The organism is Pseudoalteromonas sp. XMcav11-Q (assembly GCF_040104525.1).
Lineage (GTDB): Bacteria > Pseudomonadota > Gammaproteobacteria > Enterobacterales > Alteromonadaceae > Pseudoalteromonas.
Window position 1 is genome coordinate 288,357 of sequence record NZ_JBECOX010000002.1, and the last position, 57,671, is coordinate 346,027.

Below are 57,671 nucleotides of genomic sequence, written 5' to 3' on the forward strand. Positions count from 1 at the left end.
AGGTGGTAACCAATCTTGCTCCCAACCAGCTCCGCTACCACTTGGCTGCGTTTCTCGGCCTGATTGTTTTTTACCATCAACTAAAATAGCTGTGTACTGGCCATTCATACCACGTAATGACACATCTTCACTTGCGCCACCACGAGTAAGGGTAACACCTGGCATATCGCGCAAAGCATCGGTTAGATCTTTATAAAAGCCTCTTTCAATATCAGTACGATCTATTACGCTAATTGACGCTGCTGCTTGAGATAAAAGTTGTTCGCGACCAGCAGCAGTAACTACAATTGTTTCCATTTCGTCTGTGTTAGCTGTGCTTGTATCAACTACCTGAGCATTTGCGTGAAGTGTAAATGCTGAGCAAAGGCTAAGTGTTGCAAGCGTGTTAGCCATTTTACTCAAAGAAAAAGGTTTAGTCTGTGTCATTAGGAGTAGCTTTAATCTTACTGTTATTGATAATCGTTCGTATTTAATGCTCGAAACGCTATTATTGCAATAAATTGTTCATTCGAGAGCCAGATTGTGACTATGCAAGATCTGCATAATCATGTTATGCAAGGGATTTTTCTTCAGAGAAAAGTGATTTTAAAATGCCTCTCACCCATTCACACATAGGATCATCGTGAAAGCGCTTATGCCAATATAAGTAAACATATTGAAAATCTAGTTGCAGCTCTTTAGGGACTTCTTTGACACATAACCTGTCATCTTTACATGCCGCAAGGGCAAACGGCGTCGGTAGATGAAAAATGATATCAGTGCCAGCGGCAATATTGGGTGCAGAGTTAAAATTAGATAGCTGCACGGGAACATTTAAACTTTTCTTGCCTTTCAGGTAGCCCAATTCACGAAATTTAGCTTCAAAAGAAATATTCTTCTCACCTTGCAATGATATTTGTCCAAATTGGCTTTGCATAAGGTTTACAGTCGTTAGCGCTTTATCTGCTAGAGGGTGAGACTTACTCATCAGTAATCTGAAATCACGCTTAGCTAGTATCATTCTGTGAATATTTTGCTCACCTGTAGGCGGTTCATGTGAAGACATTACAAAATGAATATCACCTGCTATCAAGGCGTTAAAGTGACGTTTAGGCGTCGTGTCTATACTGACGACTAAGTTAGGTGCTTCACACCTGACTTTTTCAATAAAGGCTGGCATCAACGCGTCTATTTGAGGCTGCAACCCATAGAACTTAACTGTACTTGCTATTGAATCAGGAGAAAACTGTTGTTTATGTACTAATCGTTCAAGGCTTGTTATCACCTCAGTGAGATCCTCTTTAAGGCTTTCCGCTTTGGGTGTTAACTCATAGCCATAATTCGAACGCACAAGTAGCTCATCGTCAAAAAAGCTCCGCATTTTTTGTAGCGCACGACTCACGGAGGACTGACTAATATTTAAAGATAAAGCCGTATTAGACACATGCTTCTCTTCAATCAGTTGTTTCAAAATTTGTAATGAATTTAAATCTAGTTGCGTTAAGTTCATCGGATTACCCAAAGCTAATTCGCTATGAAGTGTAAACTACATTGCTTGAATCCCAAAAGGTAAAAAAACAAAAGAGTAGTTTGTTAAAGTTCAATGTCTGCTTTAGAGAGCATATGGTTTAAAGGCGAAGAGCTGTGAATGTCTGTTCCTCGCTCATTTAAGGCATTCACCTAAACACATTTTGGGGCATTTTCATGTTGCATTCCGCTGTAACACCCTTGGACAGAAACAATTTGGAGCCAAAGGATATCTTTGAGTCATTCGCTTATATATTTTCACCATTAAAAAAGCTAAAAAAATTGAAGTATGAACAATTTATCTAGAACAGCCGCTTAACTCATTTTTTCGAAAATATCTCTTGCAGTAGCTCCATAACAAATTTATTATATAACAAATTTGTTATGGAGTATTTCATGAAAGTTCTCTTCTTATGCACTGAAAACTCAGCTAGATCGATCATGGCTGAGGCGTTGCTAAAACATCATGGCAAAGGTGAGTACGAGGTTTACAGTGCTGGTACTGAGCCAAATAGTGTTGATAGTCGTACCTTGTCAGCTATTGAGCACTTTGGGTTACCTACCGATGGATTACACTCAAAACACCTTGATGAAGTTAGCAATATCCATTTCGATTTTGTTATTACCCTGTGCGATAAAGCGGCAAAAGAGTGTGATAGCCGAGTCAATGGTACTAACTGCCTTGCTTGGGATTTTCCTGAACCTCGCTCTCGAAGAGATGCCAACCCATTTGAAAAGACGCTACAAGAGCTAAATGAACGGCTCAAAATGTTTTTGCTGATACAAGAAAAGCAAAAGCCAGCGCCAATAACGCCTACTATTTTTTATAAAGCTCTGGCAGATGATATTCGCTTGAAAACGCTTTTAATCATTGCGGTTGAGGGTGAAGCATGTGTCTGTGAGTTAATGACTGCACTGGATGAAGAGAGCCAACCCAAAGTTTCTCGTCACCTAGCACAGCTTCGAAAAACAGGCATTTTATCTGACAGAAAACACCAGCAATGGGTGTTTTATTCAATCAATCCAACACTGCCAGCGTGGATGAAGCAAACTATCACTTCAACGGTAGTGAATGAACCTATTTTTATTGAACAAGAGCTAGCCAGATTAAATGCAATGGGTGATCGCCCTACGCGTGTGGCAAGTTGCTGTAATTAAGGAATGTAACTATGGGGATTTTTGAACGTTATTTATCTGTGTGGGTTGCGATATCAATTGTTGCTGGTGTGGTTCTGGGGATTGTTTATCCACCTCTTTTTGAAGCGATTGCAAAGCTTGAAGTTGCCCATGTCAACGTGGTTGTTGCGGTCTTCATTTGGGTGATGATCTATCCAATGATGGTGCAAGTAGACTTTTCGACCATCAAGGAAGTTGGCAAGAATCCACAAGGCTTAGTATTAACTTTGGTGATCAACTGGCTTATAAAACCGTTCTCGATGGCTGCATTAGGTTGGTTGTTCTTTGAAGGATTATTTGCCGATTTTGTGTCACCAGAAACTGCTCAAGAATACATCGCCGGTATGATTTTACTTGGCGTAGCACCTTGTACTGCAATGGTGTTTGTCTGGTCGCAATTAACCAAAGGTGATGCAAACTATACCTTGGTTCAGGTATCTGTGAACGATATCATCATGATTTTTGCATTCGCTCCCATTGCAGGGTTATTGCTTGGTGTAACAGATATTCATGTGCCTTGGGGTACCTTGTTTATCTCGGTTATTTTGTATGTATTACTGCCTTTAATCGCGGGAATCCTGACCAGAAAACACTTAAACAGTTCAGGTCGCGATGAAGCAGCTATCACAAGTTTGCTAGAGAAGTTCAAACCGTTTTCTGTTATCGGGTTACTAGCAACAGTAGTGCTGCTATTTGGCTTTCAGGCAAACACCATCATTGAGCAACCACTTAATATCTTGTTAATCGCTATTCCGCTAATTCTTCAAACCTATGGTATTTTCATTGTTGCTTATTTTATCGCGGTCAGACTCAAGCTTAAGCACAACATTGCTGCACCTGCTTGTTTGATTGGTACATCTAACTTCTTTGAATTGGCAGTCGCTGTGGCGATCTCCCTATTCGGGTTACATTCAGGCGCTGCATTGGCAACTGTGGTTGGGGTTCTGGTTGAAGTTCCCATCATGCTGTCTCTCGTAGCGATTGTGAACAGAACAAGACATTGGTTTAACGAATAATATAGAGGGTTCTTATGCAAACTCATCCTTGCGACAAACTGGCACTTGATAATGGCGCGAGCTTTATATTTACGCCTTGCCCCGGAACCAAGGACGTTGATTTAACAACATCGGTCACGCAGTTGAAAGATGCTGGAGCACAAGCGGTTGTGACGCTGATGTACAATGCAGAAATTAAAAAGAATGAAGCCGAAGACCTTCCAAAAGTGTGTGATGCACAAGGTGTTAAATGGTTTCAGCTTCCTATTTCTGATGAAGATGGCCCAAACGAGGACTTCGCTAAAGCTTATGCATCTCAAATTAATGACATCTTATCAATACTGCGCAATCAAGGCACTATAGCAGTGCATTGCAAAGGAGGCTCTGGTCGCACAGGCTTAGTCATTGGAATACTCATGTTTGAGCTAGGCTACGGCAAGGCAGACATTATTAACCAAGTACAGAAAGTGCGCCCTAAAGCGCTATATCACCCAGTACAACTTTCTTTTTTCAATGAGTTTCAAAAAGTAGGAGCTTAACAATGGCAATTAAAATTGGTATTAACGGTTTTGGCCGCATGGGTCGTTTAACACTTAGAGCTGCTTTTGGTTGGCAAGATATTGAGTTTGTGCAAATCAATGACCCTGCTGGCAACGCAGAAACACTGGCACATTTGTTAAAGTACGATTCTGTGCATGGCACTTGGTCATATGATGTATCTCATGATGACAATAACGTGATAATTGATGGTCAAGCCATTCGTGTAACTCAAAACAAAGCGATTAATGATACGGATTGGTCTGAATGTGATTTGGTCATTGAAGCCTCTGGTAAGATGAAGAAAACTGAGTTGCTACAAGCCTACTTAGACCAAGGTGTAAAAAAGGTCGTTGTCACTGCACCAGTAAAAGAAGAAGGTGTGCTGAATGTGGTGATGGGAGTTAATGACCATCTATATGATATTGAACAACACTCAATCGTAACGGCAGCGTCTTGCACTACCAACTGCTTAGCACCTGTGGTGAAAGTATTACAGGATAAAATCGGCATCAAGCATGGCTCGATGACAACCATCCACGATATTACCAATACTCAAACGATTCTGGATGCACCGCATAAAGATTTACGTAGAGCGCGTGCGTGTGGCATGAGCCTAATCCCAACAACTACAGGTTCAGCAACAGCTATAACTCACATTTTTCCTGAGCTAAAAGGTAAGCTGAATGGTCATGCGGTGCGTGTGCCACTGGCAAATGCGTCAATTACTGACTGTGTATTTGAAGTTGAGCGTCCAACAACGGAAGCTGAAATTAACGCTTGGATGAAAGAAGCGGCTGAGGGCGAATTAAAAGGCATTCTTGGTTATGAAGAAAAGCCACTTGTGTCTATCGATTATAAAACAGACCCACGTTCTAGCGTTGTCGATGCATTGTCAACAATGGTCGTTAATGGCACTCAGGTGAAGCTGTACACATGGTATGACAACGAGTGGGGTTACGCTAATAGAACGGCTGAACTTGCTCGTAAAGTCGGATCATCAATTAAAGGGTAATGTAACACTATGAAGCGCTTGACATCATTATCAGACGATATTAAGCAATACCTTGTTGTCACAGGTAACTACTGGGCATTTACCTTAACCGATGGCGCACTACGCATGTTGGTAGTGCTTCATTTCCACGCGTTAGGCTATAGTCCGCTTAGCATTGCGATGTTGTTCTTGTTTTATGAAATATTTGGCGTTGTCACTAATTTAGTTGGCGGTTTCTTAGGTGCCCGTTTAGGGCTAAATAAAACCATGAACATTGGCTTAGCCATTCAAATTATCGCCTTGCTGATGTTAGCTGTTCCTGCTGAATGGTTAACAGTTGTGTATGTGATGATTGCACAAGCGCTTTCAGGCATTGCCAAAGACTTAAACAAAATGAGCGCAAAAAGCTCAATTAAGATGTTGGTTGCCGCAGGACAAGAAGGCACATTATTTAAATGGGTCGCGGTATTAACAGGCTCTAAGAATGCTCTGAAAGGCGTTGGCTTTTTCTTAGGCGGTTTACTGTTAACTTTGCTTTCATTCAAAGGCGCAATGTTATTAATGGCTGGTGTTCTGGCACTTGTCTGGTGTTACAGCCTTTATGCCTTGAAGAACGACTTGGGGAAAGCTAAGAACAAGCCTAAGTTCACCGATATTTTTTCAAAGAGTCGCTCTATCAATATCTTATCAGCTGCACGACTCTTCTTATTCGGTGCGCGAGATGTCTGGTTTGTGGTTGCGCTACCTGTGTTCTTGTCACAAGCCTTTGAGTGGGATCATTGGTCGGTAGGCAGTTTCTTGGCGCTTTGGGTTATTGGTTACGGTATTGTGCAATCAATGGCACCGAAGCTAATCAACTTCAAAGACAACGTTTCTCCTTCAACGGAAACCGTAAAATGGGCAAGCTTGTTGGCACTGGTGACATTAGGCATTGCCTTATCACTATATTTTAGCTGGGAAGTTAAAATGTTACTCATAGCAGGTTTAATGGTGTTTGGCATACTGTTCGCTGTCAACTCGTCACTGCACAGTTATTTGATTGTTAGCATGGCAGATGCCGATGGCGTTTCGTTAGATGTCGGTTTTTACTACATGGCGAATGCAATGGGGCGATTGATCGGTACAGTGCTGTCAGGCTGGGTCTTCCAGCTCTGCGGGTTAGCAGCTTGTTTGGGCATTTCGTTTGCTTTTGTAACTTTAGCTGCATTTATTTCTGCCAAGTTACCTGCTACTTCAAAGAATACGTAAAACGTTTCGGGGCAAATGCGAGTTAGTACCAAACGTCCGCTTTTTGACACACATACAACAGCCAAGTTTAATTTAGCCCTGTTATTCTGGTTTATTAACGTCAGGTGGTTTTGCTGTGGTCTCTAATTAAGTCAACTATGGCTAGATTTTATGGCCCACTCATCAAATTGTGCATGAGTGGGCCTACTTTATTTTTAGTTTGTTGAGCGATCACTTACGATAGGTGATGGCGGGTTTTTGGGCTTATTACTCTGGTGTAGCATAAAGTAATATTGTTGGCGTTCATTGGATTGATTATTGATATCAATACGTGCAACTCCTGCTATTACGTCTAAACCATCGGCACTTTTCACCAAGGGGTAGTCGTTTGGACCGAGAGAGAGTAGGGATACTCTGTTGAATACCAAAGTTTCTACATTCTGAACTGTTTGATGTTGGTTATCTTCACCGACATCAAAATAATGGTTGCCGCCGTATACATCTTTTCCAATATTACGCATAAATGCCCCCATACTGATAAGGAAGTTGTTTTCAACTTCAATGCCTTTTAGCCCATAGAACAGCTCGTGCTCACCGACAAATACAATTCTTCCCCCCTGTGCAGCAAATTGTTTTAAGCGACTGACTTCATCTGGAGAATATGAGTTAAGTGGAGTCCAGAGTACGATAAGTTTTATTTGTGGGTCATCAAGATCCCAATCTTCTAGAGACTGATATGTAATAACTTCAAAGCCTAAATCTTCCCAAGTACTGTACAGGTAATTAATAGATTGGCATGACCAACTGCAGCGAGAATCATGAGATCGATCTAGGACTATTTTAGAACCTTGGGCACGGAGGCTGTTTCCTGAAAAACTGGCTAGGTTTTTCGCAAATTGCGTGTTATCAGCTTTGTAAATCCGCTCATCATCTAGAATATTGACATCATTGAATACGATTAAATCTCCACCAGCTGCAGGTGCGACGTTACTGTCAAACGTAAAACCAATAATTGAATTTGCTCGGCTCCCCTGACTATCTGTCGCATAGAGTATAATGTTGTTTTCACCTTGAACAAAAGACTCCGCTGGTTGAGTGAGTGCGAAACTGCCACTATTAAGCGCAAAGCTAATGTCTCTTTTAGCTTCTCCATTTATAGAAATAAATAATTTGGCGATACTTGATTGAACTGTTTCAATCTTGCCTTCTATTAAGATGTTACTACTCAAAATTGCGCCAGGTGTTGGAGACAATATTGTGATTTGTGGTGGAACTTTTAATGTTAACTCAGATGTTGGCTCCGAAATTGCGCGATAAGCGCTTAAATCGCTTTCGTTTCCTGTTAAAGCAACATCTATGATACATGCTTCAAGCCTGCTTTTTATGCTTACATACTTTTGGCACAATTCTTTAACCCGTTGATATTCCGCACTACCAATTTGTGCCTCTAACCTCGCTTGAGTTAACAATGTTCGTGGAAAGTTAAGGTCAACGAAGCTTTCAGGGGTCTCATCATTGAAGTAGTCGAACAAAGAGGATTCGGATGTTACACGCCAACTATTGCCGTAAATATCATAAAGTTGATTGAAGTTACCTTTGTCTTCAATTTGATTGCCGTTAGCATCCGTTAAGTCATTGTCGACGTTGCCATCAAAGTATCCAAGTAACCCATTAACGCTGCCTGCACGAGAGTTTGGTAAAAGCACTTCTGTCTCGACAAACTCACCCCGCCGATACACTTTTAGTAATGAGGTGTCTGGCCAAGTTATTTCGTAATGACGATTATTTTGTTTAAAGATACTTGCTTGATTAGAAAGCTCACTAGCACCGTTATTCAATGTTTGTAATTGACCATCAATAAGCACGGCAAGGCCTTCATCATTGGGGTAAAAGGTGACTCTTGTTCCTGCGACATTTGCGGCGACAGCGGCATTGAAAGACACGTGTTGATTGCCAGGGACTGCGACATAACGGCCCTGAATCTCAAAAGTGTCGATATTGGACTTGGCTAAGATATACTCACCAACGCCATTAAATCCATAGTTTAAGCCGTCAAACGTACGTAAGTTTGGGTCTCCTGTGACACGAGCCTGCTTGCGCGGATTGCCTAGGTTGTCGTCAATTGGGTTGCTACCATCTACGGGCTCACCACTGAGCAGAATTAATTGAACTGGTTGGTTGGTGTCCTCGGTAACAGTGATTGTAATGCGCTCTGGTTGAAAACCCGATTTAGAAGCGATCACATGATAATCACCAACTGCGAGTGGTGGAGAACTAAAGGCGCCACTGGTATCGGATGATAATTGTTGAGAAAACCCAGTGCTTACGCTTGTTAGTGACACATCAGCGTCTGATATGGGGCTACCGTCAACGTCGGAGATAGCACCTGTAAGCGTATTGAATTGAGTCTCAAATGGGCATACTTCAGAGCCCCAAATTGGTTGCTCCAAATCATAAAGAGGAATCTTTTTCTTCTTAGCTTTACTTGTCAGCCCAAGAATATCGCCTACAAAGCCGTAATCTAGGTTGGCATTAACTCCTAATCCTACTGAGAGTTCAAGTTTACAATTTGGCTCATGATCTGCGCTTTTGTAGTTTGCTTTAGCAGCATATTTTGCATATGGGCCCATTGCTAACCCTGCTCCAGGGCCATCTAACTCTATCTTATTCCCAAATGGTAATGGTACAGACAACTCGTAAGCAGAAAGCATAAACTGTAGCTCTGCTTTTACTTTTGCTGATGTTTCACCTGATAGTTCGTATTCAGGTCCAATTTGAGATATGACAGGCACAAAGCTGTGAACTGGGCTCAGTTTTTCGTTTTGATATTTGAATCCGGTTCTATAGTTTCCTGATGCACTAATACCCATCTTTAAATTTGCTTTACCAGCAACAATAACATTAGCGCCAAGTTGTGGGTGTAATTTGACGTTTAAAAATAAAGGAATAGGCCCCACGAATAGCTTAACATTTTTGTTAATAATGGGATTGAATACCTTGCTTTTGTTCAGGCCTCCGTTGTAACTGTAGTTCGCTTTTAGATAAGTATTAGTGAGGTAATCTGCTTGAGCAATTGTAGAAAAGTGAGTTACCTCACCACGAATAATTGAAAACTCTATTCCTATCTGGGCGCTTGAGTTCATCTTTAGTTCTACAACAGACGTGACTTCAGGGCTTAGTTTTTGTTGCAGTGTTCTTGAGAACGTTAAGATAGGAACATCTACACTCGACTGTACCGTATTATTAGCAGTTGAAATCGACTGATTAAGTGTCGCTGCTTGGTTCGTGATAACAAGGTCTAGTTTAACGTCTGCATCTGGAAAAGCTTTGTGTAATGGTGCTTGCGAGGTAGTTAAAATATTACCATCAATATCAAGAACCTCACGCATAAACCCGGTGTCGCCATCAGTGGTGACACCGACTATAATATCACCGACTTGTATGTCGCTTAACGCACCTGCGGTGAGTGTGAGCCTACCCATCTCTGGGGTAATTTCTACTCCCGATTGGCCATCAACGATAAAGGTTGTGTAACCGTCAACGGCTCTTGTTGCCGGTTTCAATTCGCTGCTCGGGTCTAATGTAGCGATGACTTCAGCATCTTCAAGCGGTTGCTCATCATGGTCACCTGTGTAGTCAACAAAATCTATTGCTTCAGCAACTTCTACATTGGCGCTTGCAGAGATAGAGTAGCCTGATTTATCTGAGACTGTGACCGTAAACTCAAGGTTATCTCCAGTGTAGTCTTCAGGGATTTTTAGTGAAGCAAAATCAGGTTTATCGTTATCAATGTTAAGCTCTATATCTGTTGATTCTTCCCATACGATGCTGTCAATTTCAACGGCACTCGATATATCTGCTTTTAATTGTGCCCACGACCCTTTCGCGATGCTCTGAGGTACTTGCAATTGAATCGTTATGTTGTTCAGGTTGTTTACGGTGACAACTACCTGATCAGTAGCACTTCCTCCTTCATCATCAATAACTGTTAATTCGAAGCTTAACTCCTCGTTTTTTGTGACATCTGGAGCCACAAATGAGGAAATTGCGTTGCTTTGGTCCGATAGCAAAACTGGGGGGCCTGAAAGTTGCTGCCACTGGTAGCTTTTAATCACCCCATCGTTATCTGTGCCACTACCGTGTAATGTGACGGTTGCCTTTTCATCGACCGTTTGATTTTCTCCTGCTTGAGCAATCGGTAGGCTGTTCGTTGGTTTATTTATATCGTTATCTGAGTCCCCACCACATGCGACTAAAGCGCCTGTTAACAACGTAATTAGGGTTGTGCGTAGAGGAATGTATTTATGCAGATCCATAACCATCCTTATGTATTTGAGCGAGAGCAAGTTGCTTTGAAAAAATAAGAATGCGTGAAAAAAACAGCATGAGACAGGGTCGAAATTTCCACCTTGTTCAGTATCGGTTCATTGAATAAATTAACTAGGTGTTAATAAAATCAAAAGGGTTATGGACATGGAACACGGCACTATATCACAACAATCTACAGGAAAATCTATATCAGGCGTTTGGAATTTGCCTTTACTGCTTTGTTTGCTCTTTCTGTTAGTGCAGCTGGCTGGGTGTAATGCGATGCACACTGCGGTGAAAAAGCGAGATTTAAGAGTTGAAACTAAAATGAGCGACTCTATATTTCTAGATCCAGTCAGTCAGGACAAGCGCACAGTGTTTTTGCAACTCAGAAACACATCGGATAAGCAGGATTTAGTCATCGCTAACGAGATACAAACTGCATTATTGTCAAAAGGCTACAAGGTTGTTAATGACCCAGATGCAGCGCACTTTTGGATCCAAGCGAATATTCTCAAAGCTGGCAGAACAACCGCTGATGAAAATCGAGGAATTTTAGCCCAAGGCTATGGTGGGGCTGTAGCGGGTGCTATTGTTGGTGTTCAGTTTGGTAGTGGTCGAGGACAAGCTGCTGCAGGCTTGCTTGGCGCAGCTGCGGGCTTTGTTGCTGATGCAATGGTGGAAGACGTTTATTTTAATATTGTTACTGACTTACAGGTTTCTGAGCGCGCGAAATCGGGTGTCGAAGTACAAGAAGGTAATAGAGCTAAACTAAAGCAAGGTAACTCAGGCTATAAATCGGTGACTTCAAACGAGGTGACCGACCGTAAAAAGTATCAAACACGGATCGTTTCTACAGCGAATAAAGTAAATCTAGAATTTGTTGAGGCTCGACCTAAGCTAGTTCAAGGTTTAGTAAATTCTATTTCGGGTCTGTTGTAGCAAGGTGTGCGGTAATAATGGAAATATAGTATTAGCATGGATGTGAGGCGCCAATACTATATTTCCAGCTATTTTTAACGGTTATCGGTCGCTTTTTACAAATACTGCAACCAAGGTGATGGATCAACGTGTTTTTAGTGGCTAATTCATTTTGTAGGCCAATACAATACCCCAATCAAAGTGGTCAACGCTTACATATTCCCCATGATTTGTGCGTAATAATAATTTGGCTGGTGTGTAACGTAAAAGTAGCGCGTACAAATGCAGAAAACAAAGGTGTGCTGGGAACCGAGCCTATTCTCTTGGTGCACGGGTTACGTTTTTGCGTAGCATTTCTAGCATAGCTAAGCTTAAATTCATTGCAGCGAATGTGATGAGAATAAAGTGAAGTGATGGTGGGCACTTCGTCACATTAAATACCGACCTTGCTTTCGGCATCACTGAGCTAAAGTGTCACCATGCCACCGTTTTACCGTAAATATTCCCGCCTTGTACCAGCACAAACAGCATGAGGAAAATACTACCAAGTGTCAGTGCTGCGCGCTCAAGCAAGTGAGAGCTTTCGACCAAATACACGAAAAAAGCGTCAATTGACAATTTATTAAATAACAATAATACGCGGCGGTATGTTATATTGTATCAAAATTTAAATTCCAGAAAATAGAGATACCAGTGAACAAAAAATTACTACTCTCCCTCATTTTGGTGGCTAATGGCACCACTGCGCAAGAATCAGCTTCAAATCGTAGCCCAAACGGGGAGATAGAGCATATAGAGATTAAACAGTTTCGGCAGCCCTATCGTGGTAATGTACCTTTAGTTCAAACGCCTCAAGCAGTCGATACCATTAGCTCAGAACTGCTTGAAAGCGAAAGTATTACTCGCTTTATGGAAGCGTTAGAACTCACACCGAGTGTTGTTAGGCAAAATAACTCTGGAGGCATGTTTGATAGCTTTGCTATCCGTGGTTTCTCGGGTGATGAAAATAATCCATCAGGTTATCTTGTCAATGGTTTTAATTCTCGAGGCTACAACGGCAATAGAAGTACAGCCAATATCGAAAGCATTGAAGTCATGAAAGGTCCAGGCTCTGCGTTATATGGGCAAGGGGAGCCCGGTGGCACTATCAATATCATTACCAAAAAGCCTCAGTTCGAAGAGCAAGGTTATATTCAAGCAACGTTTGGTAATTACAGTAAAAAACAGTTTGAATTTGATTACACAAACTCAGCTACCAAAGAAACTGCTTATCGACTAAATGGCGCATATGAAGATTCAGACACACATAGGAACCATGTTTCAATCAATAGCTTGCACTTATCGCCGTCGATACTGTGGAATATTTCTGATGACACGAGTCTGAGCTATGAAATGGAAGTACTCGATCAGAAAAAGCCGTTGGATAGAGGTGTGTATATTCTAAATAATAACTTTGATGACGTTAACACGGACGCTTTTTATGGTGATATTCGTGATGGTGCGCACCAAGTTGAAGCCTTAGGTCATCAGTTAGTGTTAAATCATAAGGTAAGCGATGATTGGCACATACTCACCGGGTTTGCTTATCGAGATTCTTCATTTGAAGGTGTATCTTCAGATACCGAATTATCAGATGGTCGACAGCTGATATACACCGACGAGAGCCTACTTTCTCGTCAAAGACGTGCTCGAGACTACCAGGCTTTGGATGTTTCTGCGCGTATTGAACTCAGTGGTGAAATTGAATTAGGTAGTGTAAAGCACAACATTCTAGTGGGCGTTGATCACTATAATTTTGACATTGATACTGATTATAAAGTATGGCGTACGGCATGGGGGTCGGGCGATACCACCTATAGCATTAACCCAAATAACCCAGACTACACGCAAACACAACCAGAACCTGTATTAAAAACGTTGACCGAAGAAAACCAAAAAGGTCTTGGTATTTATGCTCAAAACTTGATCGAACTGACCGAAAAATCGAAAGTATTAGTGGGTGTCCGTGTTGATAAATTTGAGCAAGACATTCTTAACCTTCGTAGTGATGAAGCGCAAAGCCAAGAGCAAACCGAGTTTACGCCACGCTTGGGTTTTATTTATAACGCGAATGACAAAGTTAATCTGTACACAAGTTACGCAGAAGGGTTTAGGCCAAACCCAGGTTTAGATTCTGATCGTAATGCGTTTGAACCAGAGGAAACTAAATCATTTGAGATTGGCGCTAAATGGCAAGGTGTTGCGGATCGTTTCTCGGGTAGCATTGCACTTTTTGATGCGCAAAAAACCAATATGCTTACCGCTGAACCTGACACCGGCTTATCGGCAACCTTGGGCGAAGTAGAAAGCCAAGGTATTGAATTTCAATTAACGACTGAATTAACCGACGATACTGTGCTCGCGCTTGCTTATGCTTATACCGACGCAAAAACCACAAATGATGTGATTAATGCAGACTGGGGCGTGCCTATTCCCAAAGGCTCACGTTTGATTAATGTTGCAGACCATATTGGTCATGTTTCACTGAAGCATTACACCACACTTTTAGGAAAAGAATCCTATCTTGGGGCAACCGTGAATTATGTGGGTGATCGTCTGGGCGAAACAACAGACGCAAACTTCATTTTGCCATCCTATACGCTAGTTAATTTATCGGCATCGGTTGAATTAAATGACAAGGTAAGTGTGAAACTGGACATCAACAACCTGTTTGATAAGACCTATTTTGAAAACTCCTATCACAAACTATGGACCATGCCGGGATCACCTACAACATACAGCGCAAGTGTGAAGTATCAGTTTTGATCCCTAATACGAGCGTAAAATCTTAGCATATTTTAAGTCTTCTGCTTGTCGAGAGAGTAATAGTCTGAGTCATTTTACTTGGACTGTTTTTTCGTTTTTAACACGAGAAAGAGTGTAATGAATAATCTTCAAAACAGTAAAACACGGTTGTCTTCTATCGATATACTGCGTGGCATCGTGATGTTATTTATGTTGGTTGACCATGTGAGAGAGCGGTTTTTCTTGCATGTACCAGTTCTTGATCCAATGGACATTCATACCACGAGTCCAGATCTGTATTTTACCCGTTTAAGTGCCCATTTTTGTGCGCCTATTTTTGTCTTTTTGACAGGTTTATCGGCTTGGTTGTATGAAAACCCCGCGAATGGTGCAAAGCGGTCGGCCCAGTCATTTCTTTTAAAGCGTGGCCTATTTTTAATTTTACTTGAAATGACACTGGTTAATTTTTCTTGGTTTGGCGCGTATCAAACACTGTACTTGCAAGTTATTTGGGCAATTGGCGTCAGTATGGTGGTATTGGCACTGATGGTCGCTTTACCTCGTAGTGTGATTGCAATATTGGGTGTAAGTATTGTTGCTGGTCATAATTTATTGTCGCCCATCGAGTTTGCACCGAACGAAATAGGTTATACCGTTTGGACTATTCTGCATGACCGAGGTTATTTAGTCGCAGATGCTGTTGTTAACGTAAAAGCGTCTTATCCGGTTTTACCTTGGATTGGCGTTATCTTGTGCGGCTATGCGGTAGGGCCTTTATTTTCAGGCTCAGTGTCATCGCAAGCACGTAAAACCATTTTATTGCAAAGCGGAGCAGCGCTATTAGTAGGGTTACTGGTTTTAAGAGGATTAAATCTATACGGAGAAACACTTGATTGGTCTCAACAGGCAACAACACTTCTCACCACAATGGACTTTTTTAACTTTACTAAATATCCGCCGTCTCTCGATTTTATTTTACTTACCTTGGGAGTTGGTGCATTCGTATTAGCGTTTTTAGAGACTAATGCGCTCAGAGTATTAGAGCCAGTTCGAGTATTAGGGTCAGCGCCAATGTTTTTCTACATTACGCACCTATACGCGCTACTTGTTCTTAGTATATTGGCACAATGGCTATTTGGTACGAATCAGCACTATGGTAGCAGTCAAACTGCATATTTTGGCTTTTATCATGTTTGGCAGATATGGCTATTCGCAATGTTTTTAAGCGTGCTTTTATACCCATTATGTAAATGGTTTGCAGGTTATAAACGGAAAACATCGGCGCGATGGGTAAAGTATTTTTAAATATTTAAATGTTGTTTAAGTTGTTGTTTTTCTTATAAACGAAGCAGATAACAGACACCCATCATCATATAGATGCGAATTGTGATGGGTGTCTGTGTTATTCTTTTGTTAAGTTCTTTTTTATTCATAGCCTCGTTATACAACTTTTAACTCATGAGTCCAATCTTTCCATGAAATCGACTTGCCCGGCAGCACTATTTTTGAGAAAGGCCACACCGATTGAAGCCAATTTAAGACAGTCTGATAAAGTATTTTTTCTAACGCAATATTATCATCTCGAATCCACAAGTAGACTTCGCAGTCATAATTTAGTGATCGGCTTGGATCTATATAAACAGAGCCTAGGCATTTTTCCTTTGAATTGTTAAATATGGAATATGCAAAAGCATCCCTTGATTCAAATTCTTGTTTATGAATTTTTAAGCTTTCTATATTTTCTTCGAGGGTCATATTAACTTTAGGCCACTCAGTTTCAGGGCCAAATAATCCTTGTAGCCTTTTTTGACTGGACATTACTGCTTCAAAGTCTAACTCAGCAACTTCTTCTTCAAGAACTCTGAAGTGAAAATTTTCACTATCAAAAAACGTCGGAGGCTTAAACGATTCAGGAATAAATGGATTGGGCATACTCTGAGTTATCCGTAGTTGTATAACATTTTAGTATTTATGCGACACGCAGTTTGTGTTGCATAATCGCTGGTCGGACTGAGCCGTCACCTGCTCGGTGTGTCAGAGCTGGTGTTGCTTATGCTGTGGGCTTACTTAGAAAAAATAGGCTTTTTAGAGGCTTTCACTTTCCTAGCTAGTGTTATGTAAGCTTTCCCTGCATTGCTCAGCGCTTATTATGTCTTCATTACACCTAAATTAGCCTTAATAAGCAATTATATTTTTTAGACGTACAGAGGCCGCTAGCCTGAGCAATTAGGCAGGTTAAATAATATAATTAACGCTCAGGACTGTGATTTATAAAAGCTTTCTAACTTATCTAAAAAACCATACAGTTTTTGGTTCATTTCGTCATAGTTATGGTTCAGTAAAACCTCTGGCTCATCTACAAATGGATGCTGCAACGCGTCACTGAGGTCGTCATTTTCAATAAGTGATGCGACGATATCTTTGGTAAATTCCATATGGCACTGAAAACCGTATACTAGGTCTCTGTAGGCGACAATTTGCCTTGGGCACCCCGCGCTATATGCAATCACTTGTGATCCATTGGTGAGCCCCGGCATATCATTATGCCAATGACCGACATCCAACACTTTTCCAAAATGACTAAATAATGGATGTGTCATCCCAGCTTCCGTCAAGGTTATCGGGTATTTTCCTATTTCACGTTCAGGGCTAGGTTCAAATGTTGCACCTAACGCTTCACCAATGAGTTGCGACCCTAGGCATATACCAAGCACAACTTTTCCGGCGGTAATCGAGTTCAAGATGACTTCTTGCTCACCTTTTGTATCGAAGTGTGGGCATTGCTCAATAGTTGTCGACGGATTTTGAGGTCCTCCCATTACAATCAAAAAATCTAGGTTTTTGGCATTTTTTGGGAGCGGTTCTCCTTGATAAACTCGCGAGTAGGTAATGGTATGGCCGCGTTTATTTGCCCACGATTCATAGGCGCCGGGCGCTTCGAAATGTTCATGAACGATAAAGTGAATATGCATCTTTGTGCCTTTTAATTAACTATAGGCTGTAGATGGTATATTAAATTTGGATGGCGTAATTTATACTAACAGACGTTTAATGTTGATAAGTCGCCAAGATGCAAGCTAATGACCTCATCAAAGGTTCTCCTAATAAACAAATCATAACCAAAACGACGAATATGGCTTCTGGTTATATTGATGACTTTCACTCACATTTGTGGCATCAAATTGTGTTTCCTTTGCAGGGGCTGCTGCAATCAAGTATCGGCGATAAAAGCGGGATTGTTCCTCACAATGGCATGCTCTACATACCCGCAAATACAGTGCATAAATCCATAGCGATTACAAATACACAGTTTTTGGCGATTTACCTTAATCCCGAAAAATATGTTCAGTATGGAGACAAACCAAAATCCTGTCTGGTAACGCCATTTATTAAAGCATTAATACTGCTTCTATTTGAAAACGAGACGCTCACTCAAGCAGAGTCCAATATCACACATTTGCTAACGGTATTGCGAGATCAGATCGAGATCGCAAACCGTTATGAAATACCTTTGCTCATACCTACCGATAAACGTCTTTTATCCATTTTCTTACAGCTTAAAGAGCAACCGGATTTACCATTTACGTTAAAGGAGTGGGCAACAAAAGTGGGCGCTTCTGAGCGCACTTTGTCGCGATTGTGCTCAAGAGAGTTTTCCCAATCATTTTCACGGTGGAGACAAAATGTGAGGTTAGTTTTATCTTTGCAATTGTTAGAGTCGCAAAAGAGCATACAGGAAATTGCTATCGAGTTGGGGTACGCTTCTGACTCTGCGTTTGTGCAAGCGTTTAAGAAATTATTCAATCAAACACCGAGAAAATACCGAATTGCCAACTTACAGCACAACGTAAATTTATTTTGAGCAACTTCTGCTGCTTTTAGGTTACCTGCGCTAGAGACGAAAGTATCTTATCGTGAATGCTTTTAAGTTCTTCCCGCTTTATGTAGTCTAGGTGGGATTTAATTATTGGAGGCATTTCGCGATGTTGCGAATTCTTTTATGTGCTAGCTTAGGATTAGCACCAAGTTTTGGGTTGGTTGCCAAAGAGGTAATGACCCCTGACAAGCTTTGGCAAGTAAAGCGCGTAAGTGCGCTTGGGTTATCTAAAGACAAAACCCATGTGATTTATCGAGTTACAACGCCAAGCGTTGAAAACAATGACTTTGATAGCAAAGTTTATCAAGTGCCGTTAAAGGGTGGGGTGTCCCAGCTTTTAAGCGCGTATCAAGGGATATTGTCAGACGACAACATTTCGCCAGATGGCAGCAAAAAACTATTTCATGACACCGTCAATGTTGAAGCTGTGTTGGCGACGGACAGACATAAAGCACTTACGCAAGCAGATGCTTATGTGTTTGATGATTTAAATTACCGCCATTGGGATACCTGGAAAGACGGCAGTGTTAAACATGTGTTCTATCAGGACCTGACTACTGAAGGAAAAGTCGACATCATGAAAGGGATGCCTTTTGATAGTCCGACGTCACCATTTGGTGGTTCAAGCGATTATGTTTGGGGCCCTAAAGGTGAAAATATCTACTACGTCAGTAAAAAGCTGACTGGCGCAGAATATGCGAGCAGCACCAACACAGATATTTATCGTTATAACTTAGCCAGTAAGAAAACCACCAATCTAACCGAGCAAAACTTGGGTTATGATAAAAGCCCTGAGTTCTCATCGACAGGGTTGCTGGCTTTCTTACGTATGGATGAAGCGGGTAACGAGGCGGATAAAAATGACATTATCGTTAAGTTGGGTGACAGAGAAGTCAACTTAACTGCGCATTGGGACGGCACGGTAAGCAGTTTTGAGTGGAGTCACGATGGCAAGCATATTTATTTTATTGCACCAATTGACGGGACAATCCAGCTATTTCAAGTAGCGGTGAGCAGCAAAACCAAAGCCAATCCAAAAATTAAGCAGCTAACTAAGGGCATGTTTGATGTAAATAGCATTGTCGCTGCCCTAGACGATCAGCTAGTGGTTACTCGTAATAGCATGAATCAAGCAAAAGAGATCTTCCGCTTTGATCTGAATAGCAAAAAGCTTGTTGCGCTGACAAATGTGAACGAGGCGTTCTATGCTGATTTGGATTTACCGAACGTTGAAAAGCGAATGGTGAAGACAAAAGACGGCGAAGACATGCTAACTTGGGTTATCTACCCACCTAATTTTGATAAGCGTAAGCAATATCCAACGCTGTTATACCTTCAAGGTGGTCCACAGTCGCCGTTATCACAGTTTTATTCCTTCCGCTGGAACTTCCAAGTGATGGCATCACAAGGCTACATTGTGGTTGCGCCAAACCGTCGTGGTATGCCTGGACACGGCGTGAAATGGAACAAAGATATCAGCCAAGATTGGGGTGGTAAGGTAATGCAAGATTACCTTGACGCTATCGACGATGTTGCGAAAGAGTCATATGTTGACAACAAACGTATCGCGGCAGTTGGTGCAAGTTTTGGTGGTTACTCTGCGTTTTACTTAGCTGGCAATCATGATGGTCGTTTCAAAACCTTTATCGCGCACTGTGGCATTTTTGATTTGCGCAGTATGTACGGCACAACCGAAGAAATGTTCTTCGTGAACAACGAATTGGGTGGCGCGTACTGGGAGCAAAACAATGCGGCCATCAGCAAGGCATACAATCAGTTTAACCCAATCAGCTATGTGGATAAGTGGGATGCTCCGATGTTCGTGATCCATGGTGGTAAAGACTACCGTGTACCGCTGAGCCAAGGAATGCAAGCCTTCCAAGCCGCTAAACTACGTGGCTTGAAAAGCCGTTTTCTTTATTTCCCTGAAGAAAACCACTGGGTACTGACACCGCAAAACGGGATAGTCTGGCAGCGTGAATTCTTCAAGTGGTTAGAAGAAACTTTATAATCGATGTCACTACTAGTTAAGAAAATGCCAGATCGCACAGTGTGTAGTCTGGCATTTTTGTTTTGCAGTGTAACCTTGGTGCTGTGCTAGTATTGTTGTGCCCAAAAGTTGAATTAGTCAAAGGAAAATAGAAGGAAAAATTAAATGATTAAAAGGATAATAAGTGGTTTTTGGTTACTTATGTTGGCTGTGAATACACAGGCAGCTGAAGAAGCGTTAACGATTGATAGTGTAGTGCCTAACAATATGGAACTGGCTTTTCCGAATGATGCCAATATTTACCCAGATATCAGTGACTTCAAGGTACTTAACGCGGTACTGATGAGCAACGAAAACGGTGAACGCTGGGCAATGATCACGATTAAAAATCAATCGAGCGGGCGTCGGACATTAACACAAAAACACCTGCTGGCACTAACAGCAAACGGGCAAAGGATCGCGCCGATGAAGCTTTCTGAAAGCTTTGATGGCGGAGAAACGCTTTCACTCACACTGGCTTTCGGTGAGAACAAGTTTCCGTTGCTTAACGTGTATACGCGAAATTAATAAACCTTAGTAGCATCACTTTTTACAACCATAGTCACTGTGCTAGACGTTGCGACTTAGGTAACCATGTTTGTTAGCACCTGATATTTAGCCTCTAACAAACTCCGATAGATCCACATCAGCAATTCATCAATTAAAAATAAGCAATGCATCAAGTTTTAAAAGTTTTTATTTCATAAGCTTACCCAAAAATGGAGAAAAGCATGAAAATACTTTTAAAAAGTTTGATGTGGTTAAATTGCGCGTTGTTTGCGTTAGTTACTCACGCTCAGATAGCCTCAAAATTACAGTATATCACTGTGAGTTCAAAGTTAGTGGGAGGGCCTGTTGATGTACAAATATATTTGCCTTTTGATTTTGATGTTAACCGAAAAGAGCCATACTCAACTCTTTATACAACTGCGGGAGAGAGCCGTTTTGATGTACTGAAAGCTGAAGTGGACTGGCTGAGTCACACTAGTTTTTCACCTATCCCGCAACTTGTGATTGTGCGAGTGCCCAAATTGAGTTTTGCTGGGGCTGACAAGTTATCTGACCAAGCGTATTTTGCCTTGCTAGCTCGCGTGTTAGCAAGTGAAGTTGAACCAACATTAATACGGCAATTTAATCTTTCGCCGTTTAAAGTCATTGAAGGGTACTCAAGCAGGGCGGCGATTGCCTTGAATTTATTAGGAGAAATGCCCGGGTATTTCCAAGGTGCAATATTGTCTGCGCCAATTTGGAATCACCTCCCCAAGCTACTAAAAGAGGATATTAGTGACAGCATCACCAAGGGCAAGCTCACCAATAACCTATATATCAGCCTTGGCAGCTTTGACGAAAATAGGCCGTTTTTTGCTGCGCTCGCCGTTTCAAAACGACACCAACATTTGATGTTGGAAGACTTAAGTCAACATCATTATCATGTAGGCGCACAGCTAGCGCTAAGACATGGATTACAACATATTCTTGGCGCAATAAAGCTTCAAGATTATGCTCAATTTGACAAGTCAGGCCTGAATGGGTTGCGAGAATATCACCAAAAACTAGAACAGCGCTATGGGTACTCGATTGATATTAAGGCCAATCAGCTTGCTCTAGGGCAATATTTATTCGCGCAAGGCAATACAATACTTGGAAAAAACGTGCTTGATGAACTACTTGCGACTATGCCTAACTCTGTAATTTACAATTTACGTTATGGACAGACTCTTTTGAATGCGGGCGATACAACACAAGCAACACTTCAGCTAAAGCGTGCCTTGCTGCTAGCAACAGAGCAAAAAAATGAAGAAGCCAAGCAGTATATTGAACAAGTATTGTCTCGGCTTTAGCGTTATTAAGAGTAATATAAAGGTGGCGCACATGTGTGAGCCACCTTTATATTAGCGGTTCTCTGGTTCTGCTATTTTTACTTTAACTTGGTTTGCGCTAAGTGTTTTTGGTGAGTCAGCTAAAACCTTAAAAGGATGTAGTTGAACATCTGTGATCAAGCGAGTCTGCTCGTCGGATTTGCCCAATGTATCCAAAACTTGCGTGTTGATGTTATAGCGCCAGATAGTCGCCTGTTTGTCGGGAATAATCAGCTCATTCCCACGTAGGTAAAAACGCCAATGCAATGTGATTTTGTTTGTTATTGGCTGTGGTTTGAGCGAATTGTTGACGAGTACTTTTAAGTTTGGCTCATCTGGTGTGGCTATATAGACAGTACCGTTTTGCTGTATTTGTGCCCAGTGAACCTGCCCCTGATAAAGTGGCTGTTTATGGTTGGTTACAGGGTCGAAAAGTACTAGCTGTTCATCGCCAAGATCATTGATGAGAAGGTAGTTACTTCCTTTTATTTCAATTGATTGCATTATAATTTGCTTTTCAAATAAAGCAGGAAAAACTTCAACGCCAGTGACTAAATTGATTTTCAGTAAACTTTGTTTTGATGCTGCCCACAATTGTTTACCATCGGCTGTCCAAACAAAAGACGAAATATGTTTGTTATGGGTGAGCGGGATCTCTTGCTGTTCTTGCTTTAACCAAACTTCATTGGTGCCTGTACGATTAGAGAGAAATGCAATGGCATTTCCACTTGGTTGGAATTGCCCTGATAGCTCGTCGTAGTGGCTGATTGTAAGTCGGCTTGTAGAGAGGTTGTCTTGAATATTAATCTGCTTTTGTTCTCGAACTAGTGTCGCTAAATAGCTATTACCTTTAATGTATTCAGTGATGTAAAACGATTCTGAGCCGATTGCCGGAATGGCTTGTACAAGCTTGAGGTTTTGAAAAATATAGAGCGCAGATGCGGTTGAAAGTATGTGTGTTGTATCTGGCCCTTCTACTAACATCAACGAACGGTCTAATTCTACATCAGACAATTTTTCTTGTTGAAGAAGAAAAAGCTCGTTTTCTTTGCTAATCATATAACTAGAGAGATAAGCCTCTTCATCTGGATCTTGGGTGAGTAAAGTAAGTTGATCCTCATTAAATGAGGACGCTAAAATTGTTGCTGCTATAGGTAAAGAAGTAAATGTGACTGAGTCTGAGTGCGGAGTAAAAAGGGCATACTCGTTATTGGCGATAAGTAACACTTGATGACCAACCCAGTAGGCTTGCCGCACTTCGTTATTTAAGCAAGGAGAGATCACTTTTCTGGCAGCAAATCTTGGTAACACGACGATAGCTTGATGACACTTAGCTTGTGATTTTGTTTTGCGTGTTTCAATGAGTACTGCTTTTTTACCCTCTTTGTTAAGCTGAGGTTTGCCAACAAAATCCAATGCACGGGTAACTAACTTAGTTGTTTGGAAATCCAAATCCTTTACTTTTAGTTCCGCTGCTTGCGGTGTTCTGGCCACATATAATAACCTTCTACCTGAGGTGAGTGTCGCAGTGCTCTCCAACTCCAATCCGTAACTTACAGGTGTAACCTCTGAAAGTTGGAAATTAGCTTTTGGCATAGTTGAATAGCTAAACAATATACCGAAGAGGATGATGAAACCTGCGAAATAGAGAGCACAGGTTCTCAGCTTTTGGCTTAAATTAGTATGCTGCTCCCCAACCTGTAAACGATAGCCCTTTTTATGAAAAGTCTGGATAATACGTTTATCACTATCTCCAAGTAGTTTTCTAAGCTGAGCGATGCATCGTTGAAGGGCATTTGGGGCGACGACGGTATTTTGCCATACAGAATTAAGTAGGTGCTCTTGCGTAACAAGCGTGCCACGATGTTGATACAGTATTTCAAGTACTGCCAGCACCTTAGCCTCTAATTTGATTGTCTCATCAAGGTAGGTAAGTTCACCCGTGGCTAAGTCTAGCTTACGGTTATTGATTGTTATCATTATTATTTGGGAGCAGCAGTCGATACAGCTAGTCTATCTTGTATTGGATATAAAAATAACCCATCAAGGTTTATTTCACTTTATTAACTGAGCCATTATTTAGAAAATTGGATCACTGGGGCACTGGTTCATTTTGTAACGTAAACAGCCCCATATTACTAGCGCTTGGCAGCCAAACTGCTAACTGCGATTGCAGCGCTTGTTGATCCAAGTTTAGGTGGTTAGCGCTGTAGGTTACCGCTTCTTGATAGCGTAGCGGTTTGTTTCTCAGATGTAGTAATAAGTCTGCTTGCCAGTCATTCAATACACTCATTTTGATGCGATATTGTTGGCGCGATATTGCAATATGCGTTTGCTCAGGCGTTGGCAAGGTGTACGGCTTTGCTTGCTCAAGCTGGGTTATAAGCGGCAGCAAAGGGTAATCGGTTTGAATAAGCTGTACTGATTCTGGCACCGACATGACAAAATTTTCTGCGATACCGCAAAGGAGCTCAATCTCGTTTATTACTGCAGTTGATTGCTCGGTTTCCGGTCCTGGTTTTAACAGTGCAAGCGCTTTGGCTCTTTCAAACTTAGCCAGCTCTGAAGGCAAGCTAAACATAGCTTGCTGGTGGGCATTAAAATCACCGGTGGGTTTTGTGTGTGCTAAAAAATCAGCGAAGCGCGAGCCTAGTTGATGTAGTGTCCAAGACTTAGAGGGTAAGGTGACGATAAAGGCTTTGGCGAAGGTGTCGAATACTTCGTCGCCCATAAACTGGCGAAGTAGTGCAAACTCTCCCCGAAGACATTCGACTAAACGCATCACATAGCCTGCAGCATAGATGTCTACTCTTCTCATGGCTCCCAGTGTTTTACTACTTTTTACACAGTCATGCAGCGTTAAACCATGCGGATTTGCAGCGGTATTGAGTTTTTGTGGTAGGTCGCCTCGCACCATTAAAACGGTGCTAAGCCACTGCTGAGTTTGCGTTAAGTCTGGCGTTTTCATTATGTTAATTCTGCTCGCTCTTTGACGATTGGAGTTGACAGCGCGTTGGTGTTAGTAACTGTATCTTGCTTTGGAATATGCCCTGTTAGTACCAGTTTTGCTTTGCTTAACTCATCAACGAGTTCAGGAAAGCTGGGGATATTGGCATCCCATTCAAGTAAGGTAGACACGCCACCCGTTAACTGCTGCGCCAGTTGGTAAAGCTGCCAAACCTTGGCGGGCACTGGTTGGTCATGGGTGTCTATCAAACAATCACCGCAGTCGCTAGGACCGGCTAGATGGATTTGAACGATGTGCTCATGGGGGAGTTGACGAATAAACGCTTCGGCGTCAAAACCATGGTTAAAGCTACTAACAAAGACGTTGTTTACATCCAATAGCATGCCGCAGCCTGTTGCGGTGACTAACTCACTAAAGAACTCACTTTCAGTGAGGGTTGAATGTTGAAATTCAAGGTATGTTGATGGGTTCTCAAGCACCAAAGGTCGCTCTAAAAAATCCTGTACTTGATCAACACGGTTGATAACGTGTTGTAGGCTTTCGTCAGTTAATGGCATAGGTAGGAGATCGTGACTATTCAAACCAGCAATACCTGTCCAACATAAATGATCGGAAATAAGCTGTGGCTGAACAAACTCGCTTAGCGCTTTGAGTTTGCCTAAGTATTCAAAGTTAAGAGGGTCGCTGCTACCAATATTCATTGACACACCATGCATCACTAGCGGGTATTGTTCCTTTAACTGAGCGAGCACATGCCGACCATAGCCGTGATTATCTATATAGTTTTCACTGATGATTTCAAACCAGTCAACATCAAGCGATGCTCCGCGTTCCAATTGAGACATGATAAAGGGATAGTGCTGGCTTCTCAGGCCAACACCAAACCCTAAGTCGGTTAGTTTTTCGATAGCGGACGCAGCAAGCTGCTGCGTCCGAATTGGATTTGTCATGCTATCTTTCCTATCAAGTTGATGGAGGAAGTGCTAGACGAATATCTGAAGGTTTTGGCTTCTCTTTAGGTTCGCCATCTTCGTTCAATAAACCATTGGCATTGCAGTATGCTTGCCAAGCAATATCGTATACGGCATCCCCTTGTTTATAAGGCATAAGCACATGATCTGCAGATTGATCTGTTGGGGCTTGTTGGCCTTTCGGATAAGTGTAATCCATTGGAGAGAAAGTATTATCTTTTAAGTTAAACTTAAATAGTTGCATATCGTATTCTTGGTCTTCACCAGAAAGTTCAGGGAAGAGTTGAGAGGCTGATATAGGCACGGCACACCCACCCAAGTTATTACACTTATTATCTGCAGGTGCACTTTTTGGCCCTGTTGATACGCTACCACCACAGCTACCGCCGGGCGTTGTGCTATGAACAAAGCCGCAACCACCTTGTGCTTTACAATCATTACTGCCTTTACAACTGTGATATACCTCAGGAGGTGGTAAGTCATTCGAACCTATGTTGGTATAGCTCATTCCTTGGCAGGCATGATAAAGGGTGTTCGGATTTTGTGGGGCGATACCCGTTACTAAATCCGGCGCAATTCCCGTAGTTGCCCAGCAAATCGAGATCCTATCGCCAGAGCCACCCATCGCAGGGCCCGGAAATTCACTGGTCTTACCAGACCAATAACGATCAAGTGCAGTAGTTAGACCTTTAATTGTGCCTACCGCAGATTGACTGAATAATTGATGCGTATTGCCAATATTTGATGAGAGTTTAAGGTTGTTAAGCGCTTTTACTACACTGCTGACGCAAGGTAGATTTGGGTTTTGCTTAGCTGCTTCATCATCGCCGTTGGGGTCCAATAACGCCTCATTCCAGCTATTACCCTCAGCAAACCAAGTTGACCAAGTCATGTAACGTTCGTCTGGTTGACTTGAAGACTTCTCAAAGTCGACAATGAGCCTCATGGTATCGGTAAATATTTGAAAGTGATCTTTGTATTTATTAGTGATCCGCGCACACGCCGAACCGGAAATTGGACCCTCACCGCAGCTTGCGGGATAATCCGCCTTCAATGCTTCTGCACTAGGTTGAAACTTCTCTTCTACGGTGCTGAGGTGGGGATCATCCGCTTCATCCGCTTTCGCTGCTAGGAGGTTTTGTGCCCATTTCTCATCAGCCCAGCGTTTACAAATCATTTCTGCCACACCATCACCTTCACCTTGATCAGTAATGGCATTTACATTATTCATTAACGCTTCTTTTAATACAGTATGATCTTCTTTTACGTTGAGAGAGCCCTTAATACCTGGGAATTGTGGCTGATAATCTTTATTACCAGGGCGCTCATTAAAATAGTCGCGCTGAATGGTTGCATAGTCGAGCAAGCTTGTGCCATCGTCATACTGGATCTGGATATAATCCCAATAGCTGAGGTACATGTGTCCAATCGAGCCAAACAGCGGCAGGTTTTTCTCAGTGTAATCTGGTTTCCACCAGTCATAAGGTGCCTGCTCAAAATATTTTGGCCGTTTTGTGTCTTTGTTTGGTTCTAAATATTGCTCTTGGATAATTTTCTTTGCGTTTTCTTCCGTTTCTTCAATCAACATAAAGAGTAGTGTCTGCTCTTTGTTGAGTTCAGTGGCATTAACGCGTAGATCTTGTAACGTTTTACCTGGGAAAATTTGTTTGAAGTAAGCTTGAATCTCAGGGCTCAGTTGCGACAAGTCTTTGGTACAGTCAGCAAAGTCCAAAATATGTGGAATACCACTTTGGTTGTTGTAGCATTTCCAACCATAGTTTTCATCAATCAATGCCGGACTTGTAAAGCTTGGTGTGAGTCCCAACTTACTTGCCATATTGGAAGCAAGCTGTAAATGGAGCATTTCTTCAATGAAAACACTATATACGCCATTAAAAACTTGCTGATTGATAGTTAATCTAAACTTATCCGACAAATCGCTGGGTTTACTATCACTAACTAACGTATTTATATCGAATAACGGCGCGAGATCAACGTCATATTGACTACGGCGCTCTTCCGGGATATATCCAGCTGTTGGACCAAGTCCTGGCCAATAACGTCCTGGATAAAGGTTTGATGAATCAGCGATCGCATGGGTGCCTTGAATGGAATAAAGGCCTGTCATGTATAAAGGGATAGTGAATAATTCTACATTTATTGCGGCTTGTGCTATTGCCCTAAGGCAAGATAAATCAGCGTTCTTGTATTTACTTGCGCGTGCTTTTATTTGTTTCTTTTGTGTACTGCTGAGGATGATGTTGGTGTTGAGCTCTTTGTTTATTTTTAAAGGCTGACTCTCTTTATTCTGCACATTCATAGCTTGCTCCTTGATGACGGTGGACTTGCTGCATTTTTTCGCCTAATAGCCTGTAGTATTGGATATATATGTCGAACTATTGCAATTCAGTTAATAAAGTTAAGTGATTGGTTCAGGTGAAAACACCACTCTCTTTAGAAAGTAGCTGTAAAAGTAAAAAAAGGCGATTACACAAGATTACGGGGTGGGGATTATATGTTGTGTCTAAACGTAGATCGTTATTAGAAGTGAGTAATCAATAATTACTCACTGAATTTAGCTAGCAAGTCTTACCGTTCGCAATAGTAACCAGGATCCGGTACTGGGAATTCAGGCAAACGTTCACAACCTTCAAACTGTACCTGTGGCGATTCGAAAAGAGGTGCGCTTCGATACTTACCTTTGACTGAAAAGCTACTCGGTGCCGTAATTACCCGAGGTTTTGGAGCAAAGTTTATGTCGAAACCATCCGCCACCGCTTCATAGGTCATAGCCCAGTTTGAAAATAATTGAGGGCTATTCAACCTATACATCGAGTCAGCTTTATATACATCAAACCATTTACGAGCCAAAATACTTTGACCTGACTTCAAAATGATAATAATACGGTTATCTTTAATGTGATTTATATTATATAAATTATTTATTTCAAAATCTAACTTGGGTGCATCTATATTTGAAAGGTTAATTCGGCCATATTGATCGAAAATTTCTGGTGCAAAAGTTTGAATAATTGAGTTGGATGAAGAGGAACCACCAATAATAACTTGGCATTGAATAGACACTCTGCCTTGAGCGTGCTCTGCATTCGCTGTCATTTTACATCCGGATTAGTGCAACTAATAAATTTGCAGCGATAATTGAGTTTCTAAATTTACAATTCATAAAATATCCTTTTTAATATGAAATTAGTACTGCAAGGAGGAGATTAGTTAATGTGTGCAAAAAGATCAATTTTAATTGTTGTTTTATTTTTTCTTATTAGTTCTGGTTGCACTTCAATAGGTCGAAGTGTTATGAGTAAATCATTGAAATATGAGTTAAAACTAGTTATCGACACAGAGTTGATAAATGTCAAAAAAATTGAAAGGAAATTAAAAAAAGGTGAGTACACGTTGACTTATGACTTTTATCCAAGTGATATTTCAATCAAGGATGACATTGATATGAATGTTGAAATTAATGGTATCAGTGCCGGTTACAAAATAGTGAGAGAAGAGCAGGCTCGGGCTCTCGACTTGAGCGGGCAGCTAACTCTCTTGATCCCCGGTTTTGCCGTGGATAAATCACTACTGACTTCCTACGCGATTTGGTTTTCCTCATTGGGTTCAGATGTCATTGTAATGGACTTGAAAAGCGTTGATGAAACTACATTTTCGTTTGGTAGCAAATTGGTCGACTACTATCCTGAATTATCGTCTAATTATAAGTCAGTCAATGTTATCGGATTTTCTATGGGCTTTCTACCGGCATTGCATATAGCTCAAAAGTATAACCCTAGTAATTTGATTGGTGTGGCACCATTTTTAATTAGGGAAGACTTAAATGTTGCTGCCTCAAAAACGGTTTCATATATTGAGTACTTGCCGCAAGGATTAATCGATAAGGTGATAGAGTCATATTTAATTGAAAATGATTTGCAAAAGTACTTCTCAGATGGACTTGAAGTTGTTAATTATTATGAAAATCTATTAGTAATTAATTCAGGTAAAGATGATGTACTTCCAGAGTCAAGCAAGTTGGTATTAAAAAATCACTGTGCACAACAGTTTTTTATACCTAATTATCAGCATCATTTACTTGCATCAACGCCGACAAATGAAACAACAAAGCTACTCGTACAATTTTTGGGAGATTTATCGCGTAGAGATAGGAATAAAGATTGTTCGAAAATATAAAAGGCTGATTGCTCAGCCTTTTATATTTTTATAGTAATTAGAACTTAGACGGCGCAGGAGGCACTGTCAGTGTTTTCTTCGGGCTATCTTTTAACTCTTTCAACAGCTCCTTCACTGCACGCTCGACAGAAGGGTCTTTACCGGCATGAACAAGCTCTGGTCTATCGATCACTTCGATATCAGGGCTCACACCCTCGTTTTCGATGATCCAATTGCCTTCGTTATCTAGAATTCGGAAGGTTGCAGCGATAACCTGACCTCCGTCAACAAGACTTGGATTACCCGAGATACCGATAAGGCCACCCCAAGTGCGAGTACCAATCAGTTTGCCAAGACCTGCCTGACGGAAGTAGTAAGGTAGGGCATCACCACCCGAACTTGAATAACCATTGATAAGCATGGCTTTTGGACCATCGTGGGCAAATTGTGGAGTTTTTGTTGGCTCAACACCACGGCGTTTCCAATAGTTAAGTGGCTTACGAGCAAGCCAAGTGATCATGTGCTCAGGGATAAAGCCGCCGCCGTTATAACGGTCGTCGATGATCAGCGCATCTTTGCTCGTTTGTGGCATAAAGTTCTTAAATAATGAACGGTTACCATCATAATGAGTATTTGGTAGGTGAACGTAGCCAATCTTACCGTTTGATAATTTATCCACGTAGTCAGCACGTGATTGAACCCATGCCATGTAACGCAAGCCTTGTTCGCTGGCAACAGGTTTTACCGTGGTTTTCCAGCTATCATCAGCGCTTGGTGATTTACTCAATACCAACTCAACTTGCTCGCCTTGGGTGTTTTCAAGTAGTTCGTAAAAGTTAACCACGTCTTTTACCGAGCGACCATTTACCGAGATGATGTAATCACCCTCATCGGCATTCACGCCGGTTTCATTGAGTGGTGAACGGTAGTCTTCATGCCAGTTCTCACCTTTGTAGATACGCTCAATTTTAACGTAGCCAGACTGATGAGCACTTATTTCTGCGCCAAGTAAACCATGCTTTTTGCGCTCGGCTGTTGGGGCATCACCAGATTGTACGTAGATGTGACCTGCGTTGATTTCACCCGCAATTTCACTAAGTACATAGTCTAAGTCGCTACGGTGTGCGACAGCGCTGGCAAGTGGTTGATACTTCTCCAAGATAGCATCCCAATCTTGACCATGGTGATGTTCGTCGTAGAACCAGTCGCGTAATGTGCGCCAGCCCTCTACATACATTTGTTGCCACTCAACTTTCGGGTCTATTTTCAGTGTCATCTTAGATAAATCAAGCTGACTGGCTTTTAAATCTTGCTTTGGCTTTGGTGCAATTACACTGAAGTTGTTACCAGCGCGAGCGATCAGGTGCTTACCACCAGCGGCAACTTTATAGCTGCTTACGCCTTCGGCAACGGTTTCTAGTTTGCTATCTGGTTCTGTGCCGAGGAGCTTTAACGCACCGCTTGTTAAGGTTAGTACGCCTCCTTCAACACCTGTGAGCGAACCGTAATTACCTGCTGGGGCTGAGAGTGATACAACCCGTGACATAAAGCCGTTGACCTCAATGCGATTTGCTTGTTTTTCGCTGTCCTTTTTCGTTTCATCGTCTGATTGAATGCTTAACTCATCACTTTCAAAGGCATTAAGCGGCTTGATCTGACTATTCACCGCAACGCTATAAATGCGCGTGGCATTATTAAACATATAATCAAATTCATAGCTGCTAAAGGTGAGGTTATAGTCGCGCTCAGAAGTGAAATAAATGTAGTTACCGTCAGGAGAGAAAGTCGGGTTACGCTCACTGGTCATGTTGTCAGTCAGTCGAGTGACCTTTTTATCCTCAGTGTTATAGTGCCAAAGCGAGGCGTAGCGGTTTTCATTGTTTTTAACAAAAACAATATCTTCACTGTTTGGCGACCAAGTATATTCAGTTAGACCATCTTCGTCGTATTTGGCGGTGTCAATTTTATGCATATCGCCAGATTTCGCATCAATCCACCATAGCGTGTGGTTTTTATCTGCGAAGAGTAGTTTGCTGTTATCAGCGGACCAAATTGGTGTAAAGCGCCAGATGGTACCATTGTCAGTTAACTGGATGGTTTTGTTGTTATTTGCTCTATCTTTGAGATAGATCTCATATTCACCTGTTTTATCGCTCATGTAGGCAATATAACGGCCATTCGGTGACCAGCTCGCTTCAATTTCACGGCCTTCTGGCGTGTAAGAAAGGTTGCGAGTTGGGCCCTGTTTTACTGGGACTGAGAATAACTCACCACGGGCAGTAAACAATGCACGCTTACCATCGTGTGATATATCCATAGAATCAATAAAGTCGCTAACGTTTTTACTATATGGCATGGCATATTGACGCACACCTGCTACATCGATTTTTAGCTTCTTAGCGGTCTTTGTCGCTTCCTCAAAGCGATATAAGTAACCGCCATTTTCGTAGACAATGGCATCTGGCCCAGCTGATGGCCAAAGCACATCAAAGTCTTTGTGGTCAGTCATTTTAACCGGTGACTTGCCATCGCGATATTTATAAAGGTTGAGCGTGTAGTCGCGATCAGACACAAAGTAAATACTGTCATTCACCCAAGTTGGTTGTTGATCGGTGGCTTTGTCAGTGGTGAGTTGTTTGGACGTATTGTTTTCAAGGTCGTAAATCCATACATCCTGAGCTCGACCACCACGAGAGCGCTTCCAAGTTCTAAACTCTCTGTCGATTGGTGTGTAAACATACTTGCTACCATCAGCGGAAAGCATACCACCACCCGTTTCTGGAATGGCCATCGGCTGCTCAAGTCCACCTTCTACTGGTACCATATACGGGCGACCCATACGTTTGCCCCATGGTGTGCGATTTGCTCTAAAAACGATATGTTTACCATCGGGTGTCCAGTCCATCACGCGATAGTCGAACCCACCGCGAGGAGGCATTTGACCAACATCGTTGTAGTAAGTGAGTTGCTTTAATCCTGAACCATCAGCATTGATCACATAGATTTGGCGGCTGCCATTATACTCGGCGGCAAAAGCGATTTTACTGCCATCTGGAGAGAACTTAGGGAAGGTCTCAAAACCAATATGGTCTGTTAGACGCTGACTTTTACCTGTGTTGGTATCTGCAATATATATGTCGCCAGCATATACAAAAGTGACTTTATCTTTGTGGATATCTGGAAAGCGGAGTAGGCGAGTATCTTCGGTCTGATACGCCGAAACAAAAGGCGCGGCTACCGCAGCAATGGCGAGCACGAGTGTTTTTATCTTCATCATAATATAGGCATTTCCGTTATTATTTTGATACATAATAACGATTGATAAGTGAAATGCACCCAATTTAGATGAGTAGCTTGTTTCAAAATGTGAAAAAACACCCCACCGCGGAGTGTGGTCGCGATGAGATGTTGAGTAGTTAGGGGAGGTACAGATGTACCTCAATCATGTGTTGATTTAGAACTGAGCAACAAAAGTTAGGTTACTTGTTTCACCGCCGTCTGTGTCAACAACACTGCCTTTAAGGTAGTAAGTGTCGTTGAAGAAGTATTTAGCTTCTACCCCTAAGTCTGAATCGTATGAACCTAGACCAAGCGCAAAGTTGCGAGTGAAGTAGTAGTTTGCAAATACGTTTGTTACTGAATCATCTTCAAAATCTGTATCAACACGGTTGTGCTCTACGTCGATTGTGAAGTAGCTTTCACCACCTACGTGCATGAAGTAACGTGCACTTAGGTTTAGGTAATCAAATTCGTCTTCAGTTTCAACAGTGAAACCAATGTAATCTGTAGAATTTAGTTCGTGGTTGTACTCAGCTTTGAACCAAGTTACGTCACCAATTTCAAACTCTTCGTGGCGAACGCTTAGTTTTAGGCTGTCGTTGTATAGGTAACCAAAACCGATAGAGTAATGGTCGTCAGCTTCGCCAAGATCAGCGATGCTACCTGTTACAAACCATTCTTTAGTGATGAAGCCTTCACCACGCGCTGAGAAAGCATTTGAATAATCATCGTTAAAGTAACTTACGCCTACATTGCTGTCCGTATCAAGGTAGCCAAAGTCATCCCATACGCCTACTGATTCTTGAGGTGCGAAGAAATAGCGAGAAGAAAGCATCAGTGCGCTGTTGTCAGAGCCATCAAAATCTGTGTAACTAGCGGCGTTGAACCACTCTTTTTGTACGTTACCAGTGTTAGCCTGAGCTGCTGCTGAAACAAGTAGTGAAACAGCTGCGATAGATAGTAGTTTTTTCATAGTCATCCCTTTAATTTCCATATATTGAGCTACATCGACTCAACGGCGCGCATGGTAGTATTAGAAATCTGAACGGAAGCTGACAATAATGAAAAAAGTTTGGATATTGGCAAAAAAGCTGAGACTTAATTATGCTTTTTGTTTATGAGATAAACATAAAGGAAGTGAAAATGAAAAATTCATTTCACGGTATATCAATAGGCACTGAGCGCTTTGGAGATAATATTTATCTCACACTTAAGCCTACAGGTAAACTCACTCATGAAGATTATGTTGTTATTACACCAATAATCGAGAGTGCACTGAAAGCGGTAACATCGCCTAAAATCTATGCATTTCTTGATGCGACTGATTTTGAAGGCTGGGAGCCAAGAGCCATGTGGGATGACTTCCAATTCGCCTTTGAGCATAGCACTGAATTTGCCAAAGTAGCAATATATGGCGGTAAAAATTGGCATCGACTTGCTGCAACAATAGGTAACTGGTTTGTTACTGGTAAAGTGAAGTATTTTGATGATAAAGAAGATGCACTGAATTGGCTTAAAGAGCGAGACTGACTAAAGTTGAATTAAATTCATGATTTTTGCATTGTGGCTCGAGATGCTAGTCACATCTGCAAAAAGTGGATTATTCAACCTATCATCAGTATAGTGAATTAACACCATTGGCTTTTGTCATAACGGCTTAGGAGCTTCGACTGTGAAAAAAATACTGATCACTGGTGCAAACCGCGGTATTGGACTTGCGTTAACTAAAACCTATCTGCAGGCTGGCTGGCACGTATTAGCAACTTGTCGAGACCCGCTTACTGCTTCAGAACTTAACTCTCTCGCGCCAACTTTTCCTGAGCTCCAAGTGTTTGCCTTAGATGTGACCAATTACGACCAGATGGAAGAATTAAGCGAGAAACTGGCGCCTGTAGCTATAGATATCGTTATCAACAACGCGGGTATATATGGGCCGAAAGACTATGCGTTTGGTGAAACCGATATAGAAGCGTGGCGAGAAGTTATGGAGGTTAATGTCTTTTCCACCATGCGACTTGCTGAACTATTTTACACCCATCTTTGCAACGGTAATGAAAAGGTTTTTGCGGCCATTTCCTCTAAGGTCGGCAGTCACACCATGAATACCAAAGGTGGCGGCTATATCTATCGCAGTTCGAAGGCTGCGCTAAACTCAGTGGTAAAGAGCTTGTCTAATGATTTACTGAGTGAGGGGATCCGAACTGTTGCGCTTCATCCTGGTTGGGTTCAAACGGAAATGGGGGGCCCCAACGCGTTAATTACCCCGGACGAGTCTGCAAATGGGATCTACTCCGTGTTATCACACTTTGTGGATGCACAAAGCGGTGGCTTTTACGACTATAGCGGTGACGCTATTCCTTGGTAATAAACTGACAACTAATCTGTGCTTACACGAGAAATAAAAAATTTTGGTTACTTAATGAGGAAGGTACGTTGCGTAGCGTCCACATAGTAGTAAAGGAATGTGCATACAGTGGTAGAAGTTCAAAGTTTAGTCTTCACGCGTCGTGATGGTGAAGTGAATCGAGCTGTATTAGATAAGCTTAGTCTCAGTATTGCTGCTAAAGAACAGGTCGCTATTGTTGGTGATAGCGGGTCGGGTAAAACGACACTTATCCATCTGATTGGTGGTTTGTTAAAGCCCGATAGCGGCAGTATTATTATTGATGGCCGGGATATTACTCAGTTTAATGATATTGAACAGGCGCTCTACCGTCGCAAGTTAGGGATGATATTTCAACACTATCAATTGCTTGCACCTTTATCCGTCTACGACAATATTGTTTTTCAAGCACAGCTCAATCAATTGAACCCAAAGCAAAGCGATGTTGATGCGCTGGCAGAGCGTTTGGGGATTTTACATAAATTAACGGCCTTGCCTCAGCAATTGTCAGGTGGTGAGCAGCAGCGAGTTGGTATCGCACGTGCCATGATCAACAAGCCTAAGTTATTGCTGGCCGATGAGCCGACGGGAAACTTAGATGCTGCGAAAAGCGAAGAAGTGGTATTACTTCTGCGTGAGCTGTGTGAAGAGCAAGGCGTTAACTTGCTTATGGTTACACACAGCCAACACCTTGCTGACAGCCTAGATAGAAAAATCACCATTCAAAACAACCGTGCTTATGGCTAAAACGATGGAACGGCTGAGCGCGTTATCAGAAATTAGGCTGGTACTCACGGTGTTTATGCAGTTCTATAAAAGGCATCTTTGGTTGTTTTTGTTATTCGTTTTTGGCTTATCTTTGGGTAGTGCTTTACTTGGCTCAATTCAAGGACTAAATCAAGAAGCAACAGATCGCTATCAGCAAACTAGCGCACTTATTAACAATCCAATTAGTCACTTTGTTCGGCCAAGCGTAGGCGGCGAGATGTTGACTGGCGATGTATGGACGGCGCTTCGAAACGCAGGAGTCGTATCTGCTGAGCCTGTTTTGGAAGGCGTGCTTACCCTGCCGAACGGGAACAGGCTCCGGATCAAAGGAGTTAATACTTTGCAATGGCTGTCTCTACCTAAAGTGCAATCACAGGGAGATAAGTCAGGCAATCAAACTGCACCATTACAATTTGGATTTAATACAATTTACGTATCTGAGGAGATGGCTCAACATTTGTCGCTCGGTAGGCATGAGGTGATCAAGCTTCTTGATACGGATGTACACTTCGTTGTTTTATCGGACCTGACTGGTGATACCGCATTAGCCGATATTGCATTAGTTGACCATTTACTGAATTCATCAGGTCAAATTAGTTATATAGAGATCTCAAATGCAGTATTGGATGAGGCAAAAGTTAGGCAGATTTTAGGTGATAAAGCACAGCTGCAAAGTGCACAAGCGCAGTCTTTCGACTCGTTGTCGAAGGCGTTTTTCTTCAACCTGCAAGCGCTTGCATTCCTAGGCTACGTGGTTGGCGCTTTTTTAAGTTTTAACGCTATAAAGCTTTGTCTGCACGCAAGAAAAAAACTACATCAGCAACTCACACTACTTGGATGTATTCAAGCAAATGTAGTCGCAGCGGTAGTCATTGAGGTGCTCGTCTTAAGCTTGATTGCTGCATTGGTGGGCGCAGGTGTGGCTTTCCTAGGGGCGAACTTATTGGTGAGCGAGATCTCTATGGCGTTAGAGAGCCTATTTGCATTAGATAGGCGTTTACCGGTTAATTTCAGTTGGTTAGTCGTGCTGCAAGCATTTGTGTTAAACCTTTTGGTACTTGCAAGTGTGGCATATTGCCAAGTAAAGCCTCTTACTTTTTATAAATCTTGGCAGAGTAAAATAGTGAGTGGAAGTCTATTGGTTACGGCCGCTGGGTATTTTTATCTTGGTAGCGAAGCGCCATTTCATGCGCTTGGGTTGTGCGTTTGCTTACTGTTGCTCTTTTTTATGATAACACCAGTGGCACTGTGGGCTGCGTTTAAAGGTATTCCAACTCAGCATCCATTAGTCAAATGGATGAAAGCAGACAGTGTCGAGCAGATCAGAGTACTTGCAATCAGTGTTTATGCCGTGTTGCTTGCGGTTGGCACTTCCGTAGGGTTGCAAATTATGGTGAGCAGTTTTAGTTCAGCTTTGCAGATCCATTTAGATGGTCGCCTTAGCGCAGATCTATATGTGCGGCCCAGTGAAGTCTCTGATGTGCAATATCAATGGCTCTTAAGCCAAAAGGATATTGAAAAGGCCGGTGTATTTTGGCGTGCAGAGATAAGTTATGGCCTGGGCTCACATCAACAAGGCACTCAATCAGCGAGCTTGATAAGCTTCGGTCGCTCTGGCGAACATCACTACAATCTTACGCTGCTTGCGGGAGCTGTACCTAATAACGAAGTGCTTTACTATGATGCGAATAAAAATGTGAGTGGGTGCCTTGCCAACGAGCCAAGCAAATTATTGTATGGCGTAAAGTTGGGTCAGCGTATTCGTTTGCAACAAGGCAAAAAGCATATTAACTGTGAGATAACGGGTTTTTATTACGATTATGGCGAACAGCGCGCGGTGTTCGTCGCTGTTAGTGACGCAATTGAAAACGCCGGGCTTAACTATGAAGCATATGGTTTTTCAATTGTTCTAAAGCCAGATATTGATACCGCTTTATTTAAGCAAAAGGTCATGCAGCAATTCCATTTAAACGACTCACAAGTGGTTCAAAATCAGCGCTTTAAACAATACGCTACGCGTTTGTTTGAACATACGTTTTACGCAACGCACGCGTTAAATTTAATGATAGTTGCTATCGCGCTATTTGGGTTGTGGGTATCATTACTGACTCTCGGCGCTAAGCAAATTCAACCTTTGGCCATCTTAAAAACATTAGGCGTTACCACTTGGCAAGCATTTGCTATTAAATTAGGGCAGAGCGCTGTTATTCTGCTTGTGAGTTTAGTGTTGGCGACGATACTCGGGGGAATGCTCGGGTGGATATTACTTAAATTTGTGATGCCAATTGGCTTCGGTTGGACGATCCCTTTTCTATTACCTTATCTTGAGATCGCGGTCTTTATCACCCTCATTTTTAGTTTAGCTTTGCTGGTTAGTGTACTACCTCTACTCAAACTGAGTCGTCACGATACTGCGGATCTGTTGTATGAAGACTAATTATCTTATCGTTTTATTACTGTTAATGGTGGGAGTCGGCTGCACTCCGGAGCTGTCAGAAGCACCTGCTTCAAAACGTGATTTTTTCAATCTTCAGTCGGGCGATCCGGTCTCTCCCGTATATCGGTTAAGTTTTCCGCGTGATCACGGTAGCCATCCTGATCAAGGCATTGAATGGTGGTATGTTACTGCAAACTTAAAAAGTGATTCAGGGCAAGAATTTGGTGTTCAATGGACGTTATTTAGAACCTCAGTTGTCAGCGTTCAATATGTCAGTCCATGGTGGGATGGTGAGTTATACTTTGCGCATTTTGCAATTCAAGATAATACCAGGCACCAATCCTTCGAACGATACGGAAGAGCAGGGCAAGTAAAAATTCAAGCTGACCCATTTATCACGCAATTAGATAACTGGCATTTGCGCAGCGCGACGGAAACATTTTTTCCGTTAACGCTTCATGCTGAGGAAGAAAAAAACAGTGTTAATTTAACACTGAGAAAAAGTCCGATAGTGCTACATGGGAACAATGGCTACAGTGAAAAAACGTCCGACGGCCACGCTTCCATGTACTACAGCTATCCTTTTTTAAGCGTCTCTGGTGAGCTTACTTTTCAAGGTGACACACATCAAGTCAGCGGTGACGCGTGGCTCGATAGGGAATGGTCTTCCTCGTTTATCAGTAAGGCACAAAGCGGCTGGGATTGGTTTAGTATTCGAGGTCAAGACAGATCGAACGGCGCACTAATGGTATTTTGCATTCGTGATAGCCAACAAGTCTACAAAGATTGCCGAGGCACTGAAATTACAGCTGAGGGTAGCGCGACAGAAATAGCGCATAAGGATATTCAATTAAGTGTTTTGGAGCAGGTTTCATTAGATGGAGTAAGCTATCCATTTAAATGGCAACTACGGCTAAAGCACAGTCCTGTTATTCTGATCGAAAGTATCAATCGTGATGCGAGAAACCAGCTGACTATCCCGTATTGGGAAGGAAGAGTAAAAGTGTCCGGTGGCTATACCGGTGAAGGGTACGCTGAGCTAGTCGGATACGAATAGCCCGCATTGGCTATACCGATTAACTTGTACCTATATTGTCTTTAAGCTTCCTAGTGAGATAGTATTAGCCCACATTAAACATGAATTTATCCTGAAATCTTGTTTTAACAGCGATTTTTTCTGTCAAACTCAGTCCTAGAAAGCTAGACTCTAGGAATATCTTACTATCCGTGTTGCTATGTTAAATACGTTTTTTGTAACCGATCCCGCACCAGAGTTGCTACTCAACGGAACTTATGATGCTACGCTTGTAGCGTTATCTGTGCTTGTGGCTGTTATCGCCTCATTTTTTACGCTTATCCAGATCGACTTTGCTGAGCAAAACCAAAATAGCCGTATAAATCGACTCGCAAAATTTGGCGGTGCTGTGGCCATGGCTGGTGGTATTTGGAGTATGCACTTCATTGGCATGTTAGCGTTCTCACTTTGTGTTGAAGTGGACTACGATCCTTGGCTTACTGCGGCGTCCATCTTCCCCGCTTTCTTAGGTTGTTGGGTTTCGTTTGATTTGATAACTCGACCAAATGTCACACTTGCAGTAAAGGGGCTCGCCGCGGTCATTTTGGGGGCGGGCATTGGCACCATGCACTATAGCGGTATGGAAGCCATGCAGCTTGGCCCTATGCTGGGTTACGACCCCGCACTTTTTGGTTTATCAATTGTTGTCGCTGTGTCACTTGCCTTCATCGCAATTCAAGCGAGAAGTAAACTGCGTGATTATGTCAGTGATAACAATATCAGTGTTGTAAGATGGCTAGGCGCTTTGGCACTCGGGGCATCGGTGTCAGGAATGCATTACACGGGCATGCAGGCGGCAAAATTTGTATCTGACTCACCAATTATCAGCCAAGAAATGCAAGAGCAGCATACTCAATCGCTTGCATTGTTTATTGCTGCTGTCAGTATGATCATTAGCGCTTTATCTGCGCTTATTCATACCGCGAGCAAGTACCGCTCAGTGGCTGCAGACAAAGCCGCTAATGAATCTAGGCTTGCGGCTATCCTAGAAACAGCCGTTGATGGGATCATCACTATCAATGGTGATGGTATCATTAAAAGCTGTAACCCGTTAGTTGAACGAATTTTAGGATGGTCTGAGCGAGAAACGCTTGGTCGCAATGTTGCTGTGTTTTTACCTAAAGAAGCGCAAACGAAAGTATCATTCGACAGCACTTACCTTGAACAATTTAAGGGGGTTGGCCGTGAAATCAAGGCGCTACACAAGCACGGGCATCTGGTACCTATTCGGCTGGGAATAGGAGAGGTTGAGTTAAAAGACCAAAGCGCGTTTTATGTGGGTTTTATCACTGACTTAACAGCGCAAAAGCAAATGGAAGAAGCACTGATTGAGCAGGAAGCGCGTCATCGGACGCTGCTAAATAACATGCCTGGCGTGGCATTTCGTTGCCGGATTGATAGCAAATGGACGATATCGTTCGTAAGTCCCATTGTCGAGCAGCTTACAGGCTACCGAGCAGAAGAATTTATTTCTGGGCAAGTTCATTTTGCCAGCTTGATTATTGAAGATGACAAAAGCTTAACGCACGATGTGGTTGAGCAAGCACTGCAATGCGGCAAAGCGAGTTACTCGCAGGAATATCGAATATTACACAAATCAGGCCATACCAAGTGGGTGCTGGATAAAGGTTCATTTGAATACGATCAAGCGGGTAAAGTTGAGGGCATTGCGGGCGTATTACTTGATATTAGCGAGCGCAAGAACATGGAAGACGAACTACGTGGTGCAAAAAGCATTGCTGAAAGCGCAGCAGCGTCCAAGCAAGCGTTTTTAGCGAACATGAGTCATGAAATTCGCACACCGATGAATGCCATTTTAGGATTTAGTGAAGTACTGAGAGAGTCTGAGCTGAAGCCTGATCAAAGTAAGCATGTAAATACGATACTTACGAGTGCAAAGGCGCTACTGCACTTGCTTAACGATATTTTAGACTCCGCTAAGCTGGACCAAGGCAAGCTCGACCTGATTGAGAATGATTTCTGTATTTCTGAGCTACTCGACAACGTGGTATCGACGTTTTGGTATCAAGCAAAGAAAAAGGGCTTAAAACTAGAGCTCACGATGAGTCACAGTTTGCATCAAACTTATCATGGTGCTTCCGACCGCTTACGGCAGGTATTGGTAAATTTATTGGGTAATGCCATTAAATTTACTGCACAGGGTTGTGTAGAGCTTAGCGTTGAGTCCTCTCATGACAATTATGTACTGTTTAAAATTGCGGACACAGGTATAGGGATTGCCAACGATAGACTAGATTCAATTTTCAATCCCTTTGAACAGGCCGATGAGAGCATGAGTCGCCGCTTTGGTGGTACAGGCCTTGGGACGACCATTAGTCGCCAGCTAGTCGAGTTAATGGGTGGAAAAATATGGGCTCACAGTGAGCTTGGAAAAGGGTCTACTTTCTACTTTACCGTGCCTCTTAAGAAAATCGCGGCATTCACAATAGCGCAAGATGTTCATGTCGAACTTCCCCCACTAAATATCTTGGTTGCCGATGATATTCAACAAAATACCGAATTGTTGAGCTTATTACTTGAAAAGCAAGGTCATAGTATAGAGGTCGCAGGAGATGGGCTTGAGGCGACGCGCACTATCAAAGCATATGAACGAGAAAATAGGCAACAAGAGACACCGGTAATCGCCCTCACCGCGAGTGTGTTAGGCGAGGATAGAGCGGCTGCAAAAGCTGCAGGGATGGCTGCATTTGCCTCAAAACCAGTGGTGATAGAAGATTTAACTCGCACTATTGCTGAAACGCTCAATATCAATATTGCTCATACGGCGATTGGAGTAAGGCAAACCAGCAACAAGCAGCTTATAAATAGAGCTAGAGCGATAAATTTGTGGGGCAGTGAAGCTCGATTTTTAAAAGAATTGGCGCGTTTTTGGGATGGTAAAAGAGAAGAAGTGGTAGCGCTTTTTGCCCACGAAGGTCAGTTTACGAATGATGTACTACAGAATATTCACACCATCAAAGGCGTTGCTGGAAACTTGGCGTTGGAGACACTTTTTGCTCTGCTTGAGCAAATAGAGGGTAAGAAGGAAATTGACGAGCGCTTGAGAGCTAAAATGGCGCTCATTATTGAAAAACTAGACGACGTGGTTGGACTGAGTGATGAAGAAGTTGTAACCAACGCGTTGAGTGAGGGCGACGTTTTTTTGTTTAAGCAAAACTTGCCACAAGTAAAAGAGATGATAGATGAGGCGCAAGTCGAGGATGATGTGCTTGACGCATTGTTAGAGAGTGCGCCCCTTACGTACCGAAGCCAGGTAGAGGCGTTGAAACATGCATTGGATGATTTTGAATTTGAACGTGCGGAGGAAATTCTCGCACAATTAATGAGTACTGATGTGTAATGATAAATGACCACAAGCCTCTGATCCTAGCCGTTGACGATGAAGCAACGAATCTCCAAATTTTAAAGCAAACGCTGGGTAATCAGTATCGTATGAAGTTTGCAAAGTCTGGAAAATTGGCGCTGGAGCTAGTAGATAAGGAACTACCTAACTTAATTTTACTCGATGTTATGATGCCTGAAATGACAGGTTTTGAAGTCTGCTCCAAATTAAAAGAAGACCCTACCACAGCGAGGATCCCGGTGATTTTTGTGACTGCCTTGAGTGAAGAGTTTGACGAAGCTCGAGGCTTTGAGTTAGGTGGTGTTGATTACATCACAAAGCCTATCAGCCCTGCGATAACTAGAGCGCGAGTGAAGACGCACTTGTCTTTAGTCAGTGCTACTGAGCTTAAAAGTGCATACGTTGAACTGATGCAGCGGCTCGGTCAGGCGGCGGAATACAAAGACAATGAAACAGGCCAGCATATTGCGAGAATGAGCCGCTACTGCTTTGTGCTTGCTAAAGCTTGTGGTTTACCGGAAGCGTATGCAGAAGATTTGATGCTCGCCGCCCCGATGCACGATATTGGCAAGGTCGGTATTGCCGACAGCATTTTGCTGAAACCTGGACGTTTAGATGCCGAAGAATATGAGGTGATGAAACAACATGCTGAGCTGGGTGCAAACATACTTGCGGACTCTGATTCAAAACTCGTCAAGCTTGCATATTTAATGGCGATGGAGCACCACGAGAAATTTGATGGAAGCGGTTATCCAAAAGGATTAAAAGGGGAAGAAATCTCACTTGAAGGACGGATCTGTGCGCTTGCGGACGTGTTTGATGCGCTTACTTCAAAGCGCCCATATAAAGAGGCTTGGCCTATCGAAAAGGCATTGGCCTTCATTCATTCTGAAAGTGGTAAGCACTTTGACCCAAAATTAGTTGAATTGCTCGATGAAAACCTACCAGAAATCCTAAAGATTAAAGCGCAGTATGACTAATCCCCTGTGCGTGGTAGACATTATTCTCAATTTCCCATTGATGAAATTGAAAACGGTGTTTACCAATCAGCGCCAGGCCCAGTTTTTCGTAAAATCGATTTGATTCGTTCTCGACCCAAGTATAGAGCCAGTACCGCTCGCCAAGTTTGTCTACCATATGAGAAAGTAACCGCCGACCTATCCCACATCCTTGAAACCGGCCTAGCACATAGAGTCTCTCTACTTCAAAGCCAAGATCTTGCTGGTGGTATCTCGAGTGACGGTTAGCTTGAATATAACCTTGTATCGCACCTTGATGCGTTGCGATGTAAATGCTGATCTCTTCTTGCTGTAGCAAAGATATAAAGTAGGTTTCTGTAAAGGTAGAAAGCGCATATTCTGCGTATTCTTGTCGGAGTCCTTGGACTGCATAGGTATCGAGCCAAACCTGAATCGATAGCGCGGCAAGCTTTAATGCATCAGAGGGTACAGCTGGGCGAATTGTGGCGTTGGGCATTACGTTACCTTATCCATTATTTGCGCATATTGGTAATACGCTAGTTGGCCCACTCTTCTTAATTGTGGCATTGGAAATTTAGGCAGCGGCTTTGTATAGATGGGTAAATCAGGCACTTTATGACCCATTAATTTTTCAGCAAGACGAATGCTTGCCTGAGCACTAAATGCCACACCTGAGCCACAATATCCGAGCACATATCCAGTGTTATTTTCACTGTAGATATGGGGGAGATCATCAAGTGCGGCGGCAATATAGCCACTCCAGAAGTAATGAACTTTAGCATTGAGGTTAGGAAAGCAATCGTTAAGCGCTGAACGCAAGTTGTGTTGGTATTTTGCGTTATCCTGATCGTGGCCAAACACCGCACCTCGTCCACCGAACAAAATGCGATTGTCGGGAAGGCGACGATAGTAGTATTTAAGCCGTCTGGTATCCATGACGACTTGCTCTGTCATTAAGCCATTGACAGCAAGTTGCTCATCGCTGAGTGGTTCAGTCACGATTATACTACTTAAAATAGGCAAGTAGCGCCCTTGAGTTAACGGTGAAAACTGTCGCTGAGCATAGGCATTCGCTGCGATCACTACCTTATTTGCTGAGACTTTGTGGCCGTTCACTTCGAGCTGGTGGTTGCCATTTTGGTTCTGGTGGCGGGTGACCAGGCTGTTTTCATAAAGTTGCACACCAGCTTGCTGTGCTAAAGCCTTGTAACCTAGTAACAGCTTCAAAGGGTGAACACCAAACGCGTTGTCAAATCGCAATGCGCCAAACCCTTGCTGGTTGTGCATATAGGTTTCGGTCAGTTGTTGCTGAGACAGTAACTGATGGCTCTTGCTACCCATGGTTGCAGTGAGAAATTCGGACTGCGCTTTTAGTAGCGAAAATGCTTGCTGATTGTGTGCAACTTTCAAATAGCCAGATGCTTGCACGTTGCAATCAATGTGATTGGCGTCGATATGTTCACGGACCAAAGCAACGGCGTTGTTGTACTCTTGATATATGGCTTTACTGACATCCAGACCATACTTTTTGGCCAGTTGCGCATAACCAAGCCTTCCCGTACTTGGTAGCACAAATCCCGCATTTCTCGCGCTCGCGCCAAAGCCAACTTGATTGGCTTCAAATAGGGCAACGCTTTGGTGATGAGTGGTTGCCAAATGGTAGGCGGTAAGTAAGCCCGTAAAACCACCACCGATCACAGCGATATCTACTTGTAATGATTTATCTAGCGAAGGGGTGGGGGTACCTATAGGGCAGGTTGCAGCCCAGTAGCTATTGGCAAAAGCTTGGCCTTGGCAATGTGGCTGAGTGAGTGGATCAAACCCTGACATCTTAAAACTCCAATACCATTTCTGCTGCTTGGCAATGGCATTCAGTACCACAAATAGTACAGACATAGCCGTGATAGATACAGTCGTCTAACCACTTATCATCATGGACTTTAATCAGTTTGCCACCGGCCTTAGTGAAGTATTTAACGGCACCGTTACCTGGGCTTTGTTTCCAAAGATGTGCAACGCCAGCTCTCGCGCCTTGTTGTGTTAATGCTGTTATTGCGTGTTTTAGTAATTGGGGTCCAATACCTTGGCCCTGTGCGTTCGGTGATACCGCGATACATTTAAAATATGCCATATCATTTTGATCAACAGGCCACAAAGACGGTGAACTCCACCTATCTATAGGCCATTGTCCGGCGCTATATGATGTTCTAAAACCGAGTAATTCGCCTTCATCGTTTAGGGCAACAAAGGAAGCATTAATACCGTTTTTACAGCCTTTTTGGTGCATTTGTTCAATGCTTGCGTCATCAAGATAATTATCACCATGAACGAGATTACCAAGTGCGATAACACGCTCGAAATGTTCTGGTTGTAAAGGAATAATTTTCATAGGCTGCTCTATTGTTGTTATTTACTGTGAGGCGTTTTGACTAGCATATCACGTTAGATTATGTACCAAAAACGCTAAGGTTCATCGATTTGAGTAAACGTTATTACATATGTTGTAAGAATAAAAAGTGAACAAAATTTGACAGCGGTGTCATTTTGTTAATAATTGTTGAATTGATGAGTCTCATTATTAACAACAACATGTAAAGGAAAAGTATGAATACTCTAAAACTAGCGACTGCAGTTTCGCTTGCCATAACGGCAAGTCAAGTAATGGCCATGAGTCCGCAGCCCGATCCACAAAACCCGAGTGGTTATATTGTTTCTCGAATAGAATTGAAGAATGCCGAGAGCGCGAAAACCAACAACCCTATGTATGCTATTTGGTCTAAAGCACTGGAAACAAGAGATAATACAGTTGTAGAGGCAATTTCGCCGGGCCTTGCCAGTAACCCTGATAATGTAAAAAGAGCTGAGCGGGTATTTGGTCAAACTCAGTGGCAATTTCTTACGCAAATGGCGGCGCTTGAATACACCTACACGCGTTTTTTACGTGCCATTGGTAAGTTTCCCGCATTTTGCGGCGACTATACTGATGGCCGAGACGCCGATGCAATTTGTAAACGCTCTATTGTGACTGCTTTTGCGCATTTTGCCCAAGAAACAGGGGGGCATATTGCCAAAGACAACACTTCTGATAACCCTCTCGGGTTAGAAGAATGGCAACAAGCTTTGGTGCATGTGCGTGAAATGGGTTGGTCAGAAGGACAAGTTGGTTATACCACAGGGTGTGGACAAAATGACTGGCAAAACCGCCGCTGGCCATGTGGGGCGGGACAAGGATATTTTGGCCGAGGCGCTAAGCAGCTTTCATATCACTTCAACTATGGTGCATTTAGTGAAGTCATGTTTAACGGTGATGCAACGGTGTTATTAAACAATCCGGGCTTAGTGGCTGACTCTTGGCTAAATTTAGCGTCTGCAATTTGGTTTTTCTTAACGCCGCAAGCGCCAAAACCTGCAATGTTACACGTTATTGATAGAACTTGGACGCCATCCTTGCGTGAAAGTGAGGCGGGGATTGGTTATGGCTTTGGTACCACGATTAATATTATCAATGGCGGTATTGAGTGTGGCGCGCAAAATAAAGACAAGGGCCAGCCCGTTAACCGCATTCGTTATTGGGAAGGGCTTTCGCATTATTACAACATCACGATTGAAGCCGATGAAGAAAACACCTGTTGGCAGCAAACACCATACGGAAGCTTAAATCTTGACGGCGCAACTGATGTCCTCTACACCAACTGGGAAGGTGATTGGGCTTACTATGCAGATCGCCCCGGAGGATATTCATTTGAGTGTAAACTCGTGGGGTATCAAACGGCTTATTCAGCGCTTGTACCAGGAGACTACGAGAAATGCGTGACAAACTTTTATCAATCACACGCAAGCTGGCCTGAAGTACGAGTTGTCGATGATTTACCAACCAATCCTACCGAACCGCCTGTTGACGGTGTACCCGCTTGGGATGCCGACAAGGTTTACTTAAAAGGTGATAGAGCGAGCTACAATGGTGTGATCTACGAAGCCAAGTGGTGGACTAAAGGCAATATACCTGCTGCCGATGGCTCTGGCCCTTGGTTGGCTGTTAACTAGATAGTGTTGGCGGGTTTCCCGCCTCTATTCTTAATAGATTTATTTTTTCCTAAAACTCACCTTGTATTACTTTTAGTTCTATTTATTTTTTAAAAACACCCCGTCTTATTACTACTGAAATTTTATTGTTATTTATTTAATTTTTTGTTTTTATTAATTGTTTTTTGATGGTTTTTGGTTTTTTTATAGTTTTTAATATTTAAAAAACTGTATGTTGTGTTTTTCAAGTTTTTGAAAAAAATTCCCAAATTTGTTCTTTGTTTCGCTTAATTGAGTTTTTATTGATGTACATTTTGTTGTTTTTTATATGTAACTTCGTTGTGGCTAAGGTGCTAGGATGGGATTCCCTTTTGCTCACAGATTAACCAAAGAGTAACTCCGTCCTAAAATCACCTTTCCAATCTGTTCTTCTTCGTTTCGCAGCTAAACGGTCTTTTTACCTTGATGTTGCGCAACTTGTTGAAATAAGGCTAGCCCATTATCAACATCAAATGCACTAACCACATTTAGCGCATTGTACACATTGTCTTTCCAGCATCCTCGAAGCATCTATCAATTGCTATGTGTGGCTTTTGAGGTGCTTCTCGACGAGAATTAATCCATTTTAACAGTGCCTCGAGTAAAGTATCTGCATCTAATGCTCTGATTATATTAGCAACACAATGACGTTTTGGAATGTCATTTTCAAAGGAACAATGATGCCTTAGCCAATCCAGTTGCAGCTCACCAAACTTTTGAATTGATTTCCATCCGTCAGCGCCACTAAATATGGCAATCAAAGTTAATATGTTGACAAGACCATTACATCAGGTTCTTTAATATTAACATCAGTTCTAGGGTCTTCAATCCAGCCTAAATGTGCAATGATGCTCATTGTAACGACCTAAAAAATTGCGATGCTCAATCAGATCATAAAAGCCCAATACTCGTCAATTTACAGTTCGCTCCCGTCCTGAGTAGCTAATTAGGACTTTGTACTAATTTGTTACGTTATAGTGCCTGTTTGACAATCCATGATATAGTCTCTAAGAAAATTTTTGTTAATTTGTTATGGTTGAATATTTTGCTTAGTAGGCAAAATATAATGTATCGAGCACCATTCTAAGGATAGGTTTTATGGTTAAAATAACAGGTACTTTATTTGCCGTTTCGTCTTTGTTATTTATTTCTGGTTGCGGTGGAGGGAGTGATTCAAATGATCCTATACCGGATCCAATTAAACCGCCACCAGATCCAGTTATAGTTGAGCCCGATCCCAGTGTGTTTATGGACGCAATTGAACAGCAGGGCAAACAGTACGTCGCAGATGCAATCGAAGTAATGACCTCGCAAGGCATAAACTGTACAGATACGACAGCGACCCATGAAATGTGCGATATCGTTAATGTAAAGTTTAATGATGGTGTGTTTGATCAATCTCGGACAAAATCATCGCAAACATTGCTAGTTTTAGATTATGGAATGGACTTTCATACGGCGCTTAGATACCGCTCTCGAGTCAAGGCTGCGTTTAAATATGACCCTCAATCCAAAACTTTTATCGCGGATAATCCAGAGGTAAACCTTTCAAAGCTGGGAGTTAAACTATTAACAGAGGTCAATCAGTTTACCTTTACGAATGAAAAATTTGACTCTCCGCAGCCTGCATTTCTACCCGCCGCGTGGTTATCTGATCTCGCTATTAAATATAGGGCAGTAGTGCCTGCTGATAAAGCAGATAGAGTCACGAAGCGTAATTTTAATAGTCACGGCACTAAGGTATTTGGTTATCTTGCTCAGCATAACCCTGAGGCAGAGTTTGTTGCTATTGATACTGAGTCTTTCTCACCTTTTATTCAGCATAAAAACGCGCTCTGTGCGCAAGATGTCAGTGAATTTTCTCGTTTCATGACCAGTGCAGCAAGCTCGTTAACTGCTGATATTATTGAAGCGAACGAAGTTGAATTTATTAACTATTCGGGCGGCTTTACGCTGCAAGATGTGTATATCGCATGGCAGCAGAATGCGTGTTCGGGAGAGCTGAATAACGCAAAAGCTACAGAGTTTTTATATGCTTTGAAGCCTGTTTATGAGGCAATATTTAGCTCACCCAGCGCGCTTGCATTTCATGCTGGTAACATTGATGCTGTGACAAGCAATGATGACTTGGATCTCATGCAATTTAGCAATCGAATTCGGGTTTATCAGTATTCAACTTCAGCAAAAAACACGACAATTCAGCCATTTGGAAAATCTGAGTGGCAACAGGTTTATATAGAGCAGCCAGACAGTTTTGTGGGCAATGAAAGCATAGATTTGTATATTAATGTCGGCTATGACCCATACGACAGCACGGCAAAAAATAGTACGCCTAAAATGGAACCTGATGTACTTGGTATGCGCTATGGTGTAGAGCAAGCCTTGTATGGCTCCTCTTGGACAACACCAGTTGCAACATCATACGCGATAAATGAGCAGGTCAAGCTTGCTACTGAAACGGGTGTGAGCACTTTTGACCCTCAGGTGTTAAAAACAAGACTACTACCAGACTCTTGTAATGATTCTGGCGGCTATCAAGGAAACGAGACGCTCGCTAAGTTTATTGAACAAGGGCAGGGGATGTGCCGTATTCAGGACCCATTGCGTCACCGAGCTGATGAGCTCAACCGTATTGGATATTTAAGCCGATAATCGACTCGCTGTAATAATGTAAAAATGAATCGAAGTCGCATATTGTTGTGTACTTCGATTCATTACCTTAATTTCAGCTAATATCATAAACTCCAATTGAAGCCCCTTGGTATGCGCGCTAAAATAGTGTTTTAGCAATAATCGAGACCATATCGTGTCTGTAACTCGCTCGTTAGTCCAAACTCTGTCTGAGTGCATTGAACATGTGCTAGATACTTCTCTTCATGCCGATAAAGCATTAACTCAATTACTACAGAACAACCCTCAGTGGAGCCTTGATGAAAGGCAGTATGTGGTGAGTAACTATTACCATATCTTCCGCTTTAAACGGTTACTGGCTTACCTACTTGAGCATGAAGAAATGCCGCTAGATGGCTTTGGCTACTGGTTAACTTGCCAAGTTGTTACAGCGCAGCCGCTTCCAGAGTGGGTGGATACCGAGCGTTATAATCTGGAAAAGCTGCAAAGCTTAATTGAGCAGGCGCCTCAAGCTGTTCGCTTATCTTTACCAGATTGGTTAAACGAGGTTGCGAATGAGCAACTGGGTGAGCAGTGGCCTGCGGTTGCATCCGCGCTAAATCAAAGTGCTCAACAATATTTGCGAGTCAATAGCCTAAAAAGCGATATTGCGACAGTAACAGATTCTCTGGCAAAAGAAGGGATCAAGGTTTCACAGGTTGCGCTTGATTCTCATGTCGCGCTAAAAGTTGAGTCCAATAGCCATCTGTTCCGCTCTCAAGCATTTCAGGCGGGTTGGTTTGAAATGCAAGATGCAGGTTCTCAGCAAATCGTGCCTTTTTTAGAAATACAGCCCGGTCATAAAGTGGTTGATGCCTGTGCAGGCGCTGGTGGTAAGAGTTTGCATATAGCGGCGCTAATGGAGAATAAAGGTCGCTTGTTGTCTATGGATATCCATGAACATAAGCTTGAAACGCTGAAACAACGAGCGAAACGTGCTGGTGTGCATGTTGCTGAAACGCGCGTTATTCAAAACAATAAAACCATTAAGCGCCAAAAAGAGAAGTTTGATCGCGTGCTATTGGATGTGCCGTGCTCTGGTCTGGGTGTATTAAAGCGGAATCCAGATGCAAAGTGGCACTTGAATTCGCAAAATTTAGACACACTTATTGCTTTGCAAACCAATATTCTAGCGCGTTACAGTCAAATGTGTAAGGTGGGCGGCAAACTGGTGTATGCAACTTGTTCAATTCTTCCTTCTGAAAATGAGCAGCAGGTTGAACGCTTTTTGGCAAATAACCCCAATTGGCAGATAGAAGACTCACTACGTTTACTTCCAGGAGTAAATTCAGAATTTGACGGTTTTTACGCCGCACGATTAGTAAAAAATAGTTAGGAAACAAGATGAACCCAATCATTGCATTACTTAAAGAGCACAATATTTCGGATGAACAGATCCAAGCGGTATTTACCCAGCTGACTGAAAATCCAATGATGGCGATGGCGACTATTCAGCAACTAGGAATTCCACCCGAAAAGCTTCAACAGTTGATGGGCTTGGTAATGCAAAATCCTGCATTGATCAAAGAAGCAGTTAACGAATTAGGTCTTGATTTTGAAAAGGTTGAGGCTGCAAAAGCACAGCTAAAACAGTAACATTAATGGCTAGGGCTAGACAAACTCAGGCTTGTCTAGCCCTAGCTAAATAACTCACATACAGATCAAATTTTGTGAGTAAAACCACTGTATACCCCAAATAAAAATGTGAGAATAAAAGAAAATAGTGACGAGCCTATTGCATAGGCTAGGACTGCCTTACCCCAATTTCTCCACTTTACCAACTCATGTTCCGCCATTTTATAGTTAAGTATTATGCTGTACAAACCAGAAAATAAGAGCGAAAAAATTGCGTAAAGCTGCTCGCCGAAGATACCAAGCATTAGTGGAATTGAGAATAGCAGGACGCTTAAGGTTAGAATGAGTAGGTGTCCTATAGCGTACTCCAGCATTGTGTAGGGCACAGAGCGATACACTAGCTTAGAGGCTAATCCGAGTAAAAATGCCAGGATAAAGACGCGATAAACATGAGTTGCCTCATAAAGTGCGATTTCAGATTGCCATTTGAGCTGATCTTTCGATTCCAAAAGTTGACTGCTGGATATGAAACTGATTTCAAGTAGATGTGAGGCAAGCACGATCACGGTGAGTAGAATAAAACTAAACTTGAAGGGATTACCAAAGCGGCTTCTCTGCCCATTCAAATATCCAAGAATAGTCTTAAAAGGTCTAAGTAATAATCCAAAAAGCAACTTAAAAAAAGGGGATTCGAGTTCAAGCAGTGCGCTTTGAAGCAAAATGCGTAAGTGTTTAAAGGTCAGTCTTGAGGCTTTTTTCTGTCCGCAACCTGAGCAGTACTCGCCAACAAGTTGAGTGTGACAATTTAAACAGTGCGATTGATTGTCAAAATTTGCGTGATCCATAGATGTATTTATTATTTTTTAATATCGATGAATGCTACCTTTTTTTGTCTCTAATAATCAAACAATATAGGTGTTAAGGCCCACTTTTCTAGTACTCCATCTGAACTTATCGTCGTGAGCATATTGCTATCGGAGATGTGTACATCATAAACGGTGCTGCCCAAATTCAGTTGTGCAATTGGCCAACTGACAATCTCTTTTCCCGACGTTAATTCCCATAACGATATATATTCCTTGGAAGAGGTGGTTAGCAGAAATTTGTCGTCAGCGACGAATTGCGCACTACGAAAAAACTTGAAGCGCTGAGGATAGGATAGAGATAACACTGCTTGACCTGTGCGCGTATCAATGAATTTTTGGTCTTGCAGGGCGTCTGATACGAACAGCCAGTTTTCATTTTGTGATAATGCCAAACTGGTAATACGATGAGGCAGCTCATAATCTACAGTGACTTCTTTACTAGTTAACTCAAGCTTTTTAGCGTGGCCGTCTAAAGAAGCTGAGTAGAGCGAGGTTAAACTCCGGTTAAAAATCAAATGTGTAATGCTACTTTCATGAAGGTTTATTCTGGTGATGATCTGCTCATCTAAACTCAAAAGTAGTATGCTGCCGTCATTGTAGCCAAGGGCGATAAACTGCTCGTCACTGGACCACAGAGCCTTGGTAACGCGAATGAATGAGTCAAGTTCAGGTAATGGATAACTGACAACTTCGTTTGAGTGTAATTGCCAGATGTTAAGTTGGGTGTCTGAAATACTCAGAATACTGCGCTTGCTCGGCGCTATTAAAGCATCGCGAAAAGTAAGTTGGTATTTACTTCCTTCAATTTGTTTAATCAACTGTTGGCTTTGGTTATCCCATACTTGTAGCAAATGATCGTCAATGAGTAATAAGGTTAGCGCCGCGTCATTTGAAAGTTGGGCGAGACTAACCGGCAACTGAGTCAATTGTATTTGCTCTGTTGGCTCTAGAGTCTGCCTTTTGCTACATCCTGTGAGGATAAGCAAAGCGACTATCATTGCGTAAAAAGCGAGTCTCATTCTATACCTTAAGTTTTAGCCTTTCCCTCTTTCTCAAAGAAAGTTAAACACATCCTAATGACAGTACCAAAAATGGCTTGTGCTGTATTTATATATCGGCGTAAGGTAAAGCTCCATTAATATTAACCTTGGAGTATGGAGTGAAAGGGTTTCTTGGTTTAGTGTTACTTGCCGCAATTTGGGGTGGCTCATTTTTATTTATGAAGGTGGCTGCCGGTGTCCTTGGTCCTGCTGTACTCATTGAATTTCGAGTCTTATTTGGTGCGTTAACGCTCGCCGCGGTTGCTTTAGTATTAAAGCGTAATTTACATTTTTGGCAGTACAAAAAGCACTTTTTAATCCTCGGACTGTTTAACTCAGCGTTACCTTTTATGTTATTCGCTTATGCCGTGCAAACGCTTGATGCTTCCATGCTCTCAATTTTAAATTCAACCGCACCATTTTGGGGGGTGTTAATCAGTGTGTTTTGGTTAAAAGTGCCGACTCAAAAGTCGGTGTGGCTAGGATGTGGATTTGGGATTGCAGGTGTTATCACACTAGTCGGGTTGGATAGCACTGTATTGGACGAGGGTGCATGGTTACCTATTATTGCAACCCTGTGTGCGACTCTGAGCTATGCGGTGGCCTCTCATTACACCAAAACGGCACCAAAAATGAGCGCATTCAATCATGCCCATGGGAACTTATGGGGCTCTGCGCTATTGGTATTGCCTTTTATTTGGTTTATGCCAATGAGAGAAACGCCTGACTCTACGGTGATAAGTGCGGTGGTTGGGCTTGGCATATTATGTACAGGCGTTGCCTATATTCTCTATTTTAAGTTAGTCGAAGATCTCGGCGCTGCGTCTGCTTTATCTGTTACCTTTTTAATTCCTGTGTTTGGGATTTTATGGGGACATCTCTTTTTGCAAGAGCAAATAGGTGCTAACACAATCCTTGGCAGTATTTTAGTTTTGCTTGGAGTCAGTTTAGTAACTGGGTTACAAGAAAAGATATTTCCACCAAAAGCGATGAAGGAGCTGTAGGTGAGAAGTGACGGCCCCTCAACATGGTGCTGTCAAAAAAGCGTTTCTCAGAAACGATAAAAGGGCCTAAAAGGCCCTTTGGTGAAGTATCGTTCAAGTTAGTGTGGTCACTTTAACCCCTTAAAGCAACCAACCAATTGTTTTGCAACTGCGGCTTATCTCAATAAGTTTCTAAGCTAGCGAGAGGAAGAAACCTGCAATTGCTGCACTCATGAGGTTAGCCATAGACCCTGCTAACACTGCTCTGAGCCCTAGGCGAGCGATATCCTTTCTACGACTTGGGGCCATACCACCAAGTCCGCCTAGTAAGATGGCAATCGACGATAAGTTAGCAAATCCACATAAAGCAAATGTGACAATCGCTTGAGTGTGCGTGCTCAACGTATCGCGATAATTCATATAATCTAGGTAGGCAACAAACTCGTTAACTACCAATTTTTGGCCGATAAAACTACCTGCCGTCACGGCTTCCGACCAAGGTACCCCAAGTAGCCAAGCAACAGGGGCAAAGACGTAGCCTAAAATTTCTTGTAGCGTCAGTGTTGGGTAATCAAAAATTCCACCAATACTGCCTAGTAAACCGTTTAGTAGCGCAATAAGTGCCACAAACGCAAGTAGCATTGCACCTACGTTCAGTGCCAAGTGCATACCGCTTGATGCACCAGATGCTGCCGCATCAATTACGTTTACTGGTTTATCATCACCACTATCTACATCAGATAGGTTTTCGTGTGGCTTCTCGGTTTCTGGTACAATCATTTTTGCCATTAAGAAACCACCAGGAGCTGCCATAAAGCTCGCGGCAATGAGGTATTTAAGCTCAACACCAATCGCCACATAGCCCGCCATAACAGAGCCTGCCACCGTCGCCAAACCGCCCACCATAACTGCAAACAACTCTGATTGCGTCATTTTTGGAATAAACGGTTTTACGATCAAAGGGGCTTCCGTTTGGCCGACAAAAATATTTGCCGTAGCTGAAAGCGACTCTGGTCGTGACGTTTGTAGTAACTTTTGCAAGCCACCACCCAAAATTTTAATGATCCAGTTCATAATACCAAGGTGATACAACACAGCAACGAGCGCTGAGAAGAACACGATCACTGGTAATACCTGAATCGCAAAGATAAACCCTAGCGAGTCTTGTTTGGCTAATGGCCCGAACAAGAAACCGATACCGTCATTAGCATAGCTAATCACTTTGGCAACCGCGCTAGACATTGAAGCTAATACATTTTTACCCGCTTCAATAAAGAGTACAAAGCCACCAATAAGGACTTGCAGTAAAAATGCAACGCCTACGGTACGCTTATTAATAGCACTGCGATTTGTCGAACACGCAAATGCTACGCCTAGGAGCATCATCATGCCCACTAAGCTCATAATTGTTGTCATGCCAATTTCCCGTTATTCTTGTAGCAAATATTTTATTTTACTTTTAATAATATCAATCGCAACGCGATTCATACCGCCACGGGTCACAACCAAGTCGGCATTATGCTTGGATGGCTCGATAAACTGATAAAACATCGGTCTTACCGTCGCCTGATATTGTTCTACCACAGATGACAGACTTCTTCCTCTGTGCTCTATATCTCTTTGCATGCGACGCAGCAAACAAATATCCAAAGGTGTATCAATGAACACCTTGATATCAAACTCTTCACTTAATGCAGGATCGCTCAGTAGTAATATACCCTCGACGATTAGTATCTTAGCAGGGTTTACTATTCGGGTTTTATCACTACGTGTATGCTGTCCGTAATCGTAGGTAGGAACCTCTACGGATTCACCTAGGCGAAGCTTAGTTAAATGCTCGCGTAACAACTCGTGTTCAAAC

General features: G+C 42.4%; 43 protein-coding genes (2 of these 43 cut by a window edge). 25 read left to right on the plus strand and 18 right to left on the minus strand.

The annotated features are described in order from the left end of the window. Positions 1 to 426, minus strand: the beginning of a protein-coding gene (locus ABMY45_RS04740; RefSeq protein WP_349288489.1) for a TonB-dependent receptor. 1,527 nt of this gene lie to the left of the window's left edge; the window shows 426 of its 1,953 coding nt (coding positions 1-426); the start codon lies at positions 424 to 426; its stop codon lies off the left edge, out of view. 124 nt (positions 427 to 550) lie between these two features. After that, entirely contained in the window at positions 551 to 1,489 is a 939-nt protein-coding gene (locus ABMY45_RS04745; RefSeq protein WP_349288490.1) for a LysR family transcriptional regulator, read from the minus strand. A 413-nt stretch (positions 1,490 to 1,902) separates the two neighbouring features. On the opposite strand from ABMY45_RS04745, the gene ABMY45_RS04750 reads away from it, so the two are divergent. Genes ABMY45_RS04750 through arsJ form a run of 5 tightly spaced genes read left to right on the plus strand, consistent with a single transcriptional unit; the run spans position 1,903 to position 6,456 of the window. Beyond that, positions 1,903 to 2,664 carry a metalloregulator ArsR/SmtB family transcription factor gene (locus ABMY45_RS04750; RefSeq protein WP_349288491.1) on the plus strand — a complete coding sequence of 254 codons (762 nt, stop codon included), beginning with the start codon at positions 1,903 to 1,905 and terminating at the stop codon, positions 2,662 to 2,664. An 11-nt stretch (positions 2,665 to 2,675) separates the two neighbouring features. Beyond that, positions 2,676 to 3,698, plus strand: a complete 1,023-nt coding sequence (gene arsB, locus ABMY45_RS04755; RefSeq protein WP_349288492.1) for an ACR3 family arsenite efflux transporter — start codon at positions 2,676 to 2,678, stop codon at positions 3,696 to 3,698. A 14-nt stretch (positions 3,699 to 3,712) separates the two neighbouring features. Then, a complete protein-coding gene (locus tag ABMY45_RS04760) occupies positions 3,713 to 4,216 on the plus strand; it encodes a tyrosine-protein phosphatase (protein ID WP_349288493.1) in 504 nt (167 codons plus the stop codon). A gap of 2 nt (positions 4,217 to 4,218) precedes the next feature. Then, a complete protein-coding gene (locus tag ABMY45_RS04765) occupies positions 4,219 to 5,229 on the plus strand; it encodes an ArsJ-associated glyceraldehyde-3-phosphate dehydrogenase (RefSeq protein ID WP_349288494.1) in 1,011 nt (336 codons plus the stop codon). A 9-nt stretch (positions 5,230 to 5,238) separates the two neighbouring features. Continuing rightward, positions 5,239 to 6,456, plus strand: coding sequence for an organoarsenical effux MFS transporter ArsJ (gene arsJ / locus ABMY45_RS04770; RefSeq protein WP_349288495.1), 1,218 nt, complete (start codon positions 5,239 to 5,241; stop codon positions 6,454 to 6,456). A gap of 194 nt (positions 6,457 to 6,650) precedes the next feature. On the opposite strand, the gene ABMY45_RS04775 is transcribed toward arsJ, so the two are convergent. Next, a complete protein-coding gene (locus ABMY45_RS04775; protein ID WP_349288496.1) occupies positions 6,651 to 10,751 on the minus strand; it encodes a VWD domain-containing protein in 4,101 nt (1,366 codons plus the stop codon). Between the two features lie 157 nt (positions 10,752 to 10,908). Here ABMY45_RS04775 and ABMY45_RS04780 point away from each other — a divergent pair, with 157 nt between their 5' ends. From ABMY45_RS04780 to ABMY45_RS04790, 3 genes are all read left to right on the plus strand, one after another. Beyond that, the gene (locus tag ABMY45_RS04780) at positions 10,909 to 11,685 is read left to right on the plus strand and encodes a complement resistance protein TraT (RefSeq protein WP_099031941.1); all 777 of its coding nucleotides are present in this window, start codon (positions 10,909 to 10,911) and stop codon (positions 11,683 to 11,685) included. Between the two features lie 672 nt (positions 11,686 to 12,357). Then, entirely contained in the window at positions 12,358 to 14,469 is a 2,112-nt protein-coding gene (locus tag ABMY45_RS04785; RefSeq protein ID WP_349288497.1) for a TonB-dependent siderophore receptor, read from the plus strand. Positions 14,470 to 14,586: 117 nt separating this feature from the next. Further along, positions 14,587 to 15,753 (plus strand): heparan-alpha-glucosaminide N-acetyltransferase domain-containing protein, encoded by a 1,167-nt coding sequence (locus ABMY45_RS04790; RefSeq protein WP_349288498.1) that lies wholly within the window; start codon positions 14,587 to 14,589, stop codon positions 15,751 to 15,753. A gap of 135 nt (positions 15,754 to 15,888) precedes the next feature. Here the strand turns inward: ABMY45_RS04790 and ABMY45_RS04795 are convergent, their stop codons facing one another. Next, a complete protein-coding gene (locus ABMY45_RS04795; RefSeq protein WP_349288499.1) occupies positions 15,889 to 16,380 on the minus strand; it encodes a hypothetical protein in 492 nt (163 codons plus the stop codon). A 323-nt stretch (positions 16,381 to 16,703) separates the two neighbouring features. Beyond that, on the minus strand, positions 16,704 to 17,420 hold the full coding sequence (locus ABMY45_RS04800; RefSeq protein WP_349288500.1) for a type 1 glutamine amidotransferase: 717 nt from the start codon (positions 17,418 to 17,420) through the stop codon (positions 16,704 to 16,706). 98 nt (positions 17,421 to 17,518) lie between these two features. Between ABMY45_RS04800 and ABMY45_RS04805 the strand changes: the two genes are divergently transcribed. The 4 genes from ABMY45_RS04805 (at position 17,519) to ABMY45_RS04820 (ending at position 22,195) form a co-directional block, all read left to right on the plus strand. Then, entirely contained in the window at positions 17,519 to 18,310 is a 792-nt protein-coding gene (locus ABMY45_RS04805; RefSeq protein ID WP_227387692.1) for an AraC family transcriptional regulator, read from the plus strand. A 121-nt stretch (positions 18,311 to 18,431) separates the two neighbouring features. Then, positions 18,432 to 20,336, plus strand: coding sequence for a S9 family peptidase (locus tag ABMY45_RS04810; RefSeq protein ID WP_349288501.1), 1,905 nt, complete (start codon positions 18,432 to 18,434; stop codon positions 20,334 to 20,336). A gap of 144 nt (positions 20,337 to 20,480) precedes the next feature. Then, positions 20,481 to 20,882 (plus strand): hypothetical protein, encoded by a 402-nt coding sequence (locus ABMY45_RS04815; protein WP_102058384.1) that lies wholly within the window; start codon positions 20,481 to 20,483, stop codon positions 20,880 to 20,882. Positions 20,883 to 21,085: 203 nt separating this feature from the next. Then, positions 21,086 to 22,195 carry an alpha/beta hydrolase-fold protein gene (locus tag ABMY45_RS04820; protein ID WP_349288502.1) on the plus strand — a complete coding sequence of 370 codons (1,110 nt, stop codon included), beginning with the start codon at positions 21,086 to 21,088 and terminating at the stop codon, positions 22,193 to 22,195. 51 nt (positions 22,196 to 22,246) lie between these two features. On the opposite strand, the gene ABMY45_RS04825 is transcribed toward ABMY45_RS04820, so the two are convergent. The 5 genes from ABMY45_RS04825 to ABMY45_RS04845 form a co-directional block, all read right to left on the minus strand. Further along, positions 22,247 to 24,193, minus strand: a complete 1,947-nt coding sequence (locus ABMY45_RS04825; RefSeq protein WP_349288503.1) for a winged helix-turn-helix domain-containing protein — start codon at positions 24,191 to 24,193, stop codon at positions 22,247 to 22,249. A gap of 112 nt (positions 24,194 to 24,305) precedes the next feature. Beyond that, positions 24,306 to 25,181 carry a DNA-binding domain-containing protein gene (locus ABMY45_RS04830; RefSeq protein WP_349288504.1) on the minus strand — a complete coding sequence of 292 codons (876 nt, stop codon included), beginning with the start codon at positions 25,179 to 25,181 and terminating at the stop codon, positions 24,306 to 24,308. After that, positions 25,181 to 26,131 carry a DUF692 domain-containing protein gene (locus ABMY45_RS04835; protein ID WP_349288505.1) on the minus strand — a complete coding sequence of 317 codons (951 nt, stop codon included), beginning with the start codon at positions 26,129 to 26,131 and terminating at the stop codon, positions 25,181 to 25,183. Before ABMY45_RS04835 ends, ABMY45_RS04830 begins: the two co-directional genes overlap by 1 nt. A 13-nt stretch (positions 26,132 to 26,144) precedes the next feature. After that, positions 26,145 to 28,472: a ferritin-like domain-containing protein gene (locus tag ABMY45_RS04840; RefSeq protein WP_349288506.1), complete on the minus strand. Its 2,328-nt coding sequence runs from the start codon at positions 28,470 to 28,472 to the stop codon at positions 26,145 to 26,147. A 269-nt stretch (positions 28,473 to 28,741) separates the two neighbouring features. Beyond that, positions 28,742 to 29,269: a hypothetical protein gene (locus ABMY45_RS04845; RefSeq protein WP_349288507.1), complete on the minus strand. Its 528-nt coding sequence runs from the start codon at positions 29,267 to 29,269 to the stop codon at positions 28,742 to 28,744. A 198-nt stretch (positions 29,270 to 29,467) separates the two neighbouring features. On the opposite strand from ABMY45_RS04845, the gene ABMY45_RS04850 reads away from it, so the two are divergent. Next, positions 29,468 to 30,349, plus strand: a complete 882-nt coding sequence (locus ABMY45_RS04850; RefSeq protein WP_211865132.1) for an alpha/beta hydrolase — start codon at positions 29,468 to 29,470, stop codon at positions 30,347 to 30,349. 37 nt (positions 30,350 to 30,386) lie between these two features. Here the strand turns inward: ABMY45_RS04850 and ABMY45_RS04855 are convergent, their stop codons facing one another. Next, positions 30,387 to 33,638 (minus strand): PDZ domain-containing protein, encoded by a 3,252-nt coding sequence (locus ABMY45_RS04855; RefSeq protein ID WP_349288508.1) that lies wholly within the window; start codon positions 33,636 to 33,638, stop codon positions 30,387 to 30,389. Between the two features lie 144 nt (positions 33,639 to 33,782). Further along, positions 33,783 to 34,580 carry a putative porin gene (locus ABMY45_RS04860; RefSeq protein WP_349288509.1) on the minus strand — a complete coding sequence of 266 codons (798 nt, stop codon included), beginning with the start codon at positions 34,578 to 34,580 and terminating at the stop codon, positions 33,783 to 33,785. Between the two features lie 170 nt (positions 34,581 to 34,750). Here ABMY45_RS04860 and ABMY45_RS04865 point away from each other — a divergent pair, with 170 nt between their 5' ends. The 7 genes from ABMY45_RS04865 to ABMY45_RS04895 all read left to right on the plus strand — a co-directional run bounded on the left by ABMY45_RS04865 (position 34,751) and on the right by ABMY45_RS04895 (position 44,614). Beyond that, positions 34,751 to 35,137 carry an STAS/SEC14 domain-containing protein gene (locus tag ABMY45_RS04865; protein ID WP_174169524.1) on the plus strand — a complete coding sequence of 129 codons (387 nt, stop codon included), beginning with the start codon at positions 34,751 to 34,753 and terminating at the stop codon, positions 35,135 to 35,137. 142 nt (positions 35,138 to 35,279) lie between these two features. Further along, complete coding sequence (locus tag ABMY45_RS04870; RefSeq protein WP_349288510.1) at positions 35,280 to 35,972, plus strand: SDR family oxidoreductase; 693 nt, start codon at positions 35,280 to 35,282, stop codon at positions 35,970 to 35,972. Between the two features lie 108 nt (positions 35,973 to 36,080). Next, the gene (locus ABMY45_RS04875; RefSeq protein ID WP_010603737.1) at positions 36,081 to 36,737 is read left to right on the plus strand and encodes an ABC transporter ATP-binding protein; all 657 of its coding nucleotides are present in this window, start codon (positions 36,081 to 36,083) and stop codon (positions 36,735 to 36,737) included. A 4-nt stretch (positions 36,738 to 36,741) separates the two neighbouring features. Further along, complete coding sequence (locus ABMY45_RS04880) at positions 36,742 to 39,195, plus strand: ABC transporter permease (protein ID WP_239422741.1); 2,454 nt, start codon at positions 36,742 to 36,744, stop codon at positions 39,193 to 39,195. Beyond that, positions 39,185 to 40,252: a lipocalin-like domain-containing protein gene (locus tag ABMY45_RS04885; protein WP_206472503.1), complete on the plus strand. Its 1,068-nt coding sequence runs from the start codon at positions 39,185 to 39,187 to the stop codon at positions 40,250 to 40,252. The genes ABMY45_RS04880 and ABMY45_RS04885 overlap by 11 nt, the downstream gene beginning before the upstream one ends. A 178-nt stretch (positions 40,253 to 40,430) precedes the next feature. After that, positions 40,431 to 43,631: an MHYT domain-containing protein gene (locus tag ABMY45_RS04890; RefSeq protein ID WP_349288511.1), complete on the plus strand. Its 3,201-nt coding sequence runs from the start codon at positions 40,431 to 40,433 to the stop codon at positions 43,629 to 43,631. Further along, a complete protein-coding gene (locus ABMY45_RS04895) occupies positions 43,631 to 44,614 on the plus strand; it encodes an HD domain-containing phosphohydrolase (protein WP_017217673.1) in 984 nt (327 codons plus the stop codon). The genes ABMY45_RS04890 and ABMY45_RS04895 overlap by 1 nt, the downstream gene beginning before the upstream one ends. Here ABMY45_RS04895 and ABMY45_RS04900 read toward each other — a convergent pair. From ABMY45_RS04900 to ABMY45_RS04910, 3 genes are read right to left on the minus strand one after another with little or no spacing between them, the layout of a single operon-like run. Beyond that, entirely contained in the window at positions 44,595 to 45,110 is a 516-nt protein-coding gene (locus tag ABMY45_RS04900; protein WP_010603732.1) for a GNAT family N-acetyltransferase, read from the minus strand. The two genes, ABMY45_RS04895 and ABMY45_RS04900, sit on opposite strands and share 20 nt — an antisense overlap. Further along, the gene (locus ABMY45_RS04905) at positions 45,110 to 46,444 is read right to left on the minus strand and encodes an FAD-dependent oxidoreductase (protein WP_349288512.1); all 1,335 of its coding nucleotides are present in this window, start codon (positions 46,442 to 46,444) and stop codon (positions 45,110 to 45,112) included. The genes ABMY45_RS04900 and ABMY45_RS04905 overlap by 1 nt, the downstream gene beginning before the upstream one ends. A 1-nt stretch (position 46,445) precedes the next feature. After that, the gene (locus tag ABMY45_RS04910) at positions 46,446 to 47,003 is read right to left on the minus strand and encodes a GNAT family N-acetyltransferase (protein ID WP_102058401.1); all 558 of its coding nucleotides are present in this window, start codon (positions 47,001 to 47,003) and stop codon (positions 46,446 to 46,448) included. Between the two features lie 215 nt (positions 47,004 to 47,218). On the opposite strand from ABMY45_RS04910, the gene ABMY45_RS04915 reads away from it, so the two are divergent. From ABMY45_RS04915 to ABMY45_RS04930, 4 genes are all read left to right on the plus strand, one after another. Beyond that, entirely contained in the window at positions 47,219 to 48,658 is a 1,440-nt protein-coding gene (locus tag ABMY45_RS04915) for a chitinase (protein ID WP_349288513.1), read from the plus strand. Between the two features lie 1,116 nt (positions 48,659 to 49,774). Then, positions 49,775 to 51,328, plus strand: coding sequence for a hypothetical protein (locus tag ABMY45_RS04920; RefSeq protein ID WP_227387703.1), 1,554 nt, complete (start codon positions 49,775 to 49,777; stop codon positions 51,326 to 51,328). 154 nt (positions 51,329 to 51,482) lie between these two features. Further along, on the plus strand, positions 51,483 to 52,682 hold the full coding sequence (locus ABMY45_RS04925; protein ID WP_349288514.1) for an RsmB/NOP family class I SAM-dependent RNA methyltransferase: 1,200 nt from the start codon (positions 51,483 to 51,485) through the stop codon (positions 52,680 to 52,682). Between the two features lie 8 nt (positions 52,683 to 52,690). Beyond that, complete coding sequence (locus tag ABMY45_RS04930; protein WP_010369956.1) at positions 52,691 to 52,942, plus strand: DUF2999 family protein; 252 nt, start codon at positions 52,691 to 52,693, stop codon at positions 52,940 to 52,942. Positions 52,943 to 53,816: 874 nt separating this feature from the next. On the opposite strand, the gene ABMY45_RS04935 is transcribed toward ABMY45_RS04930, so the two are convergent. Beyond that, positions 53,817 to 54,806, minus strand: a complete 990-nt coding sequence (locus ABMY45_RS04935) for a hypothetical protein (RefSeq protein ID WP_206472491.1) — start codon at positions 54,804 to 54,806, stop codon at positions 53,817 to 53,819. A 140-nt stretch (positions 54,807 to 54,946) separates the two neighbouring features. Between ABMY45_RS04935 and ABMY45_RS04940 the strand changes: the two genes are divergently transcribed. Continuing rightward, complete coding sequence (locus ABMY45_RS04940; protein WP_010603724.1) at positions 54,947 to 55,831, plus strand: DMT family transporter; 885 nt, start codon at positions 54,947 to 54,949, stop codon at positions 55,829 to 55,831. A gap of 171 nt (positions 55,832 to 56,002) precedes the next feature. Here the strand turns inward: ABMY45_RS04940 and ABMY45_RS04945 are convergent, their stop codons facing one another. Beyond that, the gene (locus ABMY45_RS04945) at positions 56,003 to 57,226 is read right to left on the minus strand and encodes a NupC/NupG family nucleoside CNT transporter (RefSeq protein WP_010369948.1); all 1,224 of its coding nucleotides are present in this window, start codon (positions 57,224 to 57,226) and stop codon (positions 56,003 to 56,005) included. Positions 57,227 to 57,238: 12 nt separating this feature from the next. Then, on the minus strand, positions 57,239 to 57,671 hold the 3' portion of the coding sequence (udk, locus tag ABMY45_RS04950) for a uridine kinase (protein ID WP_010603723.1). The gene runs 197 nt beyond the window's last position; the window shows 433 of its 630 coding nt (coding positions 198-630); its start codon lies beyond the right edge, outside the window; its stop codon occupies positions 57,239 to 57,241.

Coding starts and splice junctions, on each gene's coding strand:
- ABMY45_RS04920 (WP_227387703.1), top strand. CDS start 49,775: ATGGTTAAAATAACAGGTACTTTATTTGCCGTTTCGTCTTTGTTATTT.
- ABMY45_RS04865 (WP_174169524.1), top strand. CDS start 34,751: ATGAAAAATTCATTTCACGGTATATCAATAGGCACTGAGCGCTTTGGA.
- ABMY45_RS04825 (WP_349288503.1), bottom strand. CDS start 24,193: ATGATAACAATCAATAACCGTAAGCTAGACTTAGCCACGGGTGAACTT.
- ABMY45_RS04820 (WP_349288502.1), top strand. CDS start 21,086: ATGAAAATACTTTTAAAAAGTTTGATGTGGTTAAATTGCGCGTTGTTT.
- ABMY45_RS04775 (WP_349288496.1), bottom strand. CDS start 10,751: ATGGATCTGCATAAATACATTCCTCTACGCACAACCCTAATTACGTTG.
- ABMY45_RS04760 (WP_349288493.1), top strand. CDS start 3,713: ATGCAAACTCATCCTTGCGACAAACTGGCACTTGATAATGGCGCGAGC.
- ABMY45_RS04845 (WP_349288507.1), bottom strand. CDS start 29,269: ATGACAGCGAATGCAGAGCACGCTCAAGGCAGAGTGTCTATTCAATGC.
- ABMY45_RS04910 (WP_102058401.1), bottom strand. CDS start 47,003: ATGAAAATTATTCCTTTACAACCAGAACATTTCGAGCGTGTTATCGCA.
- ABMY45_RS04890 (WP_349288511.1), top strand. CDS start 40,431: ATGTTAAATACGTTTTTTGTAACCGATCCCGCACCAGAGTTGCTACTC.
- arsB (WP_349288492.1), top strand. CDS start 2,676: ATGGGGATTTTTGAACGTTATTTATCTGTGTGGGTTGCGATATCAATT.
- ABMY45_RS04915 (WP_349288513.1), top strand. CDS start 47,219: ATGAATACTCTAAAACTAGCGACTGCAGTTTCGCTTGCCATAACGGCA.
- ABMY45_RS04855 (WP_349288508.1), bottom strand. CDS start 33,638: ATGTATCAAAATAATAACGGAAATGCCTATATTATGATGAAGATAAAA.
- ABMY45_RS04815 (WP_102058384.1), top strand. CDS start 20,481: ATGATTAAAAGGATAATAAGTGGTTTTTGGTTACTTATGTTGGCTGTG.
- ABMY45_RS04830 (WP_349288504.1), bottom strand. CDS start 25,181: ATGAAAACGCCAGACTTAACGCAAACTCAGCAGTGGCTTAGCACCGTT.
- arsJ (WP_349288495.1), top strand. CDS start 5,239: ATGAAGCGCTTGACATCATTATCAGACGATATTAAGCAATACCTTGTT.
- ABMY45_RS04750 (WP_349288491.1), top strand. CDS start 1,903: ATGAAAGTTCTCTTCTTATGCACTGAAAACTCAGCTAGATCGATCATG.
- ABMY45_RS04900 (WP_010603732.1), bottom strand. CDS start 45,110: ATGCCCAACGCCACAATTCGCCCAGCTGTACCCTCTGATGCATTAAAG.
- ABMY45_RS04795 (WP_349288499.1), bottom strand. CDS start 16,380: ATGCCCAATCCATTTATTCCTGAATCGTTTAAGCCTCCGACGTTTTTT.
- ABMY45_RS04850 (WP_211865132.1), top strand. CDS start 29,468: ATGAGTAAATCATTGAAATATGAGTTAAAACTAGTTATCGACACAGAG.
- ABMY45_RS04895 (WP_017217673.1), top strand. CDS start 43,631: ATGATAAATGACCACAAGCCTCTGATCCTAGCCGTTGACGATGAAGCA.
- ABMY45_RS04810 (WP_349288501.1), top strand. CDS start 18,432: ATGTTGCGAATTCTTTTATGTGCTAGCTTAGGATTAGCACCAAGTTTT.
- ABMY45_RS04945 (WP_010369948.1), bottom strand. CDS start 57,226: ATGACAACAATTATGAGCTTAGTGGGCATGATGATGCTCCTAGGCGTA.
- ABMY45_RS04805 (WP_227387692.1), top strand. CDS start 17,519: ATGCAAGCTAATGACCTCATCAAAGGTTCTCCTAATAAACAAATCATA.
- ABMY45_RS04800 (WP_349288500.1), bottom strand. CDS start 17,420: ATGCATATTCACTTTATCGTTCATGAACATTTCGAAGCGCCCGGCGCC.
- ABMY45_RS04790 (WP_349288498.1), top strand. CDS start 14,587: ATGAATAATCTTCAAAACAGTAAAACACGGTTGTCTTCTATCGATATA.
- ABMY45_RS04885 (WP_206472503.1), top strand. CDS start 39,185: ATGAAGACTAATTATCTTATCGTTTTATTACTGTTAATGGTGGGAGTC.
- ABMY45_RS04905 (WP_349288512.1), bottom strand. CDS start 46,444: ATGTCAGGGTTTGATCCACTCACTCAGCCACATTGCCAAGGCCAAGCT.
- ABMY45_RS04840 (WP_349288506.1), bottom strand. CDS start 28,472: ATGAATGTGCAGAATAAAGAGAGTCAGCCTTTAAAAATAAACAAAGAG.
- ABMY45_RS04780 (WP_099031941.1), top strand. CDS start 10,909: ATGGAACACGGCACTATATCACAACAATCTACAGGAAAATCTATATCA.
- ABMY45_RS04860 (WP_349288509.1), bottom strand. CDS start 34,580: ATGAAAAAACTACTATCTATCGCAGCTGTTTCACTACTTGTTTCAGCA.
- ABMY45_RS04930 (WP_010369956.1), top strand. CDS start 52,691: ATGAACCCAATCATTGCATTACTTAAAGAGCACAATATTTCGGATGAA.
- ABMY45_RS04765 (WP_349288494.1), top strand. CDS start 4,219: ATGGCAATTAAAATTGGTATTAACGGTTTTGGCCGCATGGGTCGTTTA.
- ABMY45_RS04835 (WP_349288505.1), bottom strand. CDS start 26,131: ATGACAAATCCAATTCGGACGCAGCAGCTTGCTGCGTCCGCTATCGAA.
- ABMY45_RS04880 (WP_239422741.1), top strand. CDS start 36,742: ATGGAACGGCTGAGCGCGTTATCAGAAATTAGGCTGGTACTCACGGTG.
- ABMY45_RS04935 (WP_206472491.1), bottom strand. CDS start 54,806: ATGAGACTCGCTTTTTACGCAATGATAGTCGCTTTGCTTATCCTCACA.
- ABMY45_RS04745 (WP_349288490.1), bottom strand. CDS start 1,489: ATGAACTTAACGCAACTAGATTTAAATTCATTACAAATTTTGAAACAA.